This window comes from Streptomyces sp. NBC_00038 (assembly GCF_026343635.1).
GTDB lineage: Bacteria > Actinomycetota > Actinomycetes > Streptomycetales > Streptomycetaceae > Streptomyces.
The window spans coordinates 627,141-683,380 of record NZ_JAPELQ010000002.1; the positions used below are offsets into that span (position 1 = coordinate 627,141).

51 protein-coding genes (1 of these 51 only partly in view) are annotated in these 56,240 nt (G+C 70.7%); 29 read left to right on the forward strand and 22 right to left on the reverse strand.

The window, feature by feature from the left end:
- Positions 1-27 precede the first annotated feature (27 nt).
- From OG219_RS45920 to OG219_RS45935, 4 genes are all read right to left on the reverse strand, one after another.
- Positions 28-1,905 carry an RICIN domain-containing protein gene (locus OG219_RS45920; RefSeq protein WP_266837399.1) on the reverse strand — a complete coding sequence of 626 codons (1,878 nt, stop codon included), beginning with the start codon at positions 1,903-1,905 and terminating at the stop codon, positions 28-30.
- A gap of 539 nt (positions 1,906-2,444) precedes the next feature.
- Positions 2,445-3,467: a pyridoxal-phosphate dependent enzyme gene (locus tag OG219_RS45925; RefSeq protein ID WP_266837401.1), complete on the reverse strand. Its 1,023-nt coding sequence runs from the start codon at positions 3,465-3,467 to the stop codon at positions 2,445-2,447.
- Positions 3,468-3,555: 88 nt separating this feature from the next.
- The gene (locus tag OG219_RS45930; protein WP_266471819.1) at positions 3,556-3,933 is read right to left on the reverse strand and encodes a toxin Doc; all 378 of its coding nucleotides are present in this window, start codon (positions 3,931-3,933) and stop codon (positions 3,556-3,558) included.
- Positions 3,934-3,936: 3 nt separating this feature from the next.
- Positions 3,937-4,182 carry a hypothetical protein gene (locus OG219_RS45935; protein WP_266837403.1) on the reverse strand — a complete coding sequence of 82 codons (246 nt, stop codon included), beginning with the start codon at positions 4,180-4,182 and terminating at the stop codon, positions 3,937-3,939.
- Between the two features lie 212 nt (positions 4,183-4,394).
- Here OG219_RS45935 and OG219_RS45940 point away from each other — a divergent pair, with 212 nt between their 5' ends.
- The 10 genes from OG219_RS45940 (at position 4,395) to OG219_RS45985 (ending at position 14,317) form a co-directional block, all read left to right on the forward strand.
- Complete coding sequence (locus OG219_RS45940) at positions 4,395-5,660, forward strand: CdaR family transcriptional regulator (protein ID WP_266837405.1); 1,266 nt, start codon at positions 4,395-4,397, stop codon at positions 5,658-5,660.
- A 69-nt stretch (positions 5,661-5,729) separates the two neighbouring features.
- The gene (solA, locus tag OG219_RS45945; RefSeq protein ID WP_266837407.1) at positions 5,730-6,938 is read left to right on the forward strand and encodes an N-methyl-L-tryptophan oxidase; all 1,209 of its coding nucleotides are present in this window, start codon (positions 5,730-5,732) and stop codon (positions 6,936-6,938) included.
- Complete coding sequence (locus OG219_RS45950; protein WP_266837409.1) at positions 6,935-7,582, forward strand: ABC transporter permease; 648 nt, start codon at positions 6,935-6,937, stop codon at positions 7,580-7,582. The genes solA and OG219_RS45950 overlap by 4 nt, the downstream gene beginning before the upstream one ends.
- Complete coding sequence (locus tag OG219_RS45955) at positions 7,575-8,579, forward strand: ABC transporter ATP-binding protein (RefSeq protein ID WP_323183377.1); 1,005 nt, start codon at positions 7,575-7,577, stop codon at positions 8,577-8,579. The genes OG219_RS45950 and OG219_RS45955 overlap by 8 nt, the downstream gene beginning before the upstream one ends.
- Positions 8,569-9,336 carry an ABC transporter permease gene (locus OG219_RS45960; protein WP_266837411.1) on the forward strand — a complete coding sequence of 256 codons (768 nt, stop codon included), beginning with the start codon at positions 8,569-8,571 and terminating at the stop codon, positions 9,334-9,336. Before OG219_RS45955 ends, OG219_RS45960 begins: the two co-directional genes overlap by 11 nt.
- 95 nt (positions 9,337-9,431) lie before the next feature.
- Positions 9,432-10,394, forward strand: a complete 963-nt coding sequence (locus tag OG219_RS45965; RefSeq protein WP_266837413.1) for a glycine betaine ABC transporter substrate-binding protein — start codon at positions 9,432-9,434, stop codon at positions 10,392-10,394.
- Positions 10,395-10,437: 43 nt separating this feature from the next.
- Positions 10,438-11,604, forward strand: coding sequence for an aromatic ring-hydroxylating dioxygenase subunit alpha (locus OG219_RS45970; RefSeq protein WP_266837415.1), 1,167 nt, complete (start codon positions 10,438-10,440; stop codon positions 11,602-11,604).
- A complete protein-coding gene (locus OG219_RS45975; RefSeq protein WP_266837417.1) occupies positions 11,601-11,936 on the forward strand; it encodes a bifunctional 3-phenylpropionate/cinnamic acid dioxygenase ferredoxin subunit in 336 nt (111 codons plus the stop codon). Before OG219_RS45970 ends, OG219_RS45975 begins: the two co-directional genes overlap by 4 nt.
- Positions 11,933-13,147, forward strand: a complete 1,215-nt coding sequence (locus tag OG219_RS45980; RefSeq protein ID WP_266837419.1) for an NAD(P)/FAD-dependent oxidoreductase — start codon at positions 11,933-11,935, stop codon at positions 13,145-13,147. Before OG219_RS45975 ends, OG219_RS45980 begins: the two co-directional genes overlap by 4 nt.
- A 15-nt stretch (positions 13,148-13,162) precedes the next feature.
- A complete protein-coding gene (locus OG219_RS45985; protein WP_266837421.1) occupies positions 13,163-14,317 on the forward strand; it encodes a PLP-dependent aspartate aminotransferase family protein in 1,155 nt (384 codons plus the stop codon).
- Positions 14,318-14,444: 127 nt separating this feature from the next.
- On the opposite strand, the gene OG219_RS45990 is transcribed toward OG219_RS45985, so the two are convergent.
- On the reverse strand, positions 14,445-17,543 hold the full coding sequence (locus OG219_RS45990) for a glycoside hydrolase family 2 TIM barrel-domain containing protein (RefSeq protein WP_266837423.1): 3,099 nt from the start codon (positions 17,541-17,543) through the stop codon (positions 14,445-14,447).
- Between the two features lie 282 nt (positions 17,544-17,825).
- On the opposite strand from OG219_RS45990, the gene OG219_RS45995 reads away from it, so the two are divergent.
- The 7 genes from OG219_RS45995 to OG219_RS46025 all read left to right on the forward strand — a co-directional run bounded on the left by OG219_RS45995 (position 17,826) and on the right by OG219_RS46025 (position 27,064).
- Entirely contained in the window at positions 17,826-20,216 is a 2,391-nt protein-coding gene (locus OG219_RS45995) for a SpoIIE family protein phosphatase (RefSeq protein ID WP_266837425.1), read from the forward strand.
- Positions 20,217-20,341: 125 nt separating this feature from the next.
- A complete protein-coding gene (locus tag OG219_RS46000) occupies positions 20,342-21,640 on the forward strand; it encodes an arsenic transporter (protein ID WP_266837427.1) in 1,299 nt (432 codons plus the stop codon).
- 5 nt (positions 21,641-21,645) lie between these two features.
- Positions 21,646-22,128, forward strand: a complete 483-nt coding sequence (locus tag OG219_RS46005) for a universal stress protein (protein ID WP_266837429.1) — start codon at positions 21,646-21,648, stop codon at positions 22,126-22,128.
- 78 nt (positions 22,129-22,206) lie between these two features.
- Positions 22,207-23,013, forward strand: coding sequence for a phytanoyl-CoA dioxygenase family protein (locus OG219_RS46010; RefSeq protein ID WP_266837431.1), 807 nt, complete (start codon positions 22,207-22,209; stop codon positions 23,011-23,013).
- Positions 23,014-23,210: 197 nt separating this feature from the next.
- The gene (locus tag OG219_RS46015; protein WP_266837433.1) at positions 23,211-24,128 is read left to right on the forward strand and encodes an endo alpha-1,4 polygalactosaminidase; all 918 of its coding nucleotides are present in this window, start codon (positions 23,211-23,213) and stop codon (positions 24,126-24,128) included.
- Between the two features lie 322 nt (positions 24,129-24,450).
- On the forward strand, positions 24,451-25,998 hold the full coding sequence (locus OG219_RS46020; protein WP_266837986.1) for a glycosyltransferase family 39 protein: 1,548 nt from the start codon (positions 24,451-24,453) through the stop codon (positions 25,996-25,998).
- 118 nt (positions 25,999-26,116) lie between these two features.
- Positions 26,117-27,064 carry a hypothetical protein gene (locus tag OG219_RS46025; protein WP_266837435.1) on the forward strand — a complete coding sequence of 316 codons (948 nt, stop codon included), beginning with the start codon at positions 26,117-26,119 and terminating at the stop codon, positions 27,062-27,064.
- On the opposite strand, the gene OG219_RS46030 is transcribed toward OG219_RS46025, so the two are convergent.
- Both OG219_RS46030 and OG219_RS46035 read right to left on the reverse strand, forming a co-directional pair.
- Entirely contained in the window at positions 27,048-27,581 is a 534-nt protein-coding gene (locus OG219_RS46030) for a flavoprotein (protein ID WP_266837437.1), read from the reverse strand. The genes OG219_RS46025 and OG219_RS46030 overlap by 17 nt on opposite strands.
- Before the next feature lie 10 nt (positions 27,582-27,591).
- The gene (locus tag OG219_RS46035; protein ID WP_266837439.1) at positions 27,592-28,050 is read right to left on the reverse strand and encodes a nuclear transport factor 2 family protein; all 459 of its coding nucleotides are present in this window, start codon (positions 28,048-28,050) and stop codon (positions 27,592-27,594) included.
- Between the two features lie 92 nt (positions 28,051-28,142).
- On the opposite strand from OG219_RS46035, the gene OG219_RS46040 reads away from it, so the two are divergent.
- A complete protein-coding gene (locus OG219_RS46040) occupies positions 28,143-28,697 on the forward strand; it encodes a TetR/AcrR family transcriptional regulator (protein WP_266837441.1) in 555 nt (184 codons plus the stop codon).
- Between the two features lie 157 nt (positions 28,698-28,854).
- On the opposite strand, the gene OG219_RS46045 is transcribed toward OG219_RS46040, so the two are convergent.
- Positions 28,855-29,049, reverse strand: coding sequence for a ferredoxin (locus OG219_RS46045; protein ID WP_266837988.1), 195 nt, complete (start codon positions 29,047-29,049; stop codon positions 28,855-28,857).
- 18 nt (positions 29,050-29,067) lie between these two features.
- A complete protein-coding gene (locus tag OG219_RS46050) occupies positions 29,068-30,285 on the reverse strand; it encodes a cytochrome P450 (RefSeq protein ID WP_266837443.1) in 1,218 nt (405 codons plus the stop codon).
- A gap of 359 nt (positions 30,286-30,644) precedes the next feature.
- Here OG219_RS46050 and OG219_RS46055 point away from each other — a divergent pair, with 359 nt between their 5' ends.
- A complete protein-coding gene (locus OG219_RS46055) occupies positions 30,645-31,088 on the forward strand; it encodes a nitroreductase family deazaflavin-dependent oxidoreductase (RefSeq protein ID WP_266837445.1) in 444 nt (147 codons plus the stop codon).
- Between the two features lie 168 nt (positions 31,089-31,256).
- On the opposite strand, the gene OG219_RS46060 is transcribed toward OG219_RS46055, so the two are convergent.
- From OG219_RS46060 to OG219_RS46070, 3 genes are all read right to left on the reverse strand, one after another.
- Positions 31,257-31,649, reverse strand: coding sequence for a VOC family protein (locus tag OG219_RS46060; protein ID WP_266837447.1), 393 nt, complete (start codon positions 31,647-31,649; stop codon positions 31,257-31,259).
- 83 nt (positions 31,650-31,732) lie between these two features.
- Entirely contained in the window at positions 31,733-32,197 is a 465-nt protein-coding gene (locus OG219_RS46065) for a pyridoxamine 5'-phosphate oxidase family protein (RefSeq protein WP_266837449.1), read from the reverse strand.
- A 49-nt stretch (positions 32,198-32,246) separates the two neighbouring features.
- The gene (locus OG219_RS46070) at positions 32,247-32,978 is read right to left on the reverse strand and encodes a TetR/AcrR family transcriptional regulator (protein ID WP_266837451.1); all 732 of its coding nucleotides are present in this window, start codon (positions 32,976-32,978) and stop codon (positions 32,247-32,249) included.
- Between the two features lie 127 nt (positions 32,979-33,105).
- Here OG219_RS46070 and OG219_RS46075 point away from each other — a divergent pair, with 127 nt between their 5' ends.
- The 5 genes from OG219_RS46075 to OG219_RS46095 all read left to right on the forward strand — a co-directional run bounded on the left by OG219_RS46075 (position 33,106) and on the right by OG219_RS46095 (position 40,760).
- Entirely contained in the window at positions 33,106-34,602 is a 1,497-nt protein-coding gene (locus OG219_RS46075; protein WP_266837453.1) for an APC family permease, read from the forward strand.
- A gap of 39 nt (positions 34,603-34,641) precedes the next feature.
- Entirely contained in the window at positions 34,642-36,273 is a 1,632-nt protein-coding gene (locus OG219_RS46080; protein WP_266837455.1) for an amidohydrolase, read from the forward strand.
- Positions 36,274-36,497: 224 nt separating this feature from the next.
- Complete coding sequence (locus tag OG219_RS46085) at positions 36,498-38,741, forward strand: MMPL family transporter (RefSeq protein ID WP_266837457.1); 2,244 nt, start codon at positions 36,498-36,500, stop codon at positions 38,739-38,741.
- A gap of 7 nt (positions 38,742-38,748) precedes the next feature.
- Positions 38,749-40,065 (forward strand): sensor histidine kinase, encoded by a 1,317-nt coding sequence (locus OG219_RS46090; RefSeq protein ID WP_266837459.1) that lies wholly within the window; start codon positions 38,749-38,751, stop codon positions 40,063-40,065.
- A complete protein-coding gene (locus OG219_RS46095) occupies positions 40,062-40,760 on the forward strand; it encodes a response regulator transcription factor (protein ID WP_266837461.1) in 699 nt (232 codons plus the stop codon). Before OG219_RS46090 ends, OG219_RS46095 begins: the two co-directional genes overlap by 4 nt.
- Before the next feature lie 45 nt (positions 40,761-40,805).
- On the opposite strand, the gene OG219_RS46100 is transcribed toward OG219_RS46095, so the two are convergent.
- The gene (locus OG219_RS46100) at positions 40,806-41,981 is read right to left on the reverse strand and encodes a serine hydrolase (protein WP_266837463.1); all 1,176 of its coding nucleotides are present in this window, start codon (positions 41,979-41,981) and stop codon (positions 40,806-40,808) included.
- Positions 41,982-42,359: 378 nt separating this feature from the next.
- On the opposite strand from OG219_RS46100, the gene OG219_RS46105 reads away from it, so the two are divergent.
- Positions 42,360-43,391, forward strand: coding sequence for a 7-epi-alpha-eudesmol synthase (locus OG219_RS46105; protein ID WP_266837465.1), 1,032 nt, complete (start codon positions 42,360-42,362; stop codon positions 43,389-43,391).
- 72 nt (positions 43,392-43,463) lie between these two features.
- Here OG219_RS46105 and OG219_RS46110 read toward each other — a convergent pair whose 3' ends face one another.
- The 6 genes from OG219_RS46110 to OG219_RS46135 all read right to left on the reverse strand — a co-directional run bounded on the left by OG219_RS46110 (position 43,464) and on the right by OG219_RS46135 (position 49,874).
- Positions 43,464-44,756, reverse strand: coding sequence for a cytochrome P450 (locus tag OG219_RS46110; protein ID WP_266837467.1), 1,293 nt, complete (start codon positions 44,754-44,756; stop codon positions 43,464-43,466).
- Complete coding sequence (locus OG219_RS46115; protein ID WP_266471900.1) at positions 44,753-45,358, reverse strand: ATP/GTP-binding protein; 606 nt, start codon at positions 45,356-45,358, stop codon at positions 44,753-44,755. The genes OG219_RS46110 and OG219_RS46115 overlap by 4 nt, the downstream gene beginning before the upstream one ends.
- The gene (locus OG219_RS46120; RefSeq protein ID WP_266837468.1) at positions 45,339-45,710 is read right to left on the reverse strand and encodes a DUF742 domain-containing protein; all 372 of its coding nucleotides are present in this window, start codon (positions 45,708-45,710) and stop codon (positions 45,339-45,341) included. Before OG219_RS46120 ends, OG219_RS46115 begins: the two co-directional genes overlap by 20 nt.
- Positions 45,707-46,117 (reverse strand): roadblock/LC7 domain-containing protein, encoded by a 411-nt coding sequence (locus OG219_RS46125; RefSeq protein ID WP_266471905.1) that lies wholly within the window; start codon positions 46,115-46,117, stop codon positions 45,707-45,709. The genes OG219_RS46120 and OG219_RS46125 overlap by 4 nt, the downstream gene beginning before the upstream one ends.
- Before the next feature lie 5 nt (positions 46,118-46,122).
- Positions 46,123-48,033 (reverse strand): ATP-binding protein, encoded by a 1,911-nt coding sequence (locus OG219_RS46130; protein ID WP_266837470.1) that lies wholly within the window; start codon positions 48,031-48,033, stop codon positions 46,123-46,125.
- 248 nt (positions 48,034-48,281) lie between these two features.
- Positions 48,282-49,874: an oxidoreductase gene (locus tag OG219_RS46135; protein WP_266837472.1), complete on the reverse strand. Its 1,593-nt coding sequence runs from the start codon at positions 49,872-49,874 to the stop codon at positions 48,282-48,284.
- Between the two features lie 177 nt (positions 49,875-50,051).
- On the opposite strand from OG219_RS46135, the gene OG219_RS46140 reads away from it, so the two are divergent.
- From OG219_RS46140 to OG219_RS46150, 3 genes are all read left to right on the forward strand, one after another.
- On the forward strand, positions 50,052-51,401 hold the full coding sequence (locus OG219_RS46140; RefSeq protein WP_266837473.1) for a cytochrome P450: 1,350 nt from the start codon (positions 50,052-50,054) through the stop codon (positions 51,399-51,401).
- Positions 51,402-51,476: 75 nt separating this feature from the next.
- Positions 51,477-51,839, forward strand: a complete 363-nt coding sequence (locus OG219_RS46145) for a DUF1304 domain-containing protein (RefSeq protein WP_266837475.1) — start codon at positions 51,477-51,479, stop codon at positions 51,837-51,839.
- A complete protein-coding gene (locus OG219_RS46150; protein WP_266837477.1) occupies positions 51,836-52,390 on the forward strand; it encodes a TetR/AcrR family transcriptional regulator in 555 nt (184 codons plus the stop codon). Before OG219_RS46145 ends, OG219_RS46150 begins: the two co-directional genes overlap by 4 nt.
- A gap of 7 nt (positions 52,391-52,397) precedes the next feature.
- On the opposite strand, the gene OG219_RS46155 is transcribed toward OG219_RS46150, so the two are convergent.
- Positions 52,398-53,252 (reverse strand): hypothetical protein, encoded by an 855-nt coding sequence (locus tag OG219_RS46155; RefSeq protein ID WP_266837478.1) that lies wholly within the window; start codon positions 53,250-53,252, stop codon positions 52,398-52,400.
- Positions 53,253-53,513: 261 nt separating this feature from the next.
- Positions 53,514-54,461 carry a GlxA family transcriptional regulator gene (locus tag OG219_RS46160; RefSeq protein ID WP_266837480.1) on the reverse strand — a complete coding sequence of 316 codons (948 nt, stop codon included), beginning with the start codon at positions 54,459-54,461 and terminating at the stop codon, positions 53,514-53,516.
- A 70-nt stretch (positions 54,462-54,531) separates the two neighbouring features.
- Between OG219_RS46160 and OG219_RS46165 the strand changes: the two genes are divergently transcribed.
- Positions 54,532-55,482, forward strand: coding sequence for an NADP-dependent oxidoreductase (locus OG219_RS46165; RefSeq protein ID WP_266837482.1), 951 nt, complete (start codon positions 54,532-54,534; stop codon positions 55,480-55,482).
- 9 nt (positions 55,483-55,491) lie between these two features.
- Here the strand turns inward: OG219_RS46165 and OG219_RS46170 are convergent, their stop codons facing one another.
- Positions 55,492-56,240 carry the 3' portion of an NAD(P)-dependent alcohol dehydrogenase gene (locus OG219_RS46170; protein WP_266837483.1) on the reverse strand. The gene runs 358 nt beyond the window's last position, so 749 of the gene's 1,107 nt are visible here — the last part of the coding sequence; its start codon lies beyond the right edge, outside the window; it ends in the stop codon at positions 55,492-55,494.

The following is a 56,240-nucleotide window of genomic DNA, read 5'->3' on the forward strand; positions in this document are numbered from 1 at the left end:
CTCATGACCCCCTGCGTCTCGTAACCCCTACAGGCCAACTCCCCGGACGACCGCGGTGAGTTCCGCGATCAGCGGCAGCACGGGCTCCGGGCTCGCGTCGTCGCTGACGTTCACGGATCGGCGTTCCTGGTAGGGCGCCGACTCGGTCGCCTCCGGGGCGACCGGCACGCCCGTCGGCTGTTCGCCCGGAGGTGGCCCGGCCGGCGGCCCGGGTGAGCTGTCGTCGGCGGGCGGCGGGGGGCTCGCCGGCCCCGGCGCGAGGCTGTTCGTGCCCGAGACCGACAGCGACTCGGGGGCCGCCGAGGGGGCGTCGGTGCGCCACCGCTGCGCGTCGGAGCCGTCTCGGACCTTGACAACGATATCGGCGCCGGGGTCCGTGGAGCTGGGCGCGACGGCGAGCCGCTCGCTCCATCGGGGCAGCAACTCGCCCCGCACGGTGAGGTCGTAGCGCACGTCGTCCCCACGCGCCGTGTCCTGTGCGGCGCAGCGGTCCAGCACCACGAAGCCGTCGTCGGCGCGGGAGTCCAGGCACAGTTCGGGGTCGGCGACGCTGCGCAGCAGGCCGTCGCCCCCGTACGACCACTGCTGCGTCCACGCGGAGGAGCACACCCCCAGTACGGTCTCGGCGCCGGCCTTCGCCTCGCCGCCCCGGATGTCGAGGCACAGGTCGGCGGCGAAGTTGCGCAGCCGGGTCTGCTCGGTGGTGGTGGGGAGTCCCGCCGAGGTGGGGGGCGAGGACACGGCCGGCGGATCCTCGGAGCCGGGCGCGGGTGACAGCGTGCGGCTGCTGCTCGCACCGGTGGTGGCGGTGGGGTCGGCGCCGCCGTCGTCGTCCGACCACAGGCTGGTGGCGAGGACGGTCACGAGCAGGGTGACCGATACCAGGCCCGCTCCTGTGATCAGAGCCTTCGCGTGCCGCTGTGCCGGTTCGGGCAGGCGGCGCGGAGTGGGGATCTGGGACAGCAGGCGATGGCGTCCCCCGCTGCCAGGAAGTCCGCTTCCCGGGAGTACGCCGCCGCTGCCCTGGCGCCTGCCGCCGAACGGGGATCCGCCACGGGGGCGCGCTCCTTGCTGTGTGCGTCCCGGGCGGGAGTCGAGATAGCGCCGGGCGCCCCAGCCGAGTACCGCTTCGGCGAGCAGAAGGCCCAACCCGCCCTCGAAATGGCTGAGTTGCTCGGCGGCGAAACGGCAGTAGCGGCACTCCATCAGATGCTGTTGGACATCGGGCAGCAAGGCGCCGCCGCGGCGAATGGGGACGTCCAGCAGCCGGTTGTAGAAACCGCATTCCTTGCTCGGCGCGAGTTCCTGGTGGGCGCGTACACAGCCCTGGCGGAATTGCTCGCGGGCTTGCTCCAGAGCGGCCGACGCGGTGTCGGTATCCATGCCCGACAGACCGGCTGGTACGGATATGTGCTCGGCTTCGACCTCGGTGTGCCACAACAGGCTCTGGGCGAGTGGCGGCAGAGCGTGGAATGAGCGCTCGGCGAGCTTCCGGTTTTCGGCCGTCATGGACTTGGCCGCACGCATACCGCGGCCTCCGGCGGGTTTCCTCAAGTCCGGCAGCACGCCGGATATGCGGTCCTCCGCGGACCACGCCTTGACGGTGTCCCGCACGGTCACGAGAAGCCGGGGCCGCACGGCGAGGCCGGTCTCGCCGCGTATCAGGCGGTCGAGCACCTGGTGGAAGGAGGCCCCGGCCACCATCGAGGCGACGTTCGCCGAAGAGGCGAGACAGATGACCGAGTAGTCGTACGCCGGCTGCCAGTGCCGGGCCATCAGCAGGGCGACGGGATGGGCGGTCCCGCCCTCCGGCCGGCCTCTCAGCTGGGCGGCGAGGCTCTCATCGGATTCGTCGGGAGCACCGCCGGGAGGATAAGGGGGACGTGGGGGGTGGGGGGTGTGCACAGAGCGGGTTCCTTCCAAGGCACAAGGCGGCACATAGAAGTTGTTCACCACCGAAAAGGAGCTCCTGATTGGTGCATACCTTTTGGCGGAGCACCGGGATAAGGGTCGGGGCGAACGCCGTACGACGAACCATCGGTGTTGAGCTCTTTGAGCTCTCAACAGACCGGAATGGCGAACAGCGATTCGGACCCGCCATTGACCCAGCGCAGGAAGGTCACCCTCGCACGAAATGCTCATGACCAACAAGACACTTGAGTAACATCCGCACCACTGAAAGTAAGTCGGACCCGGCCCGCAACTCTTGCGACTCGCACCGGCTTTCGAAATTTCATGCGCCCCGTGTGAACCGCGCGCTCGCGCCGGTGGCCCGCGCACGCTCCCGGCGCACGGAACCGGGTAGTCCACTGGAACCGGCCCCTTCTCGGAGGCCCCGCGCGGGACGGCGGCTCTCCCGCGCGAAACCGGCCGCCGACCCCGTTCCTCCCGCCCTCGGTCGGCGGCCCCGAGGGCGGGTCGACCCACGCCTCCTCCCTCCGCGGTCAGTTCTCGACGGGCCCTTCGGTACTGAGCAGGACGACGACCGAGGCGGGGTCGAGCGTGAGGCCCTGACCGGCGGCGATCCGGATGCCGGCCAGAGACGCGGCGCCGCAGGGGCCACTGAGGACGCCGAGGGCCGCGAGGTCACGGGCGGCGCGAGCGCTGTCGGCGTCGGTGACGGCGACCGCCGCGTCCAGGCCGTCACGGAGGAAGGGCCAGGCGAGGCCCGAGGGGGTACCGCAGTTGAGCCCAGCCATGGTCGTGTCGCCGGTGGTCACGCTCACCGGCCGGCCCTGCGTGAGGCTCGCCAGCACGCAGGCCGCCGCTTCGGGTTCCACGGACAGCAGGACCGGTCCGGGGGCGGAGCGGCTGCGGTAGTGCGTCACGGCCGCCTGCGCGAGCGAGCCCACGCCGACCGGGACGGCCACGAGATCGGGCGATTCGGCTCCCGCGGCGGCCAGTTGGGAGTCGATCTCGGCGAACAGGGTGGAGTAGCCCGCCACGATCCAGGCCGGAATCTCCTCGTAGCCGGGCAACGCGGTGTCCTGCACCAGGACGCTGCCGGGCTCGTCCGCGATCGCCGCGGCGCGGCGCACCGCCTCGTCGTACGGGCCGTCGACCCGCGTCACCCGCGCCCCTTCGCCTGCGATGGCGTCCACGGCGCCCTGACGCACACCCTTCGGCACGAGGACATGGGCGCGCTGCCCGAGGAGCCGGGCCGTCCGCGCCACGGCCCGGCCGTGGTTGCCGTCGGTGGCGGTGACCAGCGTGAGCGGGCCGTCGGCCGTGGCGAGGATCCGGTGGATCGCCCAGGACGCGCCCAGCGCTTTGAACGCGGGCAGGCCCAGGCGGGACGACTCGTCCTTGACGAAGACGCGGGCCACACCCAACTCGGCGGCGAGGGGAGGCAGTTCAGTGAGCGGAGTGGGCGCGTAGCCGGGCAGAGCGGCGTGGAAGGCGCGCACCTCGTCGGGGGCGGGCGGACAGGTCCAGTCCCGGGCGGCAGGTCTCATGATCAGGCGCATACGACCAGCGTGCCACCCGCTCCTCTCGCGGCACCGTGTCGGAACAGCTCTCGCGGCACCGTGTGAGATCAGCTCTCGCGGCACCGTGTCAGATCTGCCACGACCGCAATCGGTCCGCTGCTCCATAGACGTCCGTCTTGCCGTCGATCAGATCGCGGGCGAGATCGACGAGGGCGCCGTACGGCGGGTCGATACCGACGCCGCTGACGAACATGTACGCGACCGCCGCCGAACAGGCGAAGCGGGCGTTGGCGGTCGGCAAGGGCTTCAGCAGGGCCAGGGTGTGCAGGAGCGCGGCGGCGCGCCAGGCCGGGTCGGAGTCGACGCCGAGCCGGGGCGGGTCGACGCGGTGTCGGGCCACTGCGGCGACGAGCGCCGAGAAGTCGTTGACCGTGGGCTGGTCGGGCATGACCTCTTCGTGGCGCTGGAGCAGCCAGGGCACGTCGATGTGGATGACGGGGGCCATGGGTCAGGCGGCCCGCCCTTCGCCGTTGCCGGGTGGTTCGTCCTCGGGGAAGGCGGCGGCGAACTCGGCCGCGTGCGCCGCGAAGAACCGGCGGAACACCTCCGCGCCTTCCTGCAGCGCCCGGTGCCGCACGATGTCCGCCGCGGCGGCCTCCCGCACCAGGGCCTTCATCGACGTACCGCGCTCCTTGGCGATCTGCCGCAGATCCTCTAGCTCGCGGTCACTGAACTCCACGTTGAGAGCTGGCATGCCCTCACGGTACCGCGCGGGTACTTACCCGTAAATACCACCAGGTCACGGGCCATGCACTGCGGTACCTGCGAACCAATTCCGAGCGGCTCGACACCTTGACCTCGCCCGGCTCGCCGTCCCACTGGAGGCGGGCTTTCGGAGGGCGCGACTCCGCAAGTCCGTAACACTCCCCCGTAGACCGCCGTAACACACCGGCTCCACAGTGGGGCATGAGTGTTGAGCAGATTCAGACACTGGTGGACACACTCGCGGCTCGTCTGGGGCGCGCCGTGGTCGTGGACGACCAGGAACTGCGTTTGGTCGCGGTGAGCGAGGACTTCGGGGATGCCGATCCCGCCCGCATCTGGTCGCTGCTGCACCGCAGGACACGGCCCGAGGACGTGTGCTTCGACAAGATCAAACGGTCCACGGGCCCGGGTCATATCCCGGAGAACCCGGACCTCGAGCTGTGGCAGCGGCTGTACGTTCCCATCCGCTGCCGCGGACTGCTCCTCGGCTTCGTCTGGATCACGGACCGGTACGGCGATCTGCCCGACGCCCAGATCGCCGACGCGGCCCGCACGGCGGAGACACTCGGCTCACTCATGTACGGCCGGTGGCTCGCAGCCGGGCACGAGCACGGCGTACGGCGGCAGTTGGTCGAGCAGTTGCTCAGCCAGGATGCCGAGACGCGTCGTGCGGCGCGCGAAGAGGTCCTCGACCGGGGGCTGTTCGACGTCGACGGGCCGGTGGCGGTGCTGCTGGCAGGCCGTGGCGGCGGCGCCGAGGGCGAGGACGCGGGGCCCGCCTTCGCGGCGGCCGTGGAGCGGTTCTGCCGGGGCCTGCCAAGCGGGTCCGTGCTCGCCGCGTGCTGGCCCCGGCGCGCGACCGTGATCCTCGCCCTGCGCCCGGCCGACCCGGACGCGGAGCTCGCCAGGGCCGCCCACTCGCTGCTCGCCGAGCTCACCGTTGAACCCGCCCTCGCCGGATGCCGGCGCGTCGGGGCAGGCGGCCCGGTGCCCGCGCTGGCGGCGCTGCCCACGGCGAGACGCCAGGCGGACATCGCGCTGTCCGCCGCGGGCGCCGGCACCGTCGCCCTCTGGTCCGAACTCGGTGCCCACGCCCTGCTCGCCCAGCTCGCGCCCCCGGTCTGGGACGACACGCTCATCCCACAGGGTGTGCTCACCCTGTTCGCGGACCCCTCCGCGGCCGTGCTCGTGCCGACCCTGGAGACGTATCTCGACTGTGCCGGCGACGTACAGCGCACCGCACGGGAACTGTGCGTGCACCGCACCACGCTCTACTACCGGCTCGGCCGGGCCGAGCAGATCTCCGGGCTGAGTCTGCGCGACGGCCGCGACCGGCTGCTGCTGCACCTGGTCCTCGGGCTGCGCCGCCTGCACGGAGCGGCGGTTCCAGCTCAGGTCCTTCGACGCCCCGCCCTTCCTACATATGTCGAAAGCGAGGCCTCGAACGTCCGACGTCGTGCCGGATGACCCCGCTCGGGCACTGCTGCGACTCTTCCGAACACCAGCAGCACGCCCACCACAGCGGGAGGATGCCGGATGAAGAAGAGGTACGCGCACATCGTGCTCGGCGTCGGGGGCATCGGCAGCGCCGCCGCCTACTGGCTCGGCAGGCAGAGCGGCGGTGACGTCCTCGCCGTCGAGCAGTTCGGGCTCGGGCACGACCGCGGTGCCTCCGAGGACCACTCACGGATCATCCGGCACTCGTACCATTCGACCGACTACACGGCCCTCACCCGTGACTCCTACGACCACTGGCGGGAACTGGAGAAGGAGACCGGGCTGCCGCTGCTGCACATCACCGGCGGTCTGCATCTGGCCCCGGTGGGCAGCGCGGGCGAGGCGGAGCTGGGCAGTTACGCGCGAGCCCTCGCCCAGCAGGGCCACCGCTACCAGGTCCTGGACGCGGGCACCCTGCGCGGTCGCTGGCCGCAGTGGCGGATCGGCGACGACGTACTCGGCCTGTTCCAGGCGGAGTCCGGGATCCTCGACATACGCCGGGCGAACGCCGCGCATGTCTCGCGGGCGCTCGCGCTCGGCGTGACCTTCTTGGAGAACTCGCCGGTACGGAAGGTCGTTCCGCATCCCGACCACGTCGAGGTGCACACCGACGACGCGGTGTACGAGGGCGGCACGCTGACCGTGTGCGCCGGTTCCTGGACCGGGACAGCGCTGGCCGGTCTCGACCTGGACATCCCGCTCACCCTCACCCAGGAACAGGTCACCTACTTCGCGGCGCCGGACCTGCGCCCGTTCGCACCGGACCGCTTCCCCATATGGATCTTCCACGGGCACGACCGGACCTTCTACGGCTTCCCGGTGTACGGCGAGGCGGCGGTGAAGGCCGCCCGTGACATGTCGGGCCGTTTCGTCACCCAGGAGACCCGCTCGTACGAACCGAATCCCGAGCAGACCGAGGAGGTCGCGGAGTTCCTGGCCGAGTACCTGCCGGGCGCCGTCGGCCCCGAACTGCTCAGCAAGACCTGCGTCTACGACCTCCCGGCCGACCGGAACTTCGTCCTGGACACCGTGCCGGGACACCCCAACATCTCCGTCTTCGTGGGGGCGGGGCACGCGGCCAAGTTCGCGGGGCTGATCGGCCACATCCTCGCCGACCTGGCGACGAAGGGCGGCACGGACTGGCCCATCGAGGCCTTCGCCGTCGACCGCCCGGCGATCACGGACCCCGACCACCCGAGCGACTTCAGGTTCGCCGAGGCCGCGCGGAATCCGGAGGGCGGGTCATGACCTTCGGTGAGTATCTGCAGCGCCGCGGCGACCTGCTCCTTGACCAGGCAGCGCAGCACGCCCTCCTTGTGGCGCTCGCGGTCCTGATCGCCACGGCCGTCTCGGTCGGCACCGGTGTGCTCGCCTGGAACCGGCCCCGGCTCGCCGCGGCCGCCACGGCGACCGCCGGCGGGCTGCTCACCCTTCCCTCCTTCGCACTGCTCGGCCTGCTGATCCCGCTGCTCGGCCTCGGCTGGGCTCCCTCGCTGACCGCGCTCACCCTCTATTCGCTGCTGCCGATCCTGCGCAACACCGTGGTGGGCCTGGGCGAGGTCGACCCGGCCGTCGTCGAGGCGGCCCGCGGGATGGGCCTCGGCCCTGCCCGGGTGCTCGCGATCGTCCAACTCCCGCTCGCCTGGCCGTACATCCTGACCGGAATCCGTGTCGCCACGCAGATGGTGGTGGCCATCGCGGCGATGGCCGCCTACGTGGCCGGTCCGGGGCTCGGCCTGCCGATCTTCGACGGGCTGTCCCGGCTCGGCTCCGCGAACGCGCTCAACGAAGCGATCGCCGGAACCGTCGGCGTCGTCCTCGTCGCGCTCGCCTTCGACCTCTTCTACGTACTGCTGCGCCGCCTGACCACCCCGAGGGGGCTCCATGTTTGACACCGCGCGCACGGGCCGCGGCCTGAGCATCCGCCTCGACGAGCTCACCAAGGTCTATCCGGGGCAGCGGGAACCCGCCGTCGACAAGGTCACCATGGAGATACCGGCCGGGCAGACCACGATGTTCGTCGGGCCGTCGGGCTGCGGCAAGACCACCACGATGAAGATCATCAACCGGCTGATCGAACCGACTTCCGGCACGGTCTCCATCGACGGCCAGAACGTGCTGGGCCTCGACCCGAACGAGCTGCGCCGCCACATCGGTTACGTGGTCCAGCAGATCGGTCTCTTCCCGCACATGACGATCGCGCAGAACATCGGGCTCGTGCCCAAGCTCCTCGGCTGGAGCAAGGCCAAGGTGAGCGCGCGGGTCGACGAGCTGCTTGAGATGACCGGGCTCGACCCGGCCGCCTTCCGCGCCCGCTACCCCCGGCAGCTCTCCGGCGGGCAGCAGCAGCGCGTCGGTGTCGCCCGGGCCCTGGCCGCCGATCCCCCCGTTCTGCTGATGGACGAGCCGTTCGGTGCCACCGACCCGATCACCAGGGAGCGGCTGCAGACCGAATTCCGGCGGCTCCAGCGGGAGTTGGGCAAGACGGTCGTCTTCGTCACCCATGACTTCGAGGAGGCGCTGAAGCTCGGCGACCGGATCGCCGTCCTCGCCGAGCGCTCGCGGATCGTCCAGTACGACACACCGGCGCGACTGTTGGCCGCTCCGGCCGACGACTACGTACGCAGCTTCATCGGCTCCGCCCCGTACCTGAAGCAACTCGCCCTGGCGACTGTGGCCGACGTGAAGCTGGGCCCGGTGCCGGCCGCCTCCAACTCGCTGCCCACCGTGGACGGTTCGGCCTCCCTGCGGGACGTGATGGATCTGATCCTCCAGCGGGGCGGCGAGTCGGTGACCGTCGTGGACGAGGCGGGCGCGGTCACCGGCGCGCTGGCCTTCGCGGACGTGTGCCGCGCCCTGTCGGCACAGGAGGAGACCCATGTCGGTTGAATCCCTGTCACCTGTCAAGGTCCCGGCACTCCGCCGACCGGCCGCCCTCCGGCACCTCGGCACCCCAGCCGCCCTCGCCCTGGTGCTCGGCACCCTCTATCTCTGGGTATCGGCCCAGGAGTTGGACTCCATCGAGCGGCGAACCCTGAACCGTACGTACATCGTGGAGCGGGTCACCGAGCATCTGCGGCTCAGCTTCACCGCCGCGCTGCTCGTCGTCGTCATCGCCGTCCCGGCAGGAATCCTCGTCACCCGGCCACTGCTGCGCCGGGCGACCCCACTGGTGCTCGTCATCGCCAACGCGGGACAGGCCGTCCCCGCGATCGGACTGCTCGTCCTGCTCACCATCCAGCTCGACGTGGGCTTCCGTACGGCGGTCATCGGCCTGGTCGCCTCCGCGGTGCTCCCGGTGCTGCGCAACACGATCACCGGCATCGATCAGGTCGACCGCTCCCTCGTGGAGACCGCACGGGGCATGGGCATGCGGCCCGTACAGGTGCTGCTGCTGGTCGAGTTGAAGCTCGCCGTGCCGGTGATCCTCGCCGGGCTGCGCACCGCCCTGGTCTTCGCGGTCGGTACGGCGACCATCGCCACCTTCGTCAACGCGGGCGGTCTCGGCGACATGATCGTCAACGGCATCAAGCTCCAGCGGATGCCGGTCCTCGTCACCGGCAGCGTGCTGGCCTGCGCCGTCGCCTTCCTCCTCGACTGGCTCGGCGGCGTCGCCGAGAGCCTCCTCAAACCCAAGGGTCTGTAGGCCCGACCGGGTCGCCTTGTCGAATCATGCGGCCCCGCATCGCACGCCCGTCCCCCTCACCAGCACGGAGTCTCGCCATGCCCATGCCCATGCCCATGCCTCTGCCTCGCCCTGCCAGAACCTCCGCCCTGCTCGCCTCGGCCGCCGCGACCGCGCTGCTCGTCTCCGGTTGCGGCGGCGACACCCAGGCCGCCACCGGCAGCGCCGGCGACGAACTCGACGGCGCCACCCTCACCGTGGGCTCCAAGGACTTCACCGAGAACATCGTGCTCGGCCAGATCACCATGAAGGTGCTCCAGGCGCATGGCGCCGAGGTCGAGGACAAGACCAACATCAAGGGCTCGGTCACCACCCGCCAGGCTCTCACCAGCGGTGATATCGACCTGTACTGGGAGTACACCGGCACCGGCTGGATCAGCTACCTCGAACACACCACCCCGATCGCGGACGCGACGGAGCAGTACGAGGACGTGCGCGACGAGGACCTGGAGAAGAACAAGATCGTGTGGCTGGAGCCCGCGCCCCTCAACAACACCTACGCCCTCGCCCTGCGCGAGGACACGGCGAAGGAACTGGGTCTGACCAAGCTCTCCGACATCGCGGCCCTCGCCAAGTCCGACCCGTCCAAGGCGACCTTCTGTCTGGAGAGCGAGTTCTCCACCCGCGACGACGGCTGGCCCGGCGTGGAGAAGACGTACGACATCGACGTGCCCGACGACAACATCAAGATGCTCGACACCGGCGTCATCTACAACGAGACCGGCGAGGGCAAGACCTGCACCTTCGGCGAGGTGTTCACCACCGACGGCCGCATCGAATCACTCAAGCTCAAGGTGCTGGAGGACGACAAGCACTTCTTCCCGGTCTACAACGCGTCGCTGACACTGCCCGATGCCATCGCGGACAAGTACCCGGAGATCGCCGAGATCATGGCGCCGGTCACCGCGAAGCTCACCGACGCGACCCTGCAGAAACTCAACGCGGACGTCGACGTGGACGGCCTGACCCCCGAGGAGGCGGCCCAGGACTGGCTGGACTCCAAGGGCCTTCTCAACTGACCTCACTGCACCCGGTCCCCCGGTTCTTGAGAGGAGTACGCCGATGACCACCGCCCCCGCCTCGGTGTTCCTGCCGACGCTGCCCGGTCACTACTACACCGACCCCGCGGTCTTCGAACTGGAGAAGCGGAACATCTTCGAGAAGCAGTGGATGTACGTGTGCCGGGCCGAGGACGTGCCCACGCCCGGCCGGTTCGTGCGCACCGCGCTCGGCGACGAGACCGTGCTCGTGGTGCGCGGCCGGGACCGGAAGCTGCGGGCATTCCTGAACGTGTGCCGGCACCGCGGCGCCCAGCTGTGCCTGACCGACTCGGGGGATGCGGGCAAGGCGATCCGCTGCCCGTACCACGCGTGGGCCTACCAGCTGGACGGCCGCCTGATCACGGCCCCCAACTGGCAGTCCATGGACTCCATCGACAAGGCCGACTACAGCCTGCACCCGGTGCACCTCGCCGAATGGCACGGCCTGGTCTGGGTGAGCCTGGCCGCCGACCCCGAGCCCTTCGAGGAGCAGATCTGGCCACAGCTCGACTACCGGCTCGGCGGCGACCGGGACAAGTTCGCCCGCTACGGGCTCGCCGACCTGGTGCTGGGCAAGCGCGTCGACTACGAGGTCGCCGCCAACTGGAAGATCATCCAGGAGAACTTCCAGGAGTGCTACCACTGCGGCACCATCCACCCCGAACTCGTCGAGACACTCCCCCAGTTCCGCAATCTCACCGGCGGCGCGGACGCGACGTACGACACCGACGGCTATCTCTTCGCCGAGGGCAAGACGTCCTTCTCAGTCAGCGGGACCGCCGAACTCCCGCGTATCGGGGGCCTGGAGGAGCACGACGACCGCAAGTACTACGGGATGGTGATGCGGCCGAACTGCTTCATCTCGCTCCTCCCCGACCATGTCATCATCCACCGCTTCGAGATGCTCACGCCCGAGACCACCCGGGTGGTGTGCGAGTGGCTGTTCCCGCCGGAGACAGTCGCGCAGGGAGCGGCGTACGACATCGCGGACAGCGTCGAGCTGTTCCACCGTGTCAACGAGCAGGACTTCGCCGCGTCCCAGTGGTGCCAGCCGAACATGAAGTCCCGCGCCTACCGGAACGGCGGGGTCCTCGTCCCCACCGAGCAGGAGATCATCGGCCGCTGGTACTACCGCTGGTACCAGGAAGCCATGGGCTCGGACCTCCCCGGCCAGGGGGAACGGTCGTGATCGAGGTGTGCCGGCTGGACGAACTCCCGCCCGGCGAGGTGGCCGTGGTGAAGACCGAGCACCGGCGCATCGCGGTGTTCAACGCCGACGGAGAGCTGTACGCCGTCGACGACCGCTGCACCCACCAGGAGGCCTATCTCTCGGACGGCTGGCTGGAGGGCTGCCTCGTCGAGTGCCCGCTGCACTCGGCTAGCTTCGACCTGCGCACCGGGCGCCCGAGCGGACCGCCGGCCATGGGGCCGGTGCGGGTGTACGCGGTCGAGGTGCGCGACGGTGTCGTTCACGTGGACGCCGGGACGGACACGGCTGCATCCGCCGGGAGCGGCCGATGAGGAGTGTCGCCGTCGTCGGGGCGTCCCTGGCCGGACTGTCCGCCGCCCGCGCGCTACGGGCCCGGGGCTACGACGGGCGGCTGGTGATCGTCGGCGCGGAGGACGTCCCGCCGTACGACCGGCCGCCGTTGTCGAAGGACTTTCTCCTGGGCCGGGCGCAGGCGGCCGACCTCACTCTGACGGCGGACTCCGACGCCGCGCTGGACCTGGACCGGCGGCTGGGCCGGCGCGCGGTCCTGCTGGACACGGCCGGGCGTGCCGTGCACCTGGACGACGGCACCCGGGTGGTGTGCGACGGCGTCGTCGTGGCCACCGGCGCCACCGCCGTACCACTGCCCGGCACGGCGCAGCTCGCGGGCGTTCATGTGCTGCGCACCCTCGCCGACGCCGAGGCACTGCGGGCCGAACTGCGGCCGGGGGCACGGCTGGTGGTCGTGGGCGCCGGGCTGATCGGTGCCGAAGCCGCGTCCAGTGCGGCGGCCCTCGGCCTCGATGTCACCGTCGTGGAGCGCGGGCCCGCGCCGCTCACCCGGATCCTCGGCAGGGTCGGGAACGAGGTGAGTGCCGCGCTCCACGCCGAGCACGGAATCCGCCTGATCACGGGCGCGGCGGTGACCGGTCTGGCGGGCCGTGACCGGGTGACCGGGGTGTGGCTGGCCGACGGACGGCAGCTGTCCGCGGACGTGGTCCTGGTCGCGATCGGTTCCCGTCCCGCGGTGGACTGGCTGGCGGGGAGCGGTCTCGTGCTGGACGACGGCGTGGTGTGCGACGCGGGGTGCGGCACCGCTCTGCCCGGTGTCGTGACCGTCGGGGACTGTGCCCGCCCCTTCCATCCCTGGCTGGGCCGTCATCACCGTGCCCAGCACTGGACCGCCGCTCTCGAACAGCCCGCCGTCGCGGCCGCGCGGCTGCTCGACGGTCCGGGAAGCACGGCGGCGTACACCACGGCTCCGTACTTCTGGTCGGACCAGTTCGGCGTGCGGATCCAGTTCGCCGGACACACCGAGCCCGACGACCAGGTCGAGGTCACGGACGGCAGCTTCGCGTCACGCAGCTTTCTCGCCGTCTTCCGCCGGGGCGGTCTGCCGACGGCCGTACTGGCCATGAACCAGCCCAAGTTGTTCGGCCGGGCCCGTCGGTTGATCGCCGCCGCCGGGCCGCTGCCGGCCTCTCCCGCGCCGCCGCAGGTCCCCCAGAACCACCGACGATGAGGAGATCTCCGCGCCATGACCTCCGAGCGCTCTTTCGCGACCCGCGCCGTGCACGCCGGACACGACCCGGCCCGGCACAACGGTTCGGTGACCACTCCGGTCTACCTCGCCTCCACCTTCGTACGACCGCATGCCCGGCCCGTCGACGGCGGCTGGGACTACTCACGGATCGCCAATCCCACGCGTGACGCCCTGCAGGAGTGCCTGGCCTCCCTGGAGGGCGGGGCGTCGGCGGTGGCCGTGGCCTCCGGTATGGCGGCGAGCACGACGGTGCTGCAGGCCCTGGGCCGGTCCGGGGCGCACATCGTGATCCCGGACAACGTGTACGGCGGCACCTGGGACCTGGTCTCGGACGTCTACCGGCGGTGGGGGCTGGAGCACACAGCCGTCGACATGGGCGACCTGGACGCGGTAGCCGCCGCGCTGCGTCCCGGTGTCACCGCGCTGGTCTGGGCCGAGACACCGTCGAACCCGCTGCTCAAGGTCACGGACATCGCTGCCGTCGCGGCCCTGACCCATGACGCGGGGGCTCTGCTCGTGGTCGACAGCACCTTCGCGTCGCCGTATCTCCAGCGGCCGCTGGCCCTCGGCGCCGACGTGGTCGTGCACTCCACCACCAAGTATCTGGGCGGGCACTCCGACATCACGGGCGGCGCGGTCGTGTGCGCGGACCCGGAGCTCGGTGAGGTGATCACCCGTCATGTCGGGATGCTCGGCACGATGGCGGCACCGCAGGAGGCCTGGCTGGTACAGCGCGGTGTCAAGACGCTCCCGGTGCGGATGCGGCAGATCTGTGAGAGCGCCCAGCGGATCGCCGAGTTCCTCCGGACCCACCCTGCGGTGCGCGAGGTGTTCTACCCGGGCCTCGCCTCCCATCCCGACCACGCGCTGGCCGCGAAGCAGATGCGGCACGGGTTCGGCGGTGTGGTGTCGCTGGTGGTGGACGGGGACGCGGACGCGGCGGGCCTGGTGTGCGAGCGCACGGAGGTGTTCACGCTCGCCGTGTCGCTGGGCAGCGTGGAATCCCTGATCGAGCACCCGGCCCGGATGACCCACTGCACCACGGCCGGAACCGCGGTCGGTGTGGACGACTCGCTGCTGCGGCTGTCCATCGGTCTGGAGGACTGCGACGAGCTGATCGCCGATCTGGACCGGGCGTTGGGCGGATGAGCGGGCAGGCCGGCGCGGCTGAAGTGTGGCCGGCCGGCCGCCCGCTCAGCCGCGCCGGTCGGCCACCCGTCAACCGTGCGGGACGCCGGCGCGGTCCATGCGGTCGGCGACCGGCACACCGTGGTGCTCAGCCCGCGGGCACCTCAAGTCGGCTGACGCGGTGGTGCCCGTGGGCCTCGCCGGGGTGGCGGCTCGTCAGGACGAGCCGGAGCCGTGAGCCCCGTACCGCGTCGAAGGTGATCACCGTCGCCGCGTCGGACGCGGTCGCCCAGTCCACCGCCGCGCCCTTGACCGGCACATATCGCTCACCGTCCCAGACCTCCACCTCGACCGACGCGGGCAGGGTGTGCGTCGCGTCGACGGTGAACGAGACCTCCACCCGGTCGACGGTGCGGGAACGCGCCCAGGTCACCGACACCCAGTCCTCGGGGCGGGCTCCGCTGAACGCGGGCAGCAGGGCCGTCGCCGACTTGTAGAAGGCGTTGGACCAGCCGGTGGCCGCGTCGCCGTCCAGCATCGCGGCGGGCAGGGTGTCGGCACGGCCCGAGTAACTGGCGTCCGCCAAGGGGTAGTTCGGGGCGCCGGGACCCGGGTCGGGCTCGAAGGCGGCGGCCGGGGTGGTCGCCCTGGAGCGGCCGGGGGTGGCGCGCAGGGAGACGGTCCCCGTGCGCAGCCCGTCCGAGCGTGCCGTCACCTTGACGGACCCGGCCTTCGTGCCCGCTCGCACGATGGCAAGTGCCTTGCCGTGGAAGGCTGTTCGCGTGCTGGCCTGGTAGCGCTCCGCGCTCTCCTCCCGTCCGTTGTCGAGTCCGGCCAGGGAGCCGCCGTCGGCCGCGAACGCGATCAGGTTCTCGGCGTCGGGCACGACCACGCCTCGGGCATCGACCACCTCGGCCGTCACGAAGGCGAGCGAACGCCCATCCGCAGTCAGTGACTTGCGGTCCACGGTGAGGCGTATCGCGTGCGATGCCCCGGCCGTGCGCAGGACGTCGGTGGCGACCGTGCGGCCGTCGCTGCGCGCCACCGCCTTCAGCTCGCCGGGCGCGTACGGCACCTTCCAACTGAGGTGGATCTTGCCCGCGCTGCCGTTCGGGCTGGTGTAACTGCCGGGCCAGGGACCGCCGGTGACCGTCTTGTCGTCGCCGGTGGCCTCCGTGGTCTCCAGGTAGGGGCGGCCGTCGGTGGTCTTCTTGATGTCGAAGCTCCTTGTGCCGAGCGATGTTCCGTTGAGGAAGAGCTCCACGGTGTCGACGTTCGCGTATGCCCAGACCTCGACCGTGTCGCCCTCCTCGTGGTTCCAGCTCATGGGGAGCAGATGGACCATCGGCTCGCTGGTCCACTGGCTCTTGAAGAGGTGGTACGTGTCCTTGGGGAACCCGGCGGTGTCGACGGCGCCGAAGAAGGACGCCTTCACGGGGAACACGTCGTACGGCGTGGGTTCGCCCAGGTAGTCGATGCCCGACCACAGGAACTCGCCCACGAACCACTTGCGGTCCCGGTCCTTCTTCAGCCCGTACTCGCCGCTCATCGTCCAGGAGGCGAGGTTGTTGTCGTACGAGGAGGTCGCGCGCTTGCCCGGGGTGTGGTTCTCGCCGGTGTTGAGGTGTTCGGGCTCCTGGTAGGTGCCGCGCGTGGACGTCTCGGACGAGGACTCCGACTCGAACAGGAACAGCTGCGGATAGCGGGCGTGCAGGGCGTCGACCGACTTGGCGGTGTTGTAGTTGAGGCCGAGTCCGTCGATCTTGGCGAGCATCAGGTCGGCCGGGGAGCCGACGGCGGGCAGCGAGCGGTACTTGTCCGAGCCGATGACGATCGGGCGGCTGGTGTCGAGCCTCTTGACGCCGGCGATGAGCCGGTCGGCCATGGCGAGACCCGCCGTCGAGGTCGAGTCGGGGATCTCGTTGCCGATGGACCACATGATGACGGCGGGCGAGTTGCGGGCCGCGCCGACCATCTCGGCGATGTCGGCGTCGGCGTACTGGTCGAAGAACCGGCCGTAGTCGTAGGTGTTCTTGCCGCGCCGCCAGCAGTCGAAGGCCTCGACAATCATGACGATGCCGAGCCGTTCGCAGGCGGCGACGACCTGCGGTGAGGGCGGGTTGTGGGAGGTGCGCAGGGCGTTGACGCCCATGCTCTTCATGATGGTCAGCTGGCGTTCCACGGCGTCCGCGCCGACGGCGGCGCCCAGCGCGCCGAGGTCGTGATGGAGGTTGACGCCGCGGAGCTTGACGTAATCACCGTTCAGCGAGAGGCCGTTGTCGGCGTCGATGACGACCTGGCGGATGCCGAAGGTCGTGCGGTAGGTGTCGACCGTTTCCCCGCCGACGCTCAGCTCCGTCACCAGGGTGTAGAGGTGCGGGGTGTCGAAGGACCACAACCGCGGGCGGGGCACGGTGAGTTCGTGGGGCTCCACATGTGGGACCGCTCCCACCGTGACCGTGGAATCGGCGCGGGTCACGGTGCGCCCGTCGGGGCCGACGACTCTGGACCGGACCGTGACCCGGCTGTCGGTGCCGGACGAGTTGACGACGGTCGCCTGCGCGCGGACGACCGCCCGCGCATCGCTCAGCTCCTCGGTCGTGACGTAGGTGCCCCACCGCTCGACGTGCACCGGCTCGGTGACGACCAGGCGGGCCTCGCGGTAGATGCCGCTGCCCGAGTACCAGCGGCTGCTGGGGAGTTGGTTCCTGACCTGGACCGCGATGACGTTGTCGGTGCCGCCGTCCGTGTGCAGCAGTTCGGTGAGGTCGAAGGCGAACCCCGTGTATCCGTAGGGGTGTCGGCCGACCTCCGTGCCGTTGCAGTACACGTACGAGTCCATGTAGACGCCGTCGAACTCCACGGAGATCCGCTTGCCCGCGAGGGCCGGCGGCAGCGTGAAGGTGGTGCGGTACCAGCCGAGGCCGCCGGGGAGGAAGCCGGTTCCGCTGCTGGTGCCGTGTTCGGTGGTCGGGGTGAGTTCGATGCTCCAGTCGTGCGGTACGGCCACCTCGCGCCAGGCCGAGTCGTCGTGGCCGGGGTCCGCGGCCCCCTCGTACGCGCCGGTGGGGTCGGTGACACCACCCGGGTCGACCAGCGCGAAGCGCCAGCCGTCGCGCAAGGGGAGCGTGCGTCTGCCCGGGGTGTGCCCGGAGGACGCGGCCCAGGCGTCGGCGGCGCCCGACAGTGCCCCGGCCGCCGGTAAGGCGGTTCCTGCGATCAATACCGATCTTCGAGTGACCGTCATGGCGGCTCTCCCTCGTCAAGGGCCCATAAGTCATCACAACTGATCGTGAATAAACAGATTCTGACGGGGTGACACGTGCAGCCGTCAAGAGTCCGGCACTCACTTCCGTCCCGCGCGTCACGATCGGCCCGAAACCACCGGGGCAGGCGGGACGGCGCGATCGACAGAACGTGCCCCCTGGCGCGGAGAGCTGTGTCCCGAGTGCTGTGGCCGTCCACGCACTAGGCTGGTACAGGAGTGACGCGCCTGTTCACTGTGAGTGTGCGCAATGGAGTGGCGACTATGAGCCCGGTCCACCCCTTCGACGAGGCCGCCACAGCACGGGCGGTCATCGACGAGAACGGCACCCTGGTCCACTGGAACGAGGGGGCCCGCCGTCTGCTGGGCCATGCCCCGGCGGAAGTCGAGGGCACGCCCGCCGCCGCTCTGCTGACCGCCGACGCGACCGTTCCGGCCGGGTCGCGAATCCCTCGTGGTGAGCGCTGGAACGGCACCCTCGATCTGCGGCACCGCGACGGCTCCACCGTGTCCGTGTGGGTACTGGCCCATCACCGGCCGCCGCGGCAGGACAAGAGCGGCGACTGGCTCGTGGTCACCCCGCTGGAAGCCAGCCCGCGCCGCCCACTGGACGACCCCCTGACTACCGCCGTGCTGGCGCAGTCCCCATGCCCCACCGCGGTATACGACGAACGCCTGCGGCTGTACGGCGTCAACCGCGCCATGGCCGACGTGGTCGGTCTGCCGGAGGACCGCATCCTGGGCCTGCGACTCTCCGAGATCGGCGGCAAACCGGAGAGCGAGGAGCTGGAGGAGCACCTGCACCAGGTGTTCGACTCCGGAACGGGTCGCGACGTGGAGACGTTCCTGCGCACGGGCGGCGAGGACCGCGCGCACGCCTGGCTGGCGCGGATCGCGCCGCTGATCGACCCCGAGGGCCGGGTGCGGGGCGTGTGCATGGCCGCGCACGACTTCTCCGAGCAGTACAAGGCCCGCGAGCGGCTCCAGCTCGTCAATGAGGCGAGCTTCCGCATCGGCAGCACCCTCGACGTCACACGAACGGCCCAGGAGCTCGCCGACGTCTGCGTGCCCGCGCTCGCCGACTTCGTCAGCGTCGATCTGCTGGATCCCCCGGAGCACGCGGGCGAGTACCGCGCCGAGCCCCCTACCGTGCCGATCACACTGCGCCGGGCCGCCCATCAGTCGGTGCACCCGGGCTCCCCCGAGTCGGTCCTCCAGCCCGGAGAGGTCGACGTCTACCCCGCCTCCTCACCGCACGCGGGTTCCCTGACGGCGGGGCGGACGATCGTGGCACCGGACGCCGCCGCCTCGCTCAAGGATTGGCTCTCCGTGGACACCCGGCGCGCCCAGCGCGTCGAGGAGTACGGGGTGCACACCACGATGTCGGTGCCGATCCGGGCCCGCGGCCAGACCCTGGGGGTGGCCGTCCTCACCCGCTACCGGCGGCCCGACCCCTTCACCCCCGAGGACGTGCTGCTCGTCGAGGAGGTCACCGCGAGGGCCGCGGTCTGCATCGACAACGCCCGCCGTTTCTCCCGGGAGCGCGAGACCGCGTTGGCCCTCCAGCGCAGTCTGCTCCCCCAGTCGCTGGCCCGGACGGCCGCCGTGGAGGCCGCCTCGCGCTACCTTCCGGCGGCGCGCGCCGGGGTGGGCGGCGACTGGTTCGACGTGATCCCGCTGTCCGGGATGCGGGTCGCCATGGTCGTCGGCGATGTGGTCGGCCACGGCATCCAGGCCTCGGCGACCATGGGGCGCCTGCGCACCGCGGTCCGCACCCTCGCCGACATCGACCTGGCCCCGGACGAGCTGCTCACCCACCTCGACGACCTCGTCGTACGACTGTCCGCGGAGGCCGGAGCCGAGGGCACCACCGGCGAGGTCGGCGCCACCTGCCTGTACGCCGTGTACGACCCGGTCTCCCGGCGCTGCACCCTGGCCCGGGCGGGCCACCCACCGCCCGTGATGCTCCCGCCGGGCGGCCCGGCCCGGGAGATCGACCTCCCCGCGGGGCCGCCGCTCGGCCTGGGCGGACTGCCCTTCGAGTCCGTCGAACTCGCACTCTCCGAAGGCACGGTGCTCGCGCTGTTCACCGACGGCCTGATCGAGAGCCGCGAGCGGGACATCGACGCCGGGCATCAGCTGCTGCGCGACGCGCTGGAGCGCTCCTCGGACTCCCTGGAGGGGGCGTGCCACGCCATCCTCCGGTCGCTGCTGCCCATGGGCGGCGCCCCGGACGACGTGGCCCTGCTGCTCGCCCGTACCCACGGGCTGCCCCCTTCCCAGGTGGCGACCTGGGACATTCCCGCCGACCCGGCCCTCGTCGCGGCGATCCGCAAGCAGGTCGTCGCCCAGCTGGACGACTGGAGCCTGAGCGAGGCGACGTTCACGACCGAACTCGTGGTGAGCGAACTGGTCACCAACGCCATCCGGTACGGCGAACCACCCATCCGGCTGCGCCTCATCCACGACGCCACCACCCTGATCTGCGAGGTCTCCGACAGCAGCCACACCGCACCGCATCTGCGCCGGGCCAAGATCTTCGACGAGGGCGGCCGGGGACTCCTGCTCGTCGCCCAGCTGACGCAACGCTGGGGCAGCCGCCACACGACCGACGGCAAGACCATCTGGGCGGAACTGACGCTGGTCGAGGACTGACGAAGTCGGCGTACGTCTGCCGACGGCCTCGGAGGAAGTCCCTGGGCAAGGCACTCGGCCCACGCGTCACGGACGGCTTCCTCGGGGAGGGTGGCGAGCCGGCCCGACGCGGCCGGCCTGGTTGGATGAAGGGGCACCACGCCCGTGTCCCGGAGGACCGAACCCTGAACGCCCCGCTCGCCGAAGCCCTCTCCATCGTCCTGCTGGTCGTGGTGCTCGCCTGCGCCGTGATCCGCCCCTTCGACTGGCCCGAGGCGGTAGTGGCGGTTCCCGCGGCCGCCCTCGTCATCGTCACCGGCGCGATCTCCTGGGACCACGTCGTCACGGAGGCCGCGCATCTGGGACCGGTGATCGGCTTCCTGGCGGCGGTGCTGGTGCTGGCCCGGTTCTGCGACGACGAGGGGCTCTTCCGGGCCTGCGGAGCATGGATGGCGCGCTGGGCGGCGGACCGCCCCGGCCGACTGTTGACCGCGGTCTTCGGGCTCGCCTCCGCGATCACCGCGGTGCTCAGCCTGGACGCCACCATCGTGCTGCTCACCCCCGTCGTGTTCGCCACCGCGGCACGGATGGGCGCCCGCCCCAAGCCCCACGTGTACGCCTGCACCCATCTCTCCAACACCGCCTCGCTGCTCCTGCCGGTCTCCAACCTCACCAATCTGCTCGCGTTCAGCGCCAGCGGTCTGAGCTTCACCCGCTTCGCCGCGCTGATGCTCCTCCCCTGGCTGGTCGCGATCGGCGCCGAGTACGTGGTCTTCCGACGCTTCTTCGCCCGCGACCTGGGCGCTGCAGCCATCCCGGTGCCCGAAGTCGGTGAGCCGCCCGCCATGCCGCTCTTCGCGCTGGTCACGGTGGGCTGCACACTCGCGGGGTTCGTCGTCGCCTCCGCGCTCGGCATCGATCCGGCGTGGTCCGCCGCGGCCGGGGCACTGGTGCTCGCCACGCGCGCCCTCGTCCGTCGGCGGGCCACCCCGCTCACCGTGGCCCGCGCCACCGCGCCGGCCTTCCTGGCGTTCGTGCTCGCGCTGGGCATCGTCGTACGGGCGGTGGTCGACAACGGGCTCGCCGACGCCCTCGGGCGGCTGCTTCCGGACGGCAGCGGCCTGCTCGCGCTGCTCGGCATCGCAGCGCTCGCGGCCGTGCTGGCCAACCTGATCAACAACCTGCCCGCGGTCCTCGTACTCATCCCGCTGGCCGCCGGCTCCGGTTCCGGCGCGGTGCTTGCCGTCCTGCTCGGGGTCAACATCGGCCCCAATCTGACCTACGCGGGCTCCCTGGCGACCCTGCTGTGGCGGCGTATCGTGCACCAGCACGAACATGGAGTCGACCTCAAGGAGTTCACCCGGCTCGGCCTGATCGCCGTGCCGGCCGCACTGATCCCGGCCGTACTGGCCCTGTGGCTCTCACTCCAAGTCGTCGGAGGCTGAAACACATGCGGGTGATCGTCTGGCTCGTCGAGGGAACCTGGCCCGCGTGCGTGGACGCCGTGCACCGTCACGCGCCGCACGCGACGGATGTGGTGCTGCTCCACGTCGACGAGCCCGGTGTCCCCGGCCTGGCATACGGCGCCTTCGCCGGGCTGCTCGGCCGCGCCCACTCCGAGCACGACCCCGGTGACCGCCTCGAAGACCTCGGTACCTCCTCGGCGGAGCGGCTCCTCGACGCGGCCGCCGAGCGGCTGGCCCGCCCATGCACGCGGCTGGAACGCACCGGGCGCGCCGAGCGGGAGGTGGTCGCCGCCGCCGAGGGCGCCGACCTGCTGGTGCTGGCCAGGGACGGCGACCGCTCCCGCCTCGGCCCGCGCAGCCTGGGACCGGCCGGCCGTTTCGTCGTCGACCACGTCCCCTGCCCTGTGCTGCTGGTCTGGCCGGAAACGGCGCCGGAGGTCACGACCCTGCCCGGCGCCGCTCCGTAGGGCTTCAGGCGGACCTCGTCGCAAGGCAGGGCGACCCGGCGTAAGGCATCTTGGACACAGGCGAGAAGGGACGGCCGGATGACAGTCACGGACATGGGCGCGCTGCACGACCGGTTCGAGAGCGACGGCTTCGCGGTGGTGCCCGGGTTGTTCACCGGCGCCGAAATCGAGGCGCTGTGCGCGGAGTTCACGGCACTGCACGCCGCGGGCCCGGTGCCGGGACACTTCGAACCCCGTGCCACCGAGGCCGAAGGCCCGGCCGATCCGCTGCACGCCTATCCACGGGTCCTGCACCCGCACCGCATCAACGCGCTCTCCCTGCACCGCCTCCTCGACCCGCGCCTGCGGGACATCATGGAAACGCTGCTGGGCGAGGAAGTCCTGGCCGCGCAGAGCATGTTCTACTTCAAGCCGCCCGGTGCCCGCGGTCAGGCGCTGCACCAGGACAACTTCTATCTGCGGGTCGAGCCGGGCACCTGTGTGGCCGCCTGGATCGCCTGCGATGTGATCGACCGCGAGAACGGCGGTCTGGAGGTCGTGCCGGGCACGCACCGCATGGATCTGTTCTGCCCGGAGGAGGCGGACGCCGAGGTGTCCTTCGTACGTGACTACGTGCCCCCGCCGCCCGGACTGACCGCCGTGCCCGTCGACATGGCGCCGGGCGACGTGCTGTTCTTCAACGGCAGCCTGGTGCACGGCTCCGGGCCCAACCGCAGCTCCGACCGCTTCCGCCGTTCCTTCATCGGCCACTACGTCGGCCGCTCAACCCAGCGGATCGGCGGCTTCTACCGGACGCTGACGATGAGCGGGGCACCCGTCCCCCTGCCCGAGAGCGAGGGCGCGGGCCCCTGCGGTACGGAGTTCGCGGCGCCGGGTCCGCACTGACGTGACCGGCGCCCCCGCGCGACGGGGTGCGCTTGACGTGGGCGTGGCCCGCACGCTTGGATCTTTTCGTGCCGTGCTGAGACCCGGCACGCAGAGGTACGCCCAGCCGGTAGCGGACATGGTTCAAGTCCGGCCCAAGTCGCCAGGATCGCGGGAGCGTCCGAGGCGGGGCCGTACTCGCGATTGCTGGAGCGGACATGTCCGTCAAGCGTGTTGCCCGCGTCGGTGGTCTAGGGACGATCGCTGTCCTGGCTGCCATGTCGATGCTCGTGGGCTGCGGTTCCGGTGAGGACGAAGGCGAAGGCTCGGCTGCCGCGCCGCGACAGCCGAGCCCGACTCCGACTCCGACTCCGACCCTGACTGCGAAGCCGACCCCCACCCCGAAACCGACCACGCCCCCGACGAACGTCGAACTCCCGCCGCTGCACGCGGGGTTCGACTACCAGATCGGCGGCGCCTATCCCCCGCCGTCCGGCGTGCGGATCGTCAGCCGCGACCGCTCCGAGTCCCCGGCGCCCGGCCTCTACAACATCTGCTACGTCAACGCCTTCCAGGTCCAGCCGGGCGAGGAGGAACAGTGGCCCGCCGACCTGCTGCTGCGCGACGCGCAGGGTGAGGTCGTCGTCGACGGCGACTGGGACGAGGCGCTGCTCGACATCGGCACACCGGCCAAGCGCAAGCGCGTCGCGGCGCGGGTCAACCAGTGGATCGACGGCTGCGCCGACAAGGGCTTCGACGCGGTCGAGCCGGACAACTACGACAGCTACACCCGCTCCCAGAACCTGCTGACCGCCGACGACGCCACCGCGTTCATCACCCTGCTCTCGGCCCACGCACACGCTCGCGATCTCGCCATCGCACAGAAGAACACTGTGGAGTTGGCCGGGCTCAGGGCCAGGACCGGGCTCGACTTCGCGGTGGCGGAAGAGTGCGGCGAGTACGACGAGTGCGGGGCGTACGCCAAAGCGTTCGACGACCGGGTGGTCGTCATCGAGTACACCGACAGCGGTCTGCGCAAGGCCCGTTCGGGGTTCGGTGACCGGCTGAGCATCGTGCGCCGGGATGTGATGGTGTCGACGCCCGGCGACGAGGACTACGTCCGCAGGACCCGCTGACTCCTGACGCCCGTTCGACGCCTCTCCGCTCCGGCGGCACGCCCCGCGCGTCCGGAGATGTCGGGTGACGGTGCATACTCGGCATTCCGGTCGCGATTCCTGCTGGATGACCGCGACCGGCCGGCGGGCCGACGGGCACGCAAGGACAGGTGCCCTCGGGTGAGTGCGGGCGTACGGATCGGACGTACCAACAGGCATGCTGACATTCCCCGTCGGCAGGCAGGCGGAACACCTGTCGGCGACCAGCGGGAACCCGCCGAGGCGTTTCCACGTGCCCCGGCGGCGGCTGTTCCTGCTCGCGGTGGTCGCGCTGCTGGCGCAGATGGCGTTCGCGATGGTCACGACGGCCGTGCGGCAGACGCCGACCATCGACGAACCCGTGTACGCGGGCACGGCGGTGGTCTACGTCCAGCAGCACAGCCTGCGTTACAACCCGGAACATCCGCCGCTGGGCAAACTGATCATCGGGAGCGGGCTGGTGTTCGCCCACCCGCACCTGGACTCCGACTTCACGGGTGATCAGACGGCTCTGGGAAAGCGTCTGCTGTACGAGTCGGGCAACGACCCCTGGCGGCTGATGCTGTGGGCACGACTGCCGGTGATCGTGCTGACGCTGCTGTTCGGTCTGGTCGTCGTGACGTTCGCCCGTGAACTCGTGGGCCGGGCGGGCGGGTTGGTGGCACTCGCCCTGTACACCTTCTCGCCGGACGTCATCGCGCACGGTTCGCTCGCCACCCTCGACATGCCGGCCTGCGGATTCCTCCTGACGTCGGTGTGGCTGCTGTGGCAGGCGCGGCGGCGTCCGCTGCTCTGCCTCCCGCTCGCCGGGGCGGCGCTCGGCGCGGCGATGGCCACCAAGATGAGCGTGCTGTCCGCCGTTCCGTTGCTGCTGCTCCTGGCCGTCGTGTCCGTCTGGCGGGGGCCCGGCCTCGGCACGGCCGCCAAGGTGCGCCGAGGCGTGGCGGCGGCGTCCGGTGTGGCCTTTGTGGCCCTGGCCGTGGTGTGGGCCACCTACCTCGTCGTCGATCCGCATCTGCGCTGGACGGCCCCCGGAGACCTGCCGGTCATCCGTGGAACGCGCGCGCTCCTCGTCGACTGGCTGCCTTTCCCGGAGCCGTTCCGGGACGGCATGCGCATCCAGTTCAGCTACGAGTACCACCAGTGGGGCGGCTTCCTGTTCGGCCGACACTATCGCGGTGCGCTCTGGTACTACCTGCCGACCGCGCTGCTGGTGAAGACACCGCTCGGCATGCTCGTGCTGTGGTCGGCCGGTGCGGTGGCGATGCTCACCGTTCCCCGGCTGCGGCCCGCGGCCCCGTACGTGCTGGTCCCGCCGGCGCTGCTGCTGGCCGCCGCGATGGACGGCTCCCGCGACCTCGGCGTCCGCTACGCCCTCTTCGTTCCGATGTTCCTCGCGGTGGCGGCAGCAGCGGTCGTCGCGTTCCGGCGGCGATGGGCGTACGTCGTCACGGCGGCCCTGGTCCTGTTCGTCGCCGTCAGCTCGCTGCGCGCGTACCCGTACTACCTGCCGTACTCGAACGAGGCGTTCGGCGGACCGTCGAAGACCCATCTGCGGCTGCACGACTCGAACGTGGACTGGGGCCAGGACCTGGGCCGCCTGGCCGACCGTCTGGACGAGCGCTACCCACAGGAGCGGGTCTGGCTCGTCTACAAGGGCGCGGGGGTGCCCTCGTACTACGGCATCGAGGCGGCCGATCCGCGCGAGGTGCCGCCGGACGAGGTGCACGGTCTGCTCGTCGTCTCGGACTCCTCGATCGCCACGGCCGACGGACGGCTGACGGCGCTGCTCGACGGCAGCACACCGGTCGACGAGGTCGGTCACTCCATCACGATCTTCCGCAGGCCGTAGGCCGTGGGCAAGAGGCCGAAGCCCCCGAGGCCCGGAGACCCCGGGGTTCCTGCCCTCAGGTGACGGTCCGGCGTGGGAGCCTCACGGCGGTCGGCCGGTCGCGCATCGTCGACAGCGCATGACCGGCACCGGGCCGGTCGCGGCCGTGCAGGAGGAACCGGTGCTCACACGCTCCATGCCTCGGAGGACGTCCAGGACACTCGGCGTGGTGGCGGTGCTGGCCGCCGCCTTCGGGTGGGCCGCCTGGGGGCCGCCGCCCGCGGAAGCCGTGCTCAGGTCCGAGGCTCCCCCGGCCGGCGCTCCGGCCCCTGTCCCCGCGCCCACTCCGGGAACGCTCTGCGCGCACGCGGGCACCCTCAAGGGCGAGGGCGGGCAGCGCGCCTCCGTCAGCCTCTGCGTGGGCACCGGCGGTCCGAACATGTCCGTGTCGGCTCCGGCCCGATGCGGAGGGCGCGGCACCGTGCGGTACGTCTGTCTCACCTCGGGCACCTGGACCGTACGGCGGGACGGGCAGACCGTGGGGACGGGCCCGCTCCCCAGCGGCAAGGAGTACCCCGGCCCCGGTACCTACGACGTCAGCGGCAGCGTGCATGTGCGCTCGTCGCCCGCCGGAGTCGATCTGCGCGGAGAGGTCCACGCCACACTGACCCTGACCGAGCCGAAGGCACCGCCCACGCATCGCATCGAGGTCGACCGGAGCGTGCTGCGCCCGAACACCGTGACCACTCTGACGTACACGGTCGCGCGCGACAGCGACCGCGGGGACGGCAGCGCACGCCTCGGCATCATCGGCGAGGAGACGTCCGGCGTGGAGCTGACCACGTCCGACGCCCGTTGCGTGAATCCGCTGACCGGCAGCTACCCGTCGACGGCGAGAAGCGGCCACGCGCTGGACTGCGCGCTCACCGATCTCCAGCCGGGCAGGCCCTCCACCGTCGTCGTCCGCGTGTCGGTGAAGGACACCTGCTCCACCGTCGTCTCCAAGGCGGGTTACTGGATGCCGCAGGGCCAGGCCGTGTTCACCGGGGGCATGCTCGTCGGCCCCACCGTCACCTGCCAGGAGTGAGCAGGTCGAGCACCCGCTCCCAGCGGAACTCCGGGCGCCCGCCGTCCTGTTGCGCTTCCCCGGAGTACGGATCCCCGAACCTGACCCCCATCCCGCCCAGCCGGTCGACACTCGCCCGGTAGGCGGGGTGGGCCGCCAACGCCTCGCTCACACAGGGCAGTACGGCGATCGGAACACCAAGTCCGTACGCCTCGCAGAGAGTTCCGAGTGCGAGGGTGTCGGAGATTCCGGCAGCCCACTTGTTGACGGTGTTGAAGGTGGCGGGTGCCACGGCCACCGCGTCGGGGGCCGGGAAGGGGCGTGGGTCGCCGGGAGACCGCCACGCGGACCGGATCGGGCGGCCGGTCTGTGCCTCGACTGCCGTCGCGTCGATGAAGCCGAGGCCCTGCGGGGTCGCGATGACGCCGACCTCCCAGTCCCGCTCCTGTGCCGCGGTGATCAGTGCAGGGACCTCCACCGCGATCCCGGCCGCGCAGACGACGACGTAGAGGAAGGGTTTTTCGGCGTGTTCGCTCACCCGGAAGACCCTAGTGAACCGGGAAGGTGTCCCCGCGTTCGACCTCAGGGCGCGGGCCGAGGATCCGGCGCTCCTTCTCCTCGATCCGTACGTCGTTGATGCTCGCCTCGCGCCGGGTCATCAGGCCGTGTTCGTCGAACTCCCACAGCTCGTTGCCGTAACTGCGCCACCACTGGCCGTCGGCGTCGCGGCACTCGTACTGGAACCGGACGGCGATGCGGTTGCCGTCGAAGGCCCAGAGGTCCTTGCGCAGGGCGTACTCCAGTTCGCGCGCCCACTTGGCCGTCAGGAGTTCGACGATCTCGGCTCGACCTTTCACGAAGGTGTCGCGGTTGCGCCAGACGGAGTCCTCGGAGTAGGCGAGCGAGACCTTGTGCGGATCGCGGGTGTTCCAGGCGTCCTCGGCGGCCTGGACCTTCTGCGCGGCGGTCTCGCGGGTGAACGGCGGGAGGGGCGGGCGGGCGGTCATGGGGCCTCCTCGAAGAGCGGGAGAACCATCGTTCTCCCCGGTGGCTGCTAACGTAGAGAACCACCGTTCTCCCGTCAAGGAATGGCCCGTACATGGACAGCACAGCCGCCCGCGAGCAGGCGTTGGACGCCGCGGAGGAGTTGTTCTACGGCCGCGGCATCCAGACCGTCGGCATGGATGACATCCGCGGCGCTTCGGGGGTCTCCCTCAAACGCCTCTATCAACTGTTCCCCGCCAAGGAGCAGCTGGTGGAGGCGTACTTGGAGCGGCGCGACATCCGCTGGCGACAGCGGCTGGCCGAGTACGTCGACCGGCAGGGGGAGCCAGAGCAGCGCGTCCTGGCGGTGTTCGACTGGCTGGGGCGGTGGTTCGCGGAGCCCGACTTCCGAGGGTGTGCCTGGATCAACTCGTACGGGGAACTCGGCGCCACCTCGCCGCGTGTAAGCGCTCAAGTCCGCTCCCACAAAAGCGCGTTCAGGGAGTATCTGCGGGGTCTGGTGGCCGAGGCCGGGCTCCCCTCCCCCCTCGCGGACCAGCTGTATCTACTCGCCGAGGGCGCCATGGTGACCGCGGGCATCACGCGGACCACGGAGCCCGCCGAGCAGGCGGCAGAAGCGGCGCGAGCGCTGGTGGAAGCCCGGCGATAGGGCAACCGCTCAGGCCGCTCCCGCTGTTGTGGCGGCCAGCGCCGTCGCCTGCGCCGCCTCGATCTGGCTGTCCTGGACGAGTGACCCGCGGACCTCACAGGACTTCAAGGTCCCGCAGGTCCGACAGGTCCCCCGCCCGTCGGGATCCGCCCGGCTCTCAGGTCTCGGTAACGGTGACGGCCCCGACCGGGCAAGCCCGGGCCGCTTCCCGCACCATCGGGTCGCCGTCGCCGTCCTCGCGGCCCGGCAGCAGCTCGCTGAATCCGTCGTCGTCCTGGGTGAAGACGCCCGGGGCGGTGAGGGCACACTGGCCCGCTCCGATGCAGACGTCCTTGTCGATGGAGATGTCGATGTTCATGGCCGCAGCCTCTTACCAGGTGAGGGGGAGTTCCAGCATCCCCTGGATCGTGTCTCCGGGTTTGAAGGGGATCTCGTCGAACGGTACGGCGAGCCGCAGCCCGGGGAACCGGTCGAAGAGTGACGGCAGCGCGATCTCCATCTCGGCGCGGGCGAGGTTCTGGCCCAGGCACTGATGGATGCCGAAGCCGAACGCCACGTGCTGGCGGGCCGAGCGGTGCCAGTCCAGGGCGTCCGGTTCGGGGTAGGTGTGCCCGTCGCGGTTGATGACCGAGGTCGAGAAGATCACGCCCTCGTCGGCGCGGATCGTCTGACCGGCCACCTCGATGTCCTCGGTGGCGACCCGCAGCAGCCCGTCCGCGATGGACAGGAAGCGCAGCAGTTCCTCGACGGCCGCGGGCATCAGCGTCGGCTCGGCGCGCAGCTCGGCCAGCTGTTCCGGGTGCCTCAGCAGGGTGAACGTACCGAGCGAGATCATGTTCGCCGTCGTCTCGTGCCCGGCGACCAGCAGGATCGTCGCCAGTGAGATCAGCTCCTCCCGGTCCACCGTGCCCTCGCGCAGCTGCTCGTGGATGAGCTCGTCGAGGAGTCCGTCGCCCGGCTCCCGCTGCTTGCGGTCGATCAACGAGCCGAAGTACGCGTCCAGTTCGTCGCGCGCGTTCTCGATGTCGGCCGCGGCGGGGCCGCGCAGCAGTCCCCGGGACTTCTCCTCGAAGAAGTCGTGGTCGGCGTAGGGGACGCCGAGCAGGGCGCAGATCACCATGGAGGGCACGGGCAGCGCGAAGGCGTTCACCAGGTCGGCCGGCGGGCCTTGGTCCGCCATCCGGTCGAGGAGTCGGTCGACGGTCTCCTGGATGCGTGGGCGCAGCGTGGCGACCCGCCGGAGGGTGAAGCTCGGGACCAGCATGCGGCGTTGGGTGTGGTGCTCGGGGTCGTCGAGTCCGAGCAGCGCGACGCGGCGGTTTCGGACGGCCGCGAACCGCTCCGTGGGCGCCGGGAAGGCGGGCCGGGTGCGGTCCGAGGACAGGCGCGGGTCGCTGAGGAGTTCACGGGCAGTGGCGTGGCCGGTCACCACCCACACGGCACGCCCGTCGAACAGGGAGATCCGCGAGAGCGGGCGCGCTTCGCGCAAAGGGTCGTAGGCGGTCGGCGGGTGGTAGGGACACGTGCGGTCCTGGGGGAAGGCAATCGGTTCCGTCGTGGGGGGTTCGGTCGTGAGTGGCTCTGTCATGGTGACCTCGCAAGCGCTGGTTCCCTCTTGCCGATCTTCATTAGATGCCCCAGGCACCTACGCGGCCACACAAAGTTCGGCCAGATGCGCCGGACGTGTGATCTGGCCGAAGCGCGGGGGTTCGCCGCCGGCGCTCCTCGGGTTTGCCAGGTGTGTTGCCGCTCTGGTGGCGCACACCTGGCTTGATCTCTTCCAAGGCGGCGCCGCAGCGATTCGCTTGCGTGGGCAAATCCGGTGGCCCCGTCGCGTCCGCGAACCGCATCCGCCCCGCCGGGTAGTGGTGGGGATGACTTGCGCCGGTGCGGTTGTTGAACTCTGCTGAGACAGAACCCGCACGACGCGACGATGGGACGGAAGTCATGCCTCTTGAGGGCGAGTACGAACCCAGCCCGACGAAATGGGTACGCGACCAGGTGGAGCTGTACGAGAGTTCCGGTGGCACCAAGGGGACGACACTGATGGACACGGGTCTCCCCGTCATCATTCTCACCACCCTCGGCGCCAAGAGCGGCAAGATCCGCAAGACCCCGCTGATGCGCGTCGAGCACGAGGGACGCTACGCGGCGGTCGCCTCACTGGGCGGTGCCCCCAAGCACCCGGTCTGGTACCACAACGTCAAGTCCGATCCCCGCCTGGAGCTGCAGGACGGCGCCGAGCGCCGGGAGTTCACTGCCCGTGAGGTCACCGGTGAGGAGAAGGCCCTGTGGTGGGAGCGCGCGGTCGCGGCGTATCCCCCGTACGCCGACTACCAGAAGAAGACCGACCGGGAGATCCCGGTCTTCGTACTGGAGCCGACCGACTGACCGCTGGGATCGGGCGATAATTCCGGGGATTCGGTACGCATGACCCCGCGTCCACCGGGCACCCGACGCTCAGGCCCCGCCGCGTCCCCCCGTCGCGGCGGGGTTTCCCCCTGTAGAGGCCCCGCGCTTCGGCTCCGGCGCGGGGGCGCCCCGGACCGTTCCCCGCCGTCAGTCCTGCTTCGGCGCGGTCGCCGCCGCATGGCGCAACGTGAAGGAGTGGCCGGCCGGGTCCGAGTAACCCCGTTCCTCGAAGGGTCCGGACGGGTCCTTCGTTTCGAGGGCCCGCCCGCCGAGGCCGATGATCCTGCGCTCCGCCTCGTCGAGGTCCTCCACGTGGAAGTCCAGGTGCACCTGGAAGGAGTTCTCGGGGCGCGGCCAGCTCGGCGGCGTCGCCGACATGTCCCGGCGGAACGCCATCCGGATGCCGTCGGTGCCCCGGATCTCCACACGGTTCGCGTTCGTGTCGGTCTCCTCGGCTTCCAGCAGCTCCTTGTAGAAGGCGGCGAGCTTCTCGGGCTCGGCGCAGTCCAGCACCACGACGCCTGCCGTGACCAGTGTCATGCTTCCTCCGTACGGATTCCCGGGCGCCGACGGCTCCTCGGCCACCTGCTGCCACGCCTCCCCGGGTACCCCGTTCGGCTGATTCAGTCGGCCACGAGCCATTCGCCGTCCCGCATCAGATCGCGTCCGGCGATCTCGTTGGCCTCGCGCCAGGCCTGTACGCGCTGCGGTGTGACGCTGAAGTAGAGGTAGGCGGTGGCGAGTTGGCGCGGGTCGAAACCGGTCTTGAAGGCGAAGGCGTCGCCGACCCCGTCCGCCAGGTCGACGGGTTCCAGCGTCCGCACCGTGCCCTCGATCATGACGACGTCGCGGGTCGGTCCGATGCCCATGCGCACCTTGCCGGTCGCCCGCAGGTTGCGTCCCGTCGGACTGCCGGCGGGCGTGGCCAGCAACAGGGTCGCGCCGTCCCAGAGGAAGGACAGGAGGACCATGTACGGCGTTCCCCCGTCACCGTCGGCCGTGGCCACCCAGGTGTCCTCGTCGTGCTCCAGCCGGTTGAGCGTGTCCTGCTTGCGTTGCTTCGGGGTGCGGGCGGGCGGGTTGGTCATCGAGCAGCCTCCTGATGGACGTCGTACATGATTGACGGCTGAGCGGCCCTCATTGTGACGGGCGGACGTTCCCCGCCGCGGTGATCTCTCCCAGGCGGGCCGCCGCCGCGGTCAGCAGCATGTCGAGCGCCACCGGGTAGGCGCTGCGCCGCATGTCGGCCACCAGGTGGCGGGCCGTGGCGGCGATGTGCGGGTGTGTGTCGGCGGGCAGCCGTGCGTACGTCGCCCGCCACACGCCGGCCTCCGCCTCGCGGGCGGCCCGCGGGAGGGCCACGCTCGCCGCGTCGAGGGCCGCGAAGGCCAGGGCCTGGTCCACGAAGGCGTGGTAGATCCGGACGGCCTCGGGGTCGGGGAAGCCCGCCCCGCGCAGGACGCCGATGATCGTCTCGACGGCCTGGATCTCGTGGATCCGGCCCGTCACGCGGTAGGAGCTGAGCACGGCGGCCTGGGGATGCGCCAGGGAACCGGAGTGCACGCGCAGGCCGAGGTCGCGCAGGTCGGCGAGCCAGTCGCCGGTGGGGTGCCAGGTGCGCAGCGTACGGCCGATGAGTTCGTCGGCGATGGCCAGGAGCAGGTCGTCGGTGTCGTGGAAGTACCGGTACAGGGCGCTGGGGTCGGCGCCCAGGGCGAGGCCGAGCCGGCGGACCGTGAGGGCGTCGGCGCCATGCTCCTTGAGCAGCCGCAGCGCCGTCTCGACGATCAGCTCCTCGGAGAGAACGACACCCGTCTTGGTGGGGCGCCTGCGCCTTCGGGCGGCGGGCGGGACGACTCGCTCGTTCATGGGCTCTCCCTGGGTGCTTGCCGGGCACCTTATGTCAACGACGTTGACCTGTTAAGGCCCCGGGCAGTTTCATTTCCGGTCACCGGGCCGGTATCGGGCCCGCCTCCTGGTGCGATCGGAGCAGGCCATGACGCAGAAGCCGTACGGTGCGGACCCCCCGACCCTGCGCAAGTCCCTCGGCGTCGTGGACGGCGTCGCCATCGCCGCGTCCAGCACGGCGGCGACCACCAGCATCGGCATCGGTCTCGGGGTGACCGCCGGGGTCGTCGGGCTGCATCTGCCCGCCATCATGCTGCTGGCGTTCCTGCCGATCCTCGGGATCGCGGGCGCCTACACCCGGCTGAACCGGGTCGAGCCGAACGCGGGCAACGGCTATGTGTGGGTGGGCCGTTCGCTCAATCCCTGGCTCGGTTTCCTGGTCGGCTGGGTGAGCATCGTGGCCACGGTGGCGTTCCTCGCGTACACCACGGCCGTCACCGGCTCGGCGATGCTCCAACTGGCCGGGCAGGCAGGGCTGCACGAGGTGGCGGGGCTCGCGCTCGACCCGGGCTCCACCGCCCAGACCACCGCGGTGGGCATCGGGGTGCTCGTCGCGGTCACGTTCACCGCGGTCACCGGGATCAGGACCGCCGCGCGCCTGCAGAGCGGGCTGCTCGTCTTCGAGTACGTCGTCCTCCTCGGCTTCTGCGGATACGGCATCGTCACCGGTCCGCACCCCTTCAGCCTGAGCTGGTTCGACCCTTTCGCGATCCCCTCGGCGACGGCGCTCGCGCAGGGGCTGCTGCTGTCGGTGTTCTGTTACTGGGGCTTCGAGGCGGCGTTCACGGTGAACGAGGAGGTGCGCGATCCCCGGGACGCGTCACGCGCCGGGATCATCACGCTGGTGACCATGCTGGGGCTGTTCATGCTCGGCTCCCTCGCCTTCCAACGCGTGCTGTCCGAGGAGGAGTTGGCGGGGCACGGCGCCGAGGGACTGGCGTTCTTCGGCGAGCGGCTCGCCTCGCAGCCGCTGGCCGCGCTGCCGCTGGTGGCCCTGATGTTCTCGGCCGTCGCCTCGCTCCAGGCCGGGGTGATCCCCACGGCCCGCGGGATGTTCGCGATGAGCCGGGACCGTACGCTCGGGCCGGTGTGGTCCAAGGTCAGCTCCCGGTACGGGACTCCGGCGGCCGGGACACTGCTGATCGGCGCGCTGGCGACGTGCGTGGCCGCGCTGGCTCTGGTGATCCCCCGGCTCGCCGACATGATCATGGCGACGGTCAACGCGGTCGGGATCGTCGTCGCCCTCTCGTACGCGCTCACCGCTCTCGCGGCCGCCGTGCGCTTCCGCGGACTGCTGCGCGAGGACTGGCGGCAAGGGATCCGGGCGGTGGTGCTGCCCTCTCTGAGTGCCGCGGCACTGCTCGGGCTCGGCGGCTACCTCGCCTACTCCTTCTACACCTCCACCGACCATCTCGAAGTCAGTGCGGACAACGGCTGGTTCCTGTTGCTCACCCCCACCCTGATGATCGCCTCCGGTTTCGTGGCCGCCGCGTGGGCGAAGTGGGTGCGCAAGTCCCCGTACTTCCGCACGGGCCGGGGCACCGACGCCGACGCGCCCCAATTGCTGGCAACCACCTCGCGCTGACCAGGACACACCGCACCCGCTCACCCAAGGAAACGGAACATGCACGCTGACCTCCTCTTCACCGGTGGCCCCGTCCTCACCCCCGACGGGCCCGCCACGACCTCCGTCGCCGTCACCGGCGACCGGATCACCGCCGTCGGACACGCCGAGGCGCACGAGCTGACCGGCCCGAAGACCGAAGTGGTCGACCTCGCCGGACGGCTGCTCCTGCCCGGGTTCCAGGACGCGCACATCCACCCGGTCCCGGCGGGTCTGGAGCTCTCCCAGTGCGACCTGACCGGGGCGAAGACGGCCAAGGACACCCTCGCCGCCGTCCGCGCGTACGCCGACGCGCATCCCGGCCGGGAGTGGATCACGGGCGGCGGCTGGTCCATGGAGGCCTTCGAGGGCGGTACGCCGACGAAGGAACTGCTGGACACCGTCGTCCCGGATCGGCCGGTGTATCTGCCCAACCGCGACCACCACGGAGCCTGGGTGAACAGCCGCGCGCTGGAACTCGCCGGCATCACCCGGGACACGCCCGATCCGGCCGACGGCCGCTTCGAGCGGGACGCGTCGGGCGAGCCCACCGGGATGCTTCAGGAGGGGGCCATGCAGTACGTCGGCCGGCTCACGCCCCCGGCCACCGCGGCGGACCGTCTCGCCGCGCTGCTGTACGCCCAGCGGCATCTGCACTCGCTCGGGATCACGGCCTGGCAGGACGCGCTGGTCGGCGAGTTCCTCGGGATGGACGATCCGTCCGAGGCCTATCTGACGGCGGCCCGCGAGGGTTCGCTGACCGCGCGGGTCGTCGGCGCCCTGTGGTGGGACCGTGAGCGCGGGGCGGAGCAGATTCCCGAACTCGTCGAGAAGCGGGCCGCGTTGAGCCACGGGCGGTTCCGCGCCACCAGCGTCAAACTCATGCTGGACGGTGTCGCCGAGACCGGCACGGCCGCGCTGCTCGACCCCTATCTCGACAAGTGCGGCTGCGCCACGGCCAACCGGGGCACCAGCTTCATCGACCGGGGACAACTTCCCGCGTACGTCACCGAGTTGGACGCCCTCGGTTTCCAGTGCCATTTCCACGCGCTGGGCGACCGGGCCGTACGCGACGCCCTGGACGCCGTGGAGGCCGCACGGAGGGCGAACGGCCCGAGCGACACGCGTCCGCACCTGGCCCATCTCCAGGTCGTGCACCCCGACGACGTACACCGTTTCGCCCGCCTCGGCGCCACAGCCAACATCCAGCCGCTGTGGGCCGCGCACGAGCCGCAGATGGACGAGCTGACCATCCCCTTCCTCGGGCCCGAACGAGCCGCCTGGCAGTACCCGTTCGGGGCGCTCCTGCGGTCCGGGGCGAGGCTCGCGGCGGGCAGCGACTGGCCGGTCAGCAGCCCCGACCCGCTCCAGGGCATCCATGTAGCCGTGAACCGTGTGGCCCCGGACGAGTCGGGCCCGGTGTTCCTGCCCGCCGAGCGCATCGGTCTCACGGCCGCGCTGACGGCGTACACCGCGGGATCGGCGTACGCGAACCACCTCGACGGGACCGGGAGCGTACGGGTGGGGGCCCTGGCGGATCTGGCCGTTCTGGACCGCGATCCGTTTGCCGGGCCGCCGGAGGAGATCGGGGGGACGAAGGTCGCGCTGACCTATGTGGGGGGCGAGCGCGTGTACGCGGCACCCGACGCCTGATCCCTGACGCGCCACTCGTCACCCGGCTCCGCCTGCGGCGGGGCGAGTCGATGGAAGCGTCGGCCTGGTGCGTGGGCACCAGGACACGCGAGCGGCTGGTCCGGGTGCACCAGGGGAAGACGGCGGCGGGAGACGATGCCCGGCCGGGCGCCGCAGGGAAGGGTTGGAGGCGCGTGAATCCCACGCGATTCCCCTTGCCCAGCGGTGTTTGGAGTGATCAACAGGTGGCGATTCTTCTTTACCGGATCGGACGGTGGGCCTTCCGGCGGCGCCGGCTCGTGACTGGTCTGTGGCTGGCTGCCCTGGTGTTGGCCGGGGTGGCCGCCGCCCTCGCGCCGGCCGGGCAGGAAGAGGACCTGTCCATGCCCGGCACCGAATCGCAGAAGGCGTTCGACCTGCTCGACGAGCGTTTCCCCCAGAGCAACTCCCAGGGTGCCGAGGCCCGCTTGGTGTTCCAGGCCCCGGACGGGCAGCGGGTGACGGCCGGGGAGAACAAGGCGGCTGTCGAGCACACGCTCGGCTCGCTGGACGGGGGCGATCAGGTCGCGTCGACCACCGACCCCTACGAGACCGGCGCTGTCAGCGAGGACGGCACCATCGCCTACTCGACGATCACCTACACCGCGGACGCCGTCGACCTGACCGAGCCGACGAAGAGCACCCTCGAATACGCCGCGAGCCGGGCCGGGGAGGCCGGGTTGACCGTGGAGATCGGCGGCTCGGCCCTGGACTCGGAAGAGTCGCCGGGCGGTACCACGGAGCTCATCGGCGTGATGGTGGCGGCGGTCGTGCTGGTCCTCGCCCTCGGGTCGCTGGTCGCGGCCGGACTGTCGCTGCTGACCGCCTTCCTGGGCGTGGCCATCGCCTTCGGCCTGGTCTCCGCGCTGGCCGTTCCACTGGGCCTGACGTCCACTGTGGCCATCCTGGCGCTGATGCTGGGCCTGGCGGTCGGCATCGACTACGCACTCTTCATCACCTCCCGCTTCCGCGACGAGCGCGCGCAGGGCAGTGAGCCGGAGGAGGCCGCCGGCCGGGCGGTGGGCACGGCCGGATCCGCCGTCGTCTTCGCCGGCGCGACCGTCGTCATCGCCCTGGCCGGGCTGGGGGTCGTCGGGATCCCCGAACTCACCAAGATGGGCATGGGCGGCGCGGGCGCCGTGGCCCTCGCCGTACTCGTCGCACTGACCCTGGTCCCCGCGCTGTTCGGCTTCTTCGGCCGCCGGGTACTGTCCCGCGCCGCCCGCAAGGCCGCCCGACCGGGAGGCGAGCGCCCGCGCCCGGTGCCCACCAAAGCCCGCCGGGCCGGGCTCGGCACCCGCTGGGCGCGGTTCGTGCTGCGCCGGCCGGTCGCCGTGCTGATGGTCGCCGGACTCGGTCTCTGCGCCATCGCCCTACCGGCGCTGAGTCTCGAACTCGGGCTGCCCGGAGACGAGTCCAAGTCGGTGGAGACCACCCAGCGCCGTGCCTACGACCTGCTGTCGGAAGGCTTCGGACCCGGCTTCAACGGCCCGTTGACCGTGGTCGTGGACACCTCGGAGTCGGCGGGCGCCCAGGCCACCACGGACCTGGTCGTCAAAACCGTACGGGAAGTGGACGGGGTCGCGTCGGTCGGTGATCCGGTTCTCAACGGGACCAAGGACACGGCCGTCCTCACCGCCGTCCCGCAGACAGCGCCGAACAGCGGCGAGACCAAGGACCTGGTGCACGCCATCAGGGACGCGGTCTCCGGCGTCGAGGCCGACACGGGCGCCGGCATCCTGGTGACCGGCACCACCGCGCTGAACATCGACATCTCCGAAGCCATGTCCGACGCCCTCATCCCGTATCTGACCGTGGTCATCGGCCTCGCGGTGCTCCTGCTGACGGTGGTCTTCCGCTCGGTCCTGGTCCCGGTCAAGGCCGCGCTCGGCTTCCTGCTGTCGGTGGGCGCCGCCTTCGGCGTCCTGGTCGCCGTCTTCCAGTGGGGCTGGGCGTCAGACCTGCTCGGCATCGAGCAGACCGGACCGGTCATGTCGCTGATGCCGATTCTGATCATCGGAATAGTGTTCGGCCTCGCCATGGACTACGAGGTCTTCCTCTTCACCCGGATGCGGGAGGCCTACGTCCATGGCGCGTCCCCCGGCGAGGCGATCGTCGACGGTTTCCGGCACAGCGGACGGGTGGTGGCCGCGGCGGCGATCATCATGATCAGCGTGTTCGCCGGATTCATCGGGATGAGCAACCCGACCATCCAGACGATGGGCGTCGGCCTGGCCGCCGCCGTCCTCTTCGACGCCTTCGTGGTCCGGATGGCGATCGCACCCGCGGTCCTGGCACTGCTCGGCCACCGGGCCTGGTGGCTGCCGCGTATCCTGAACCGCGTGCTGCCGAACGTGGATGTCGAGGGTGAGGCACTGGGCGGTCATGTCCCGGCCTCCGCAGCCGAGTTGGACGCAGCAGAGCGGTGGCTCCCGGTCGGCCGGGACTGAGCCTGCCATGACGAACACGGGTGGCGGTGGCCCGATACCACGCGGCACGTGGTGGCGGGAGGGAGCGCTCACGGCGACGGCGTTCGTGCTCTGTCTGCTCGGCGGCATGCTGCAGGTCGACGGCAGCACGCCGGCACCGCCGCCCGCCGCCGCCTACCTCATCGCCGTGCTGTCCTGTGCCGCACTGCCGTTGCGGCGCCGGGTGCCCCTGGCCGCCATGGCGGCCACGACCGCGGGCGGCGCGCTGGTGCCGCCCGCGGGCCTCCTGCTGACCCCGCTCATCGTGGCCCCGGCTCTGATCACCGCCTACTCCTACTCGCTCACCGCGCGCACCGAACGGCGCGCGGCGGGCGCGGTGTCGCTCATCTCCGCGACGCTGCTGGTCGCCTCCATTCCTTCGTCCGGGGCCCTCTCCTGGCAGGACGCGAGCAGGATGGGCGTGGTGGCGGCGTTCCCGCTGATGGCCGGCGTGCTCGGCTACTCGGTGCGGAACCGACGGGCCTACCTGGCGGCCGTGGAGGAGCGGGCCCGGCGTGCTGAGGAGAGCCGGGACAGCGAGGCTCTCCGGAGAGTGGCCGAGGAACGGGTGCGCATCGCCCGGGAACTGCACGACCTGGTGGCCCATCAGATCACCCTGGCCAACGCGCAGGCCACGGTCGCCGCCCACCTCTTCGACACCCGGCCGGAGCAGACCCGTAAGAGCCTGAAGGAGCTCGTGGAGACCACCGGCGACGCGCTCGACGACCTGCGGGCCACGGTCGGTCTGCTGCGTCAGTCCGGGGACACGGCCGCACCGGCCGAACCGGCGCCCGGGCTGTCCCGGCTTCCCACGCTCATCGAATCCTTCCGCCGCGCGGGTCTGGAGGTGTCGGTGCACCAGGAGGGCACGGCCAGGCAACTGCCTCCGGGAGTGGACCTCACCGCCTACCGCATCGTCCAGGAGGCCTTGACCAACGTGACCAAGCACGCCGGTACCGGAAGCGCCCGGGTGCGCCTCGCCTGGAACCGCGATCGCGTGACCATCACCGTCGCCGACGACGGAGGCGGCGCCCCTACGGCGCCGACCGCATCCACGGGACCCAGCACGTCCACGGCGGCGGACCGTCCGCCCGGTTACGGTCTGATCGGGATGCGTGAGCGCGCCACCGCGGTCGGGGGACACCTCTCCGCCGGCAGGCGCCCGGAGGGCGGCTTCCTCGTCTCCACCCAGCTGCCCCTCCCGTCCGCCAGGGACAGCACGCGGAGAACTGACGGAGCGACAACCATCGAGGGGCGGATGGCCGACCCAGCGACGGGCGACAAAGAGGCAGGGGATGCGCCGTGACACTCCGCGTGCTGCTCGCCGACGATCAGGCCCTGCTGCGCGGTGCCTTCCGGCTGCTTCTCGACTCCGCCGACGACATCACCGTGGTCGGCGAGGCCGCCGACGGCAGCGATGCGGTGAGACTCACCCGGGAGCTGCGCCCGGACGTGGTGATCATGGACATCCGTATGCCCGAGGTGGACGGTCTCACCGCCACGTCGGAGATCTGCGCGGACCCGGAACTTCGTGCCAGCCGCATTCTGATCCTCACCACGTACGAGACAGACGAGTACGTGGCTCAGGCGCTGCGCGCCGGAGCGGGCGGCTTCATCGGCAAAGGCATCGGGGCGGAGGACCTGCTGGACGCCGTGCGTACGATCGCCGACGGCGACACCCTTCTGTCCCCGGCCGCGACCCGCTCCCTGGTCGCCCGTTTCCTGGCCACACCGGACGGCGTCCCGTCGCACCGCCCCGAACAGCTCGCCGTGCTCACCCCGCGCGAACGCGAGATGGTGGCACTTGTCGCGACCGGCCTGTCCAACCAGGAGATCGCCGAGCGGATGTTCCTCAGTCCGTTCACCGTCCGCGCCCACGTGCAGCGCGCCATGACCAAGCTGGAGGCCCGCGACCGGGCGCAACTCGTCGTCATCGCCTACCGGACGGGCCTGGCCCGTGCCGACGGCGGCACCGACCAGCGGTCGTGGTCCGACACCTGAGACCCTTCGGCGCCGGTTTCGGAGGCCGGAGCCGACTACGTCCGGTCACTTGCCGCAGAACTCGGCGTCGATGACCGCGTCGATGTCGCCCGCCCAGTCGCCGTTGAAGTTGAACGCCAGCGAGTGGCTGCCGTCGCGGGTCGTCACCGCGACCGCGACCGTGCCGTGAAAGTCACCGCCGTGGGCCCAGATCTCCTTGCCGCAGCTCACCTTGGACCGCCGCAGGCCGAGACCGTAACGGACGTCGGGATACTCCTCGTCCATCTCGACGGTCGTCATCATCTCGTCCAACTGCTGCTTCGCCAGCAGCTTGCCGCGCATCAGCGCCCTGAAGAAGCGGTTCAGATCCGCCGAGTCGGAGATCATCTCGCCCGCCGCGCCCGCGACGGACGGGTTGTACTCGGTCACGTCGTACGTCTTCGTCTCTTCCGGGTCCCGCAACTTCGAGTAGGCCCGGCTGCTCGGCTGCGGCAGGTGCGGATCGGTCCCGGGCACACTCGTGGCGTGCAGACCGAGCGGCTCGATGATGCGCCGGCGAATCTCGTCCCCGTACGCATGGCCTGTTACCTTCTCGATGATCATTCCGGCCAGGATGTAGTTGGTGTCGGAGTAGTTCCAGCCCTCGCCCGGCGCGAAGTCCGGCTCATGGCGCATGGCGATCCGCACCTGCTGCTCGGGGGTCCAGGTGTCATAGCGGTGTTCGAGGAACTCCTTGCTGAACACCGTCCGTTGGATCTCCGGGTCCAGGGTCCAGTTGTGGATGCCGCTGGTGTGGTTGAGAAGCCGGCGTACGGTGATCTTGCTGCCGTCATTGCCATGGCCGCGGACGACTCCGGGCAGCCACCGCTCGACGGTGTCGTCCAGCCCGATCTCCCCCTCCGCCTCCAGCTGGAGCAGCACGGTTGACACGAAGGTCTTGGTGAGACTGGCGACGCGGTAGCGGTCCTGGGCGCCGCGCGGCTGCTGGGTCTTCAGGTTCCCGACGCCCGAAGTGCCGTTCCAGGTCCCGTACTTGTCCCTCGCCTGGCCGGTCACTCCGGGCACGCCGTCCTCGACGGCGGCGTCCATGGCCTGCTGGGTCGACCGGTGGTGGTCTCTCACGGGGGCGAGGGCGGAGGCGGGGGCGGGGTACGCCACCGCGGGCGCTGTGAACGACGATCCCGCCATGGCTGCTGCCGCCACCGTGCCCGCCAAACCGACCCTCGTCGTGCGGGTGGTCATGTGCCGTCCCTTCCGTTGATGGAGATCGATGGGAGGGACCCGGACGGGGTGCGCGAAGGTTGCCCGGCCACAGGCCGGTTGAGCGGCATTCGGCCCTTCTTCAGGACTGGCTCCGTGTGGGGAGCGCCGGTCTCCTGCCTGTCGGCTTCGACCGATTGCGTCACTGGTGTCCGCCCAGGAACCCGTGCGTACCCGAGTTCATCTGGATCACGCGTTGCGGAGGTCACACCATAGATCGTTTAGGCTCTGGGCAGTCTCGAAGCGGACTTGAGTCGTCAACTTTCGGCTCAGAGAAGGCAGTTCGAGTCAGCGGGCGGACAATTCCGATCGCCCGGTCGCAGGGGCGGGGGCCTGTGGATGTCTCAAGAGAGGACGCGAATGTCGCAGGACGTCAGGTTTGACCTCCCCTTCAAGACCCCCGTCAGTGAGCATCTTGAATACGCCCGGGAGCGCCACCTGCGCTGGGTGTGGGACATGGACCTGGTGCGCAGCCAGGCCGGTTTCGAGGAGTATCAGTCCTGGGACCTCCCCCAGGCGGCGGCGCGCACCTACCCGCACGCCTCGGCCGACGACATGGTCGTCCTGATGAACTGGTTCTCCCTGGCCTTCCTTTTCGACGACCAGTTCGACACCGGCAAACCCGACCGCGCGGACCGGATAGCCGAGGTCGCACGGGAGTTGATAGCCACTCCGCTGCGTCCCGCCGGGACCCCGCCGCGGGTCGAATGCCCGATCACCGTCGCCTGGGCGGAGGTCTGGGCCCACCTCTCGGACGGCATGTCACTGACCTGGCGCACCCGGTTCGCGGCCTCCTGGGGGAGGTTCCTGGTGGCGCACACCGAGGAGGTCGACCTGGCGGCCCGGGGCCTGGCGGGCACGCTCGGCATCGAGGAGTACGCCGAGTTCCGCCGCCGCACGGTGGGCATCCACCACAGCATCGACGCGGGCGAACGCAGCCGGGGCTTCGAAGTGCCGGCACAGGTGCAGGCGCATCCCCTCATGGTCCGGATGCGGGATCTGGCCGCCGACACCATCGGGTTCATGAACGACATCCACTCCTTCGAGCGGGAGAAACGCCGAGGGGACGGCCACAACCTCATCTCCGTGCTGCACCGGGAGCGCGGCTGCACCTGGGAGGAGGCCGCCGCGGAGGCGTACCGGATGACCACCCAGTGCCTCGACGAGTACCTCGAACTCGAGGGCCAGGTACCGCAGATGTGCGAGGAACTCGGCCTCACGGCCGAACAGCGGGTCCAGGTGCGGATGGGCGTGGAGGCGATCCAGCACTGGATCAACGGCAACTACGAATGGGCGCTGACCTCGGGCCGGTATTCCGCGGCCAAGGAAGGCCCGGCCGCCACGGCCGAGTTGGCGGGCAAGGGATCGCTGGACGATCTGCTGGCGGTGTGACGCGGCGGTTCACGCCGTGAACGGCTTCTGCCCGGCCGGATGCACCGGCCGGGCAGAAGCGGTCACGAACGGTCAGACCCCTGCGGTCTGCGCCGTGAACTCGACCGGGAGCGAGTCGAGACGCGCTTCCCAGGTCGAGGCGGTGGAGGTGAGTTCGTCGGCCCCCACTGCCAGGCGCAGGCCCGGCAGCCGGTGCAGCAGGACGTCGACGGCCGTCTCGATGATGGCCTGGCCGATGTTCTGCCCGGGGCACTCGTGCGGGCCGCCGCTGAACGCGAGGTGCGACTGATTGCCGTACAGGGACACACCCGCGTCGGGCCGGATCTCCGGATCGAGGTTGCCCGCGGTGAGCCCGAGCACCAGCAGGTCGCCCTCCTTGATGTGCAGTCCCCCGAGTTCGAGATCGGCGGTGGCGAAGCGCCCCGGAAGGACGGCCAGCGGCGGGGTGTTCCACATGACGTCCTCGACGACCGAGGAGACGTTCAGTTGGCCGCTGACCAGACCCGCGAGCCGGGAGGTGTCTGTGAGGATCAGTTGCAGCACCCGGGCCAGCAGATTGCTGGTGGTGGTGTGCGCGGTGATCAGCACCAGGCGCAGATGGTTGAGGATCTCGTCGTCGTCGAGGTCGGCGTGGTGTTCGAGGAGCCCGCTGGTGAAGTCGGAGCCGGGCTCCAGGCGCTTGCGCTCGGTGAGTTCCGCGAGGATGCGCATGATGCGGTCGTTGTGGACGAGGGCGTCCTCACCGCCCTTGATCACATGGGCACAGGACACCGCCAGACTGCGTCCCTCTCCTTCGGCGAGGCCGAAGACCCTGGTCAGGACGAGCATCGGCAGGTACTCGGCGTACGCGCCCACCAGGTCGGCGCTTCCCGCGTCCGCGAACGCGTCGATCTGCTTGTTCGCGAAGTGCGTGACATGGCGGCGGATGCCGCGCCCGGCCATGGCCTGCAGATTGTCGGTGACCGCGCCGCGAAGTCTGCGGTGGGGTTCACCGTCCTGGGAGACGCAGTCGGGGCGCCAGCCCACCATCTGCATCAGCGGGGACGCGTTGTCGACGCGACCCTCCTTCCAGTCCCGCCAGATGCGCGAATCCCGGCTGAACTGGCGGGGGTTGTCGAGCACCCGCCGGTTCTCCCGGTAGCCGAGGACCAGCCAGGCCGGGACATCGCCCTCCAGCAGTATCGGAGCGACGGCACCGTGCTCCTTGCGCAGCCGCGCGTAGATGGCGCCCGGGTCGATCGCCGCGTCCGGCCCGTACAGCCGGGTGAGGTCGTCCGTGGCACCGGACGCGCCACCGTCCACTCCGCCGTGCGCGACGGGGCAGCCGCGGGGAGCGTCGGGACCGTTTAAGGGCTGGTCGTTCATCGGGACTCCAGTGCGACTGCCGAGCGTTCCTTGAGGTGACGTATCAGTGCGATGAGTACGTCACGGCTGGACGCCCGGTCCCGGGCGTCGCAGGCGACGACCGGGATGTGCGGGGAGATGTCCAGCGCGTCGCGGATCTCCTCGACCGGGTGATCCTTGGAATCGGGGAAGACGTTCAGGGCGATGACGAAGGGGACGTCCTGCCGCTCCATCTCCTCGATCGCCCGGAAGCTGGAGGCCAGCCTGCGGGTGTCGACAAGGACCACCGCCCCGAGGGCGCCCTTGAACAGACCGTTCCACAGGAACCAAAAACGCTCCTGGCCCGGCGTCCCGAACAGGTACAGCACCAGTTCGTCGTTGATGCCGATCTTGCCGAAATCCAGGCTGACGGTGGTCTCCGTCTTGTCCGCGACCCCGATCAGGTTGTCGACGTCCGCGCTCGCCTGGGTCAGTGTCTCCTCGGTCGTCAGCGGCTTGATGTCGCTGACGGAGCGCACCATGGTGGTTTTTCCGGTGCCGAAGCCTCCGGCGATCATCACCTTCACCGAGCGGGTGCCGCCGTCCGACCCCCGGTCGGGATGGTCAAAGCCTTTGAAGTCCACTGAGTACCTCCTCAAGGAGCGCGAGGTCGGGCCCGCTGCCGGCGCCTGACGCCGGGATGGGATTACGGGCTTCGACGCCGCCTGCGTCCAGCAGATCGGCCAGGAGCACCGCGAGAATGTTGAAGGGCAGTCCGAGATGGGCGCCGAGTTCGGCGACCGACAGCGGCTCGCGACAGCGCCGGACGATCTCCTCGTGCTCGTGCTGCATCCCCGGGGACGGGGCGGCTCGCGAGACGATCAGGGTCGCCACGTCAAGACTCGACGCCGAACCGCCCGGTCCGCTGCGACCACCGGTGAGGACGTAGTAGCGCTCGAGACCGGACGGGTCCGTGGGCCGGCGGGGAGCACTCATCCAGAGTGCTCCTCCAGGCGCGGAGTGGTGCCGAGGAGCTCACCCATCCTGCGGGCCAGATCCCTCATCTGATGGCCGAGGAGACCCTGGTCGAGGCCTTCCTTGGCGAGCACTCCCAGATACGTCTCCACGCCGGCCCGCACCACGAACAGGTGGCCGCCGTCCACCTCGATCATCGCGAGCCGCAGCTGCCCGGCGTACTTGGGGAACTGCTCGGCCACCGGCTGGGCGAGCGCCTGGAGGCCCGCCACGACGGCCGCGAAGCGGTCCACGTCGTCGGGGTCCTCGGCACCGTAGGAGGTGATGGCCTTGCCGTCGCTCGATGCCACGAGGGCGAAGCGGATCTCCTGGATGCTCTCCGTCAGGTCGCGGAGCGCCCAGCTCACGTCGGTTCCCTGTTGCGTCATGTGGACTAGTCGCTCTCTTCAGTGCGGTGCTCGTTGAACTCGCGCCCGGCGGTCGTCCCGCCGAGGCCGGCCCGTTCGCGTTCCGCGGTCGTGTCGCCGAGTGCTGCCGGTTCGCGTTCCGCGGTTGTCTCGCCGACGGTTGCCGGTTCGCGGTCCGTGGCCGTCTCGCCGACGGTTGCCGGTTCGAGGTCCGTGGCCGTCTCGCCGACGGTCGCCGGTTCGAGGTCCGTGGTCGTCGCGTGCGGCGGGTCGCTCTCGCGTCCGGCCGTGGCGAAGGCGGCGAGGCCGGTGAAGGACGCGTCCGGCGGTACGGCGGCCACGGTCTCCTCCGTCCGCTCGGCGGAGGCCCGTCGCGCCGACTGCGCCGGCGGATCGTTCCGCCGGCTCCTGCGCCGGGGCAGTCCGCCGGGCGTGGTGTCCACGGCGTCTTCGGCGGCGGTCTCGGGCTCGGCCTCGACCGGCTCGCGGGTCACCGCGGCGGCCGGGGCCGGTTCGGTGACGGCGGCGGGCAGCTGGCTGAAGTACTTGTGCGGGACCACGACGACCACCGAGGTGCCGAGCCAGGGCGAGTCCGCGAAGGTGACCCGGATTCCGTAACGGCGGGCGAGTGAACCCACCACGCGCAGACCGAGGTTGGCGTCCTCCGACACACCGCCGAGGCCAGGGCCCGCCGCGGTTCCTTCGAGCGCCTGGGTGGCCTCCTGCTTCTTCTCCTCGCTGAGGCCCTTGCCCGCGTCCTGGATCTCGATGCCGACGCCGTTGGGGACCTCCTTGCCGGAGACGACCACGGGTTCGGTGGGCGGCGAATAGCGCGCCGCGTTGTCCAGGAGGTGGGCGAAGATCAGCGTGAGGTGGTCCACCAGGCCGCCGTCGACGCCGAGTTCGGGCAGGTGACGCACCTGGACGCGGTCGAAGTCCTTGATGCGGCCGATACCGCCGCGGACCACGCTGAGCAGGCGCTGCGGCTCCTGCCACTGGCGTCCGGGGCGGTCCGAGCCGCCGAGCACACCGATGCTGGCGGCGAGCCGGTCGGCGGGGCCGATCTCCTGGTCGAGCTCCATGAGGCCCTGGGCGACCGCGGGCAGTCGCCCGTGTTCGCCCTGCATCTCGTGCAGGCGCCCGCGCAGCTTGCTGGTCAGCACATGGATGCGGCTGCCGATGCTGATCACGGCCTGTTCGGCCGAGGTGGAGCGGTCGAACTCCCGCTCCACGCCGATCAGCGCGGTCCTGAGCACCTTGCGGAGCTCGGCCTGCAGGTCGGGACCGACCTCCGCGCACTGTGTGACGGAGGGCAGGAGGTCGTCGATCGCGTCGCCGGCCCGCAGCCGCTTCAGCGCTTGGGGCAGCTGTTCGTCGGCGAGGAGGGCGACCGCCGCCCGCTGCCCGGCCAGTTGTTCCTGCCAGACCTCGGTCTGCGCGTCGAGCGTGGACGCGGAGGCCGCGGTCTGCTCGGCGATCCGGGCCTCGTAGGCCTCCATCTGCTGGGCGAGCCGCGCCTCGTAGGCGTGTGTCTCTTCGGCGAGCCGCGCCTCGTAGGCGTGCGTCTCCTCCGCGAGCCGCCCCTCATAGGTCTGGGCCTGCTCGGTCAGCTGGGCTTCCCACGCGGAGTGCTCCGCCGCGAACTTCCGCTCCAGGCCTGACGCGTGCTGCTGCCACTGCTGGGTGAGCTCGGCCTGCGAGGCACGGAAGTCGCCCGAGTTCCGGCGCAGTTGGAGCTGGGCGCGGACGAGGAGCCGTACGCAGACGGCACTTGCCGCGGTGGCCGCGGCACCGGCGAAGGTCGCGGGTATCTGGGTCTGGTCGGGTCCCACGACCACGGCGGTGACGGTTCCGGCACCTAAGGCCAGCGGCATCAGCCACCAGCTGTACCAGGCGACCGGTGCCCGCGCCGCCGGGGGCGGAGTGGCGAGTTCCATCTGCATCCTTCGAAAGCAACACGATCGAACAGGGGGGGTATGCAGGCGCGGTGCGTGCCGGGCACGCAGCGCGAGGCGACCGAGTGTGTTCGCTTCAACTCGCAACGCCGCAGGGGAGCTTATCTGGTCCGAGATCAAAACGATCAACTCCCCTTCCCATATCGGTGAGTGTTCGGTCACGCTCCGACAGGAATGCGCAGAGTCTCCCCATCTGATCGGCGCCCGTGCTGCCCTGCCCCCCGGCGAGGTCAAGATCTGCGGAGCATCCGGTTGGCGCCCGCGGCGGCCGTCGTCGCGAGCAGCCAGCCCAGACAGACGAGCACTACAGCCGCCCATTGCAGCCCGCCACGGGGGCTGAACGCCTCCTCCTGCCCGAAGTCGACGAGCGGGATCACCAGGTCGAAGGTGTAGATGGCGGCCTGGAAGTGGGGAGGTTTACCCGGGTCGAGCGCTCGCGGAGGCCATCGCGTGAACAGCAGGCTTCCGCTGAGCATGATCGCGCACAGCCACCACACGGCGCGCATCGGTCGATAGCCGTATCCGACGGTGACCTCCTGGAGCCTGCTCCACACCCGCCCCGGCCACGGCAGTGTGCCGCGCAGCCGCCGCTGCTTGGCGAGCAGCACCGTGCGCGCGTCGGCATCGTGGCCGTGCAGGCGGTACGCGGCCGCGAGCTGCTCGTACGGCTGCGGGGTGAAGCCTTCCGGATCACGGGCCAGCAGGGGAAGCCGCTGCTCCGCCGGGAGTTGGGGCAGCAGGCTGTCGTACAGGACGCCTTCGAGGCGGACCGCGCTCGGCCAGCTGTCCGGTGCGCCGCGCAGTATCGTCACCCGGGTGTGACTGAGGTCGACGGTGCCGCGCACGGGTTCCCGGGGGCGCAGGGCGAGTTCGGAGGCGGTGGAGCGGCGGCAGGTCAGGGCGGAGGTCCCCGGCGGTACGTCGATGACCGCGTCCTGGAAGCAGACCCGGCTGCGTACGGTGATGCTGCTGAGCGTGACCCTGCCGCGTGCGGTGAATCCGTCACAGCAGTTGAACATCGCGCCCACGTCGATGCCGTGGGCGCGCAGGGCGGGTCCGTGCTCCGCGGCGAGTGAGGCCCCTTCGAAGAGGGCGCCGCCGCCCACCCGCGCGTCGCACAGGTCGACGGTGCCTTCGGCGACGAGCCCGCCGCGGCAGTTCAAGTCCCCGCCTATGTGCAGCCTGTTGGCCTTGAGCGCGTTCCCCTCCGGGTTGATCAGCTCGGCGCGCTTGAGTACGACACTGCCGCGTACGGAGGTGTCCCGCAGGTCCGTACAGCCGTCGACGCGCAGCCCCCAGCCTGCCTGGATGTCACCTCCCACGGTGGCGCACACCAGTTGCAGGGCCCCTTCACCTCGGCGTTCACCACGACCGGTGAGATGGCTGTTCTCCACCTGCAGCGTGCCACCGATCGAGGCGCCGTAGAAATCCATCGGCCCCTCGACCCGGCACCCGGCGATCTCGCACTTCCCGCCGATCGTCACTCCCACCGCGGACAGGGCGGGCAGTGCGCAGTCGCGCATCTCCAGGGCGCCCAGCGAGGCGCCGTCCAGGCAAGGAGCGTGCTCGAAACGGCAGTTGCGCAGCCGTAGGGTGCCCGCGACGACGGCCTCGGCCAGGTCGAGCCGCCCGGTGATCCGCACGTCCCTGAGCCTCAGCCGCGGCAGATGTCCCGGCTCGGGCGGCGGCGGTGCGAGCAGCAGCCTCCGTACGACGGACGCCCTGACCTCGCCCCCGTCCGTGTACCACTCCCCCCTGCGGAAAGCGGCCCACATCCCCCGCTCACTCCCGCTCCACCCAGCCGGCGCGAGGCTGCCCGACACGTCAACTCCCTCTCCAGTTACAGAAGACGGCTGCATCGCTACCCGGCAGGCGCGCGCGGCAACCCGGGCCGCGGCAAGCCCGGCGGCCGAGTGGCGAACGACACGTATGGCGCCGGGGGCAAGGAGGGAAGCCATTTCAGCGCCATGATCACTGCGAAGAGGAGTCACTGAGCCGTCGTGACAATCACTGCGCCTCCCCCCATACCCAAGGCGGCGGGTTCGCTCCCGCTGCTGGGTCACGCGACCCCCCTCATGCGCGACAACCTCGCTTTCATCGCCTCGCTGCGAAGCTATGGCCGTCTGGTCGAGATCCGTATCCCCAAGCCGATGATCGTCGTCAACGACCCCGCACTCATCCGCACCATGCTGGTGGACCTCGGACCGACCCTCGACAAGGGCCGGTTCTTCGAGAAGATGGGCCAGTTGCTCGGTGACAGTGTCGTCACCGCCGCGGGCTCCGAACACGTCCGCAAGCGCCGCCAGTTGCAGCCGGCCTTCCGGCACGCCGAGATCACCCGGTACGTCGGCCTGATGCGTGAGCAGGTGACCGCCACGACGGCCGGCTGGAAACCGGGCGAGGTGCTCGACGTGCGCGAGGTGATGGTCAAGCTGTCCCTCGACATGCTCGCCGCGACCGTCTTCTCCTCCAGCATCGACAAGGAGGCGTTCGACCAGCTGCGCCGCGACCTGTCCGTCGTCATGAACGGCGTCGGCACCAGGATCATGCTGCCGGACTGGGCGGAGCGCCTGCCGCTGCCCGCCAACCGGCGCTTCACCGCCGCCCGCGACGCCGTCCGGGCCACCATCGGCGGGGCGGTGGACAAGCTGCGCGACTCCGGCCGCGACACCGGCGACATGCTGTCCCTGCTGCTGAACGCCGAGGACGAGGAGACCGGCGAAACGCTGACTGGTCATCAGATCTGTTCGGAGATCCTGACCTTGGCGGTGGCCGGCACGGAGACCACGGCGTCCGTCCTGTCCTGGGTGCTGTACGAACTCGCCCGCAATCCCGAGGTCGGGGAGAAGGTCCACGCCGAACTGGACGGGGTCCTCGGGGACCGCCCGGTGACCTTCGAGGACCTCACCCGGCTCCCCTACCTGGGCCGGGTCATCACGGAGGCCCTCCGCCTGCACCACACCGGCTGGCTGGTGACCCGCCGGACTCTGGACGTGACCCGCATCGGCGAGTGGGAGATCCCGGCCGGAACCGAGCTGGCGTACTGCCAGCACGCCTTGCACCGGGACCCCGAACTCTTCCCGGATCCACTCAGGTTCGACCCCGACCGCTGGCTGGACGAGAACCAGGCACGACTCGCGGAGGGGGCGTTCCTGCCCTTCGGCGCCGGCAAGCACAAGTGCATCGGCGACCGCTTCGCCCAGTCCGAACTGACCACGGCGATCGCGACGATCGTCCGGGACTGGCGTCTGGAGCTCGCCCCCGGCCAGACCGTCCGTCCCGTGGCCCGGGCCACCGTACGACCGAGCACCCTGCTGATGACGGCGAGCCCTCGCGTGGCAGCCGCGTAATTTCTTGGACAGGTGTCCAGCTATAGTGGACACCTGTCCAAGATTTGCCTGACTGAGCAGTGGGGATTGCCGACGATGGAAACGGTCGCGAACGTGCTGGTGGGCCTGGTGGCCGCGCTGCACACGTACATCCTGGTTCTGGAGATGTTCCTGTGGGAGCGCAAGCCGGGGCGCGGTCTGCACGGCTTCGACGCGGAGATGGCGCGGGCGACCGCGCCGCTGGCCGCCAACCAGGGCCTCTACAACGGGTTTCTCGCGGCGGGCCTGGTGTGGGGGCTGATCGCCGCGGATCCGACCGGCTTCCGTGTGCAGGTCTTCTTCCTGGTGTGCGTGGTCGTCGCCGGTGTGTACGGATCCGTGACCGCCAACCGGCGCATCCTCTTCGCGCAGGCGCTGCCGGGCGCGCTCGCTCTGGCCGCCGTCCTGATCGCGCGGTGACTCCACAGGACCCGCGGGCCGCCCGCACCCGAGCGAAACTGCGGCAGGCACTCCTCGAGGAGTGTGCCGAGCACCCGCTGGAGGAGGTCGGCGTCGCCGCCCTGGTGCGGCGGGCAGGGGTCGGCCGGGCCACCTTCTACGTGCACTACGCCGACCTGGAGGCGCTGGCCGTCGACGCCTGCGCCGATGTCGTACGGGAGGCCGTGGACGCGCTGCACGCGTGGCGCGGTCGGCCCGATCCGGTGTCCGCGCCGCCCGCCCTCCTCGCGTTCTTCGCCGGGCTTCCCCCGCACGCCACCCTCTACCGCGCTCTGCTGAGCCCGGGCGGCGGCGGGCCGCTCGGCCGCGTACTGCACCGGGACCTGCGCGCCCGCAGCCTCGCCGAGCGCACCCTTGTGGGTGCGCCCGACGCTCCGCTCGTCGCCTCCGCCGTCGCCGCCACGTTCGCGGGGGTCCTGGCCGACTGGCTGCACGGCCTGCTCGACGCCACTGCCGAGGAAGTCGCCCACCAGGTATGGCAGTTGCTCGTCGCCCTGCACCGGAGCCGGTGACGCCGGCCTACTTGCAGGCCACGAACTCCTTCGCCTCGGGCCACGCCTCCACCCCATCGGATGTACGTACGTACGCTGTCGCCTTGTCGTCCGTCAGCCAGAGATGCCAGTCGTTGTAGCGGTATCCGGTGTCGTGCGCGTCCGCGGGCATGCGGACGTCGCCGTCGTACGGGGAGGTGAGCATCTCGCTCTCCAGCACCCCTTGCGGATCCCGCACGTACTGTCGGATGTCCTTGTCACCGCCCACCCCCAGGAAGTGCGCGCTCTCCCAGCCGCAGTGCTCGGCACCCGCGAAGCTGGACAGCACGCTGGTGGGCACGCGGTGGCCACCGCTGTCGGTCCAGATCTCCTCCGACGTCGAGTCGGTGAAGCTCGCGGGGAGTTCGGCGGGGTCGCACGAAGCATTCGTCTCCGGTCCCCAACCAGGGCGGTCCGGCTGGTCCTTGGCCACGACGACGGCGACCTTGGTCTTCCCACCGACGTCGTACGAGAACAGGACACGGTCCCCCTGCTCGCGCTCGATCCGGTAACCGTGATCCGGCAGTTCGGACTGGTCCATGTCGAAGAAGGCATTCAGTCCCTCCTCCGGCGTCGACCCTCCCTCCCCCTTGCCCCAGCCATCGCCGCCGCTCCCCCGGTAGATCTCACCGTCGCACTCCAGCGCCCGGCCGGCCGCACCCGAACCCTCCTCGGCCTCCCGCTCGCTGCCGTCGGCGCTCTCCCTGAACGGCAGGTCCAGGCGCCCGGCGTACGGCGTGGCCGGCGGCGTTCCGGTGACCACGAGGTCCTCGCGCACCCCCTCGTCGCACCCCACGACTGCCAGCCCCAGCACCATCACCGTCGCCGCGATCCGTTGACGCATCCCCACCCCTGTCCGCCGACTGCCGTTCCCTCGTTCCCTCCTCCGACGCAGCAGTGGCGGTGATCGTTCGATGCCTAGGACCTGTCCGGCCGATCACGGCGGAGACGCGGGGTGTGGCACGCACATCTGCCGCGTTGTCGTCGGTCACCGACGCTCCGCGTCGACTCCCTCCTCCGCCTTGCAGCTGCACGCACCACACCCCGCTCACCGGCACCACCAAGGCACCGCTGCTTTCCTCCACCGTGATCGGCCGGACAGGTCCTAGCGGGCCGCTTGGAAGGTACGCCGGTACGCCTGCGGCGAGACGCCTATCGAGGCGTGCAGATGCTGGCGCAGGGAGGCACCCGTCGCGAAGCCGACCCGGCCGGCGATCTGGTCCACGGACAGGTCGCTCGACTCCAGCAGGTGCCGGGCCCGTACGACACGCTGCTGGATCAGCCAGCGGCCGGGGCTCAGGCCGACCTCGTCGTTGAAGCGGCGGGCGAAGGTGCGCGGGCTCATCCGGGCGTGCCCTGCGAGGTCGGCCAGGGCGAGGGGCTCGCCGAGCCGGGTCAGCGCCCAGTCGCGGGTGGCGGCCGTGCTCGTGGCCCCGGCCTCGGGTACCGGCTGCTCGATGTACTGGGCCTGGCCGCCGTCCCGGAACGGCGGGACGACGCAGCGGCGGGCGACGGTGTTGGCGAGTTCGCTGCCGTGGTCCGTGCGCACGATGTGCAGACAGACGTCGACTCCGGAGGCCGCGCCCGCGGAGGTGAGGATCCGGCCGTCGTGGACGAAGAGAACGTCCGGGTCGAGGTCGACCTGCGGATAGTCGGCCCGGAAGCGGTCGACGACCTGCCAGTGGGTGGTGGCGCGGCGGCCGTCGAGGAGACCGGCGGCGGCGAGCACGAAGGCGGCGGTGCAGATCGAGACGATGCGCGCGTCCGGGCGGATCCGGGCCAGGGCGTCGGCGATCTCGGACGGAAGCCCGGACGGGATGTCCGGGGTCGACATGGAGGCGACCACGACCGTGTCGGCCGTTGCGAGGATCTCGGGTCCATGGTCCACCGAGACCGAGAAGTCGGCGTTGGTGCGCACCGGACGGCCGTCGACGGTGCAGGTCAGCACCTCGTAGCGACCGTCGGCCGCGCCGAAGATCCGGCTGGGGATGCCCAGCTCGAAGGGATAGACGCCGTCCAGCGCCAGGACCACCACTCGTTCCACATGCTGCATGGCACGATCTTATCGAAGATTGGCAATCTTGCCATTTTCCTGCCGGGCGGCACCGGGCAGGCTGAACACCATGAGCACTGTGAACACCATGCGAGCCATCAGCCAGCACGTCCTCGGCGAGCCCGAGGTCCTCGAAGTGATCGAGGTGGAACGGCCCGAGCCCCGGGCCAACGAGATCCTGATCAAGGTGCGTGCCGCCGGGGTCAACCCGACCGACTGGAAGCACCGCGCCACCGGCGGCTTCCTCGGCGAGCCGCCGTTCGTCCTCGGGTGGGACGTCTCCGGCGTGGTCGAGGCCGTCGGCGTCGGCGTCGCCCGCTTCACACCCGGCGACGAGGTCTTCGGGATGCTGTCCTACCCGTGGGGCCACGGCTCGCACGCCGAGTACGTCTCCGCCCCGGCCCGCGCCTTCGTCCTCAAGCCGGCCGTGATCGACCACATCCAGGCGGGCGCGCTGCCGCTGGTCTCGCTGACGGCGTGGCAGGCGCTGGTCGAGACGGCGGACGTCCAGCCGGGGCAGCGGGTCCTGATCCACGCGGCTGCCGGCGGGGTCGGGCATGTGGCCGTGCAGATCGCCAAGGCGCGGGGCGCGTACGTGATCGGTACGGCCAGCGCGGGCAAGCACGACTTCCTGCGCGAGATCGGCGTGGACGAGGCGATCGACTACCGGGAGACCGACTTCACCGAGGCGGTGAAGGACGTGGACGTCGTCCTGGACACGCTCGGCGGCGACAACGCGGTCCGCTCGCTGCGCGTCCTGCGACCGGGCGGGGTCGTGGTCTCGATCATTCCGGTCGGTTCGGCGGAATTCCCCGAGGAGGCCGAGCGGCTCGGCGTACGAGCGGTCCGGATGCTCGTCGACGCCGACCGCGCCGACATGGAGGCGATCGCGGAACTCGTCGAGGCGGGGAAGCTGCGCGCCTCGATCGCCGGGAGGTTCCCGCTGGCAAGTGCCGCCGAGGCACACGCGCTCGGCGGCACCGGCCGGACCGCGGGGAAGCTGGTGCTCGTCGTCGACTAGCAGCCTTCGTCAGAAGGTCAGCACGGGCTTGATCGTCTTGCCCGCGCTCATGTCCCGCACCGCCTGGTCGATGTCCGTGAACGGATAGGTGCTGATCAGGCGGTGCAGTGGCAGTCGGCCTTCCTTGACCAGTTGGACCAGGGCGGGGATCACCGTCTGCGTCTCGCTGTCGCCGAGGGTGAGACCGACGATCCGCTTGCCCGAGAGCAACCCGTTGACGTCCAGGGCGACTTCGGTACCGAAGGGCGGCGCGCCCACGACGACGAGGGTGCCGCGTGCGGCGAGCGCGTCGGCGCCCTTGCGCAGGACGGCGACGCTGCCGGTGGTCTCGATGACTCCGTCGGCGCCCTGGCCGTCCGTCAGCCGCGCGATCGCGTCACCGATATCGGCCTCGCCCGCGTTGACGGTGTGGGTGGCGCCCAACTCCCTGGCCAGCGACAGGCGTTCGCCGACCTTGTCGACGGCGATGACCTTGGCCGCCGGGGTCAGAGCCGCGGCCATCACCGCGGAGAGGCCGACGGCTCCGGCGCCGAGGACGACGAGCGTGCTGCCCGCTCGCGGCTTCAGTACGTTCCAGACGGCACCCACACCGGTCTGCACCCCGCAGCCCAGCGGAGCGATCGACTCCAGTGGCACGTCCGGGTCGACCTTGACGAGACTGCGCTCGTCCACCAACGCCCGTTCCGCGAAGGACGACTGCCCGAAGAAGTGGCCGCCGAGCGGCGCCCCGTCGCGGCTGATCGTGCTGGTGCCGTCGG

Excerpts from the sequence above, each read along its gene's own strand:
- OG219_RS45925 (WP_266837401.1), bottom strand. The coding sequence starts at position 3,467 with ATGCGCCTGATCATGAGACCTGCCGCCCGGGACTGGACCTGTCCGCCC.
- OG219_RS45930 (WP_266471819.1), bottom strand. The coding sequence starts at position 3,933 with ATGGCCCCCGTCATCCACATCGACGTGCCCTGGCTGCTCCAGCGCCAC.
- OG219_RS45935 (WP_266837403.1), bottom strand. The coding sequence starts at position 4,182 with ATGCCAGCTCTCAACGTGGAGTTCAGTGACCGCGAGCTAGAGGATCTG.
- OG219_RS45940 (WP_266837405.1), top strand. The coding sequence starts at position 4,395 with ATGAGTGTTGAGCAGATTCAGACACTGGTGGACACACTCGCGGCTCGT.
- solA (WP_266837407.1), top strand. The coding sequence starts at position 5,730 with ATGAAGAAGAGGTACGCGCACATCGTGCTCGGCGTCGGGGGCATCGGC.
- OG219_RS45950 (WP_266837409.1), top strand. The coding sequence starts at position 6,935 with ATGACCTTCGGTGAGTATCTGCAGCGCCGCGGCGACCTGCTCCTTGAC.
- OG219_RS45955 (WP_323183377.1), top strand. The coding sequence starts at position 7,575 with ATGTTTGACACCGCGCGCACGGGCCGCGGCCTGAGCATCCGCCTCGAC.
- OG219_RS45960 (WP_266837411.1), top strand. The coding sequence starts at position 8,569 with ATGTCGGTTGAATCCCTGTCACCTGTCAAGGTCCCGGCACTCCGCCGA.
- OG219_RS45965 (WP_266837413.1), top strand. The coding sequence starts at position 9,432 with ATGCCTCTGCCTCGCCCTGCCAGAACCTCCGCCCTGCTCGCCTCGGCC.
- OG219_RS45970 (WP_266837415.1), top strand. The coding sequence starts at position 10,438 with ATGACCACCGCCCCCGCCTCGGTGTTCCTGCCGACGCTGCCCGGTCAC.
- OG219_RS45980 (WP_266837419.1), top strand. The coding sequence starts at position 11,933 with ATGAGGAGTGTCGCCGTCGTCGGGGCGTCCCTGGCCGGACTGTCCGCC.
- OG219_RS45985 (WP_266837421.1), top strand. The coding sequence starts at position 13,163 with ATGACCTCCGAGCGCTCTTTCGCGACCCGCGCCGTGCACGCCGGACAC.
- OG219_RS45990 (WP_266837423.1), bottom strand. The coding sequence starts at position 17,543 with ATGACGGTCACTCGAAGATCGGTATTGATCGCAGGAACCGCCTTACCG.
- OG219_RS45995 (WP_266837425.1), top strand. The coding sequence starts at position 17,826 with ATGAGCCCGGTCCACCCCTTCGACGAGGCCGCCACAGCACGGGCGGTC.
- OG219_RS46000 (WP_266837427.1), top strand. The coding sequence starts at position 20,342 with ATGAAGGGGCACCACGCCCGTGTCCCGGAGGACCGAACCCTGAACGCC.
- OG219_RS46005 (WP_266837429.1), top strand. The coding sequence starts at position 21,646 with ATGCGGGTGATCGTCTGGCTCGTCGAGGGAACCTGGCCCGCGTGCGTG.
- OG219_RS46010 (WP_266837431.1), top strand. The coding sequence starts at position 22,207 with ATGACAGTCACGGACATGGGCGCGCTGCACGACCGGTTCGAGAGCGAC.
- OG219_RS46015 (WP_266837433.1), top strand. The coding sequence starts at position 23,211 with ATGTCCGTCAAGCGTGTTGCCCGCGTCGGTGGTCTAGGGACGATCGCT.
- OG219_RS46020 (WP_266837986.1), top strand. The coding sequence starts at position 24,451 with ATGGCGTTCGCGATGGTCACGACGGCCGTGCGGCAGACGCCGACCATC.
- OG219_RS46025 (WP_266837435.1), top strand. The coding sequence starts at position 26,117 with ATGACCGGCACCGGGCCGGTCGCGGCCGTGCAGGAGGAACCGGTGCTC.
- OG219_RS46035 (WP_266837439.1), bottom strand. The coding sequence starts at position 28,050 with ATGACCGCCCGCCCGCCCCTCCCGCCGTTCACCCGCGAGACCGCCGCG.
- OG219_RS46040 (WP_266837441.1), top strand. The coding sequence starts at position 28,143 with ATGGACAGCACAGCCGCCCGCGAGCAGGCGTTGGACGCCGCGGAGGAG.
- OG219_RS46050 (WP_266837443.1), bottom strand. The coding sequence starts at position 30,285 with ATGACAGAGCCACTCACGACCGAACCCCCCACGACGGAACCGATTGCC.
- OG219_RS46055 (WP_266837445.1), top strand. The coding sequence starts at position 30,645 with ATGCCTCTTGAGGGCGAGTACGAACCCAGCCCGACGAAATGGGTACGC.
- OG219_RS46060 (WP_266837447.1), bottom strand. The coding sequence starts at position 31,649 with ATGACACTGGTCACGGCAGGCGTCGTGGTGCTGGACTGCGCCGAGCCC.
- OG219_RS46065 (WP_266837449.1), bottom strand. The coding sequence starts at position 32,197 with ATGACCAACCCGCCCGCCCGCACCCCGAAGCAACGCAAGCAGGACACG.
- OG219_RS46070 (WP_266837451.1), bottom strand. The coding sequence starts at position 32,978 with ATGAACGAGCGAGTCGTCCCGCCCGCCGCCCGAAGGCGCAGGCGCCCC.
- OG219_RS46075 (WP_266837453.1), top strand. The coding sequence starts at position 33,106 with ATGACGCAGAAGCCGTACGGTGCGGACCCCCCGACCCTGCGCAAGTCC.
- OG219_RS46080 (WP_266837455.1), top strand. The coding sequence starts at position 34,642 with ATGCACGCTGACCTCCTCTTCACCGGTGGCCCCGTCCTCACCCCCGAC.
- OG219_RS46090 (WP_266837459.1), top strand. The coding sequence starts at position 38,749 with ATGACGAACACGGGTGGCGGTGGCCCGATACCACGCGGCACGTGGTGG.
- OG219_RS46100 (WP_266837463.1), bottom strand. The coding sequence starts at position 41,981 with ATGACCACCCGCACGACGAGGGTCGGTTTGGCGGGCACGGTGGCGGCA.
- OG219_RS46105 (WP_266837465.1), top strand. The coding sequence starts at position 42,360 with ATGTCGCAGGACGTCAGGTTTGACCTCCCCTTCAAGACCCCCGTCAGT.
- OG219_RS46110 (WP_266837467.1), bottom strand. The coding sequence starts at position 44,756 with ATGAACGACCAGCCCTTAAACGGTCCCGACGCTCCCCGCGGCTGCCCC.
- OG219_RS46120 (WP_266837468.1), bottom strand. The coding sequence starts at position 45,710 with ATGAGTGCTCCCCGCCGGCCCACGGACCCGTCCGGTCTCGAGCGCTAC.
- OG219_RS46125 (WP_266471905.1), bottom strand. The coding sequence starts at position 46,117 with ATGACGCAACAGGGAACCGACGTGAGCTGGGCGCTCCGCGACCTGACG.
- OG219_RS46130 (WP_266837470.1), bottom strand. The coding sequence starts at position 48,033 with ATGGAACTCGCCACTCCGCCCCCGGCGGCGCGGGCACCGGTCGCCTGG.
- OG219_RS46145 (WP_266837475.1), top strand. The coding sequence starts at position 51,477 with ATGGAAACGGTCGCGAACGTGCTGGTGGGCCTGGTGGCCGCGCTGCAC.
- OG219_RS46155 (WP_266837478.1), bottom strand. The coding sequence starts at position 53,252 with ATGCGTCAACGGATCGCGGCGACGGTGATGGTGCTGGGGCTGGCAGTC.
- OG219_RS46160 (WP_266837480.1), bottom strand. The coding sequence starts at position 54,461 with ATGCAGCATGTGGAACGAGTGGTGGTCCTGGCGCTGGACGGCGTCTAT.
- OG219_RS46165 (WP_266837482.1), top strand. The coding sequence starts at position 54,532 with ATGAGCACTGTGAACACCATGCGAGCCATCAGCCAGCACGTCCTCGGC.